This window comes from Campylobacter showae (assembly GCF_900573985.1).
Lineage (GTDB): Bacteria > Campylobacterota > Campylobacteria > Campylobacterales > Campylobacteraceae > Campylobacter_A > Campylobacter_A showae_E.
In genome coordinates this window covers 1,431,806-1,489,476 of sequence record NZ_UWOK01000001.1, presented here as the reverse complement: position 1 = coordinate 1,489,476, position 57,671 = coordinate 1,431,806, and the positions used below count along the sequence as shown (strand labels likewise).

General features: G+C 43.9%; 53 protein-coding genes, 3 tRNA genes and 2 pseudogenes (1 of these 58 cut by a window edge). 27 read left to right on the top strand and 31 right to left on the bottom strand.

All coding sequences use genetic code 11. The annotated features are described in order from the left end of the window. Positions 1–54: 54 nt before the first annotated feature. A tRNA-Arg gene (locus tag EE116_RS07555) sits at positions 55–131 on the bottom strand. A 396-nt stretch (positions 132–527) separates the two neighbouring features. Here EE116_RS07555 and EE116_RS07550 point away from each other — a divergent pair. From EE116_RS07550 to EE116_RS07535, 4 genes are read left to right on the top strand one after another with little or no spacing between them, the layout of a single operon-like run. Continuing rightward, positions 528–1,994: an acetyl-CoA carboxylase subunit A gene (locus tag EE116_RS07550; protein ID WP_122867933.1), complete on the top strand. Its 1,467-nt coding sequence runs from the start codon at positions 528–530 to the stop codon at positions 1,992–1,994. Then, entirely contained in the window at positions 1,987–2,208 is a 222-nt protein-coding gene (locus tag EE116_RS07545; RefSeq protein WP_122873882.1) for a hypothetical protein, read from the top strand. Before EE116_RS07550 ends, EE116_RS07545 begins: the two co-directional genes overlap by 8 nt. Continuing rightward, a complete protein-coding gene (locus tag EE116_RS07540; protein WP_241091660.1) occupies positions 2,202–2,924 on the top strand; it encodes an arginyltransferase in 723 nt (240 codons plus the stop codon). Before EE116_RS07545 ends, EE116_RS07540 begins: the two co-directional genes overlap by 7 nt. A gap of 35 nt (positions 2,925–2,959) precedes the next feature. Further along, positions 2,960–3,778, top strand: coding sequence for an adenylosuccinate lyase (locus tag EE116_RS07535; RefSeq protein ID WP_122873881.1), 819 nt, complete (start codon positions 2,960–2,962; stop codon positions 3,776–3,778). 524 nt (positions 3,779–4,302) lie between these two features. On the opposite strand, the gene EE116_RS07525 is transcribed toward EE116_RS07535, so the two are convergent. Genes EE116_RS07525 through EE116_RS07510 form a run of 4 tightly spaced genes read right to left on the bottom strand, consistent with a single transcriptional unit; the run spans position 4,303 to position 6,929 of the window. Then, a complete protein-coding gene (locus EE116_RS07525) occupies positions 4,303–5,565 on the bottom strand; it encodes an RNA polymerase factor sigma-54 (protein ID WP_122873880.1) in 1,263 nt (420 codons plus the stop codon). Further along, positions 5,565–6,293, bottom strand: coding sequence for an LPS export ABC transporter ATP-binding protein (gene lptB, locus EE116_RS07520; RefSeq protein WP_122873879.1), 729 nt, complete (start codon positions 6,291–6,293; stop codon positions 5,565–5,567). The genes EE116_RS07525 and lptB overlap by 1 nt, the downstream gene beginning before the upstream one ends. Beyond that, complete coding sequence (tsaE, locus tag EE116_RS07515) at positions 6,286–6,687, bottom strand: tRNA (adenosine(37)-N6)-threonylcarbamoyltransferase complex ATPase subunit type 1 TsaE (protein ID WP_122873878.1); 402 nt, start codon at positions 6,685–6,687, stop codon at positions 6,286–6,288. Before tsaE ends, lptB begins: the two co-directional genes overlap by 8 nt. After that, positions 6,684–6,929: a S4 domain-containing protein gene (locus EE116_RS07510; protein ID WP_122868880.1), complete on the bottom strand. Its 246-nt coding sequence runs from the start codon at positions 6,927–6,929 to the stop codon at positions 6,684–6,686. The genes tsaE and EE116_RS07510 overlap by 4 nt, the downstream gene beginning before the upstream one ends. Before the next feature lie 166 nt (positions 6,930–7,095). On the opposite strand from EE116_RS07510, the gene EE116_RS07505 reads away from it, so the two are divergent. The 15 genes from EE116_RS07505 to EE116_RS13120 all read left to right on the top strand — a co-directional run bounded on the left by EE116_RS07505 (position 7,096) and on the right by EE116_RS13120 (position 22,310). Beyond that, positions 7,096–8,319 (top strand): argininosuccinate synthase, encoded by a 1,224-nt coding sequence (locus EE116_RS07505; protein ID WP_122873877.1) that lies wholly within the window; start codon positions 7,096–7,098, stop codon positions 8,317–8,319. Between the two features lie 13 nt (positions 8,320–8,332). Next, on the top strand, positions 8,333–8,779 hold the full coding sequence (gene rplI / locus EE116_RS07500; RefSeq protein ID WP_002945216.1) for a 50S ribosomal protein L9: 447 nt from the start codon (positions 8,333–8,335) through the stop codon (positions 8,777–8,779). Then, positions 8,780–9,313, top strand: a complete 534-nt coding sequence (gene hslV, locus EE116_RS07495; RefSeq protein ID WP_002945207.1) for an ATP-dependent protease subunit HslV — start codon at positions 8,780–8,782, stop codon at positions 9,311–9,313. Positions 9,314–9,320: 7 nt separating this feature from the next. After that, positions 9,321–10,643 carry an HslU--HslV peptidase ATPase subunit gene (gene hslU, locus EE116_RS07490; protein WP_122873876.1) on the top strand — a complete coding sequence of 441 codons (1,323 nt, stop codon included), beginning with the start codon at positions 9,321–9,323 and terminating at the stop codon, positions 10,641–10,643. Further along, positions 10,640–11,509 carry a GTPase Era gene (era, locus tag EE116_RS07485; protein WP_122873875.1) on the top strand — a complete coding sequence of 290 codons (870 nt, stop codon included), beginning with the start codon at positions 10,640–10,642 and terminating at the stop codon, positions 11,507–11,509. Before hslU ends, era begins: the two co-directional genes overlap by 4 nt. Positions 11,510–11,616: 107 nt before the next feature. After that, entirely contained in the window at positions 11,617–13,128 is a 1,512-nt protein-coding gene (locus EE116_RS07480; protein WP_122873874.1) for a hypothetical protein, read from the top strand. Beyond that, entirely contained in the window at positions 13,128–13,778 is a 651-nt protein-coding gene (gene pilO, locus EE116_RS07475) for a type 4a pilus biogenesis protein PilO (RefSeq protein ID WP_122873873.1), read from the top strand. The genes EE116_RS07480 and pilO overlap by 1 nt, the downstream gene beginning before the upstream one ends. Further along, positions 13,757–14,185, top strand: a complete 429-nt coding sequence (locus EE116_RS07470; RefSeq protein WP_163028044.1) for a hypothetical protein — start codon at positions 13,757–13,759, stop codon at positions 14,183–14,185. Before pilO ends, EE116_RS07470 begins: the two co-directional genes overlap by 22 nt. Then, positions 14,163–15,764, top strand: a complete 1,602-nt coding sequence (gene mshL, locus EE116_RS07465; RefSeq protein ID WP_122873872.1) for a pilus (MSHA type) biogenesis protein MshL — start codon at positions 14,163–14,165, stop codon at positions 15,762–15,764. Before EE116_RS07470 ends, mshL begins: the two co-directional genes overlap by 23 nt. Next, a complete protein-coding gene (locus EE116_RS07460; protein ID WP_122873871.1) occupies positions 15,754–16,575 on the top strand; it encodes an ATP-binding protein in 822 nt (273 codons plus the stop codon). The genes mshL and EE116_RS07460 overlap by 11 nt, the downstream gene beginning before the upstream one ends. Next, positions 16,568–17,467 (top strand): transformation system protein, encoded by a 900-nt coding sequence (locus EE116_RS07455; protein ID WP_122873870.1) that lies wholly within the window; start codon positions 16,568–16,570, stop codon positions 17,465–17,467. Before EE116_RS07460 ends, EE116_RS07455 begins: the two co-directional genes overlap by 8 nt. Positions 17,468–17,507: 40 nt before the next feature. Beyond that, positions 17,508–19,265: a GspE/PulE family protein gene (locus EE116_RS07450; RefSeq protein WP_122873869.1), complete on the top strand. Its 1,758-nt coding sequence runs from the start codon at positions 17,508–17,510 to the stop codon at positions 19,263–19,265. Beyond that, complete coding sequence (locus EE116_RS07445) at positions 19,262–20,509, top strand: type II secretion system F family protein (protein ID WP_122873868.1); 1,248 nt, start codon at positions 19,262–19,264, stop codon at positions 20,507–20,509. Before EE116_RS07450 ends, EE116_RS07445 begins: the two co-directional genes overlap by 4 nt. Positions 20,510–20,533: 24 nt before the next feature. Further along, complete coding sequence (locus EE116_RS07440) at positions 20,534–21,037, top strand: PAS domain-containing protein (protein WP_002947680.1); 504 nt, start codon at positions 20,534–20,536, stop codon at positions 21,035–21,037. A 10-nt stretch (positions 21,038–21,047) separates the two neighbouring features. Beyond that, entirely contained in the window at positions 21,048–22,310 is a 1,263-nt protein-coding gene (locus EE116_RS13120) for a methyl-accepting chemotaxis protein (protein ID WP_122873867.1), read from the top strand. Between the two features lie 391 nt (positions 22,311–22,701). Here the strand turns inward: EE116_RS13120 and EE116_RS07425 are convergent, their stop codons facing one another. Continuing rightward, on the bottom strand, positions 22,702–23,139 hold the full coding sequence (locus tag EE116_RS07425; protein ID WP_122873865.1) for a GatB/YqeY domain-containing protein: 438 nt from the start codon (positions 23,137–23,139) through the stop codon (positions 22,702–22,704). Positions 23,140–23,269: 130 nt separating this feature from the next. Between EE116_RS07425 and EE116_RS07420 the strand changes: the two genes are divergently transcribed. Beyond that, positions 23,270–24,814 carry an inorganic phosphate transporter gene (locus tag EE116_RS07420; RefSeq protein WP_122873864.1) on the top strand — a complete coding sequence of 515 codons (1,545 nt, stop codon included), beginning with the start codon at positions 23,270–23,272 and terminating at the stop codon, positions 24,812–24,814. A 1,205-nt stretch (positions 24,815–26,019) separates the two neighbouring features. Here the strand turns inward: EE116_RS07420 and brnQ are convergent. Further along, a complete protein-coding gene (gene brnQ, locus EE116_RS07415; protein ID WP_122873863.1) occupies positions 26,020–27,351 on the bottom strand; it encodes a branched-chain amino acid transport system II carrier protein in 1,332 nt (443 codons plus the stop codon). A gap of 174 nt (positions 27,352–27,525) precedes the next feature. Here brnQ and radA point away from each other — a divergent pair, with 174 nt between their 5' ends. The 3 genes from radA to EE116_RS07400 all read left to right on the top strand — a co-directional run bounded on the left by radA (position 27,526) and on the right by EE116_RS07400 (position 30,461). Beyond that, positions 27,526–28,866 (top strand): DNA repair protein RadA, encoded by a 1,341-nt coding sequence (radA, locus tag EE116_RS07410; RefSeq protein ID WP_122873862.1) that lies wholly within the window; start codon positions 27,526–27,528, stop codon positions 28,864–28,866. Positions 28,867–28,912: 46 nt separating this feature from the next. Continuing rightward, complete coding sequence (locus EE116_RS07405) at positions 28,913–29,167, top strand: hypothetical protein (RefSeq protein ID WP_122873861.1); 255 nt, start codon at positions 28,913–28,915, stop codon at positions 29,165–29,167. 346 nt (positions 29,168–29,513) lie between these two features. Then, a complete protein-coding gene (locus EE116_RS07400) occupies positions 29,514–30,461 on the top strand; it encodes an acyltransferase family protein (protein ID WP_122873860.1) in 948 nt (315 codons plus the stop codon). Between the two features lie 50 nt (positions 30,462–30,511). Here EE116_RS07400 and EE116_RS07395 read toward each other — a convergent pair whose 3' ends face one another. From EE116_RS07395 to ybaK, 5 genes are all read right to left on the bottom strand, one after another. Next, positions 30,512–31,123: a sugar transferase gene (locus EE116_RS07395; RefSeq protein ID WP_122873859.1), complete on the bottom strand. Its 612-nt coding sequence runs from the start codon at positions 31,121–31,123 to the stop codon at positions 30,512–30,514. Continuing rightward, positions 31,120–32,241 carry a glycosyltransferase family 4 protein gene (locus EE116_RS07390; RefSeq protein WP_122873858.1) on the bottom strand — a complete coding sequence of 374 codons (1,122 nt, stop codon included), beginning with the start codon at positions 32,239–32,241 and terminating at the stop codon, positions 31,120–31,122. The genes EE116_RS07395 and EE116_RS07390 overlap by 4 nt, the downstream gene beginning before the upstream one ends. 11 nt (positions 32,242–32,252) lie before the next feature. Beyond that, the gene (locus EE116_RS07385; RefSeq protein WP_122873857.1) at positions 32,253–33,596 is read right to left on the bottom strand and encodes a mannose-1-phosphate guanylyltransferase/mannose-6-phosphate isomerase; all 1,344 of its coding nucleotides are present in this window, start codon (positions 33,594–33,596) and stop codon (positions 32,253–32,255) included. A 3-nt stretch (positions 33,597–33,599) separates the two neighbouring features. After that, the gene (locus tag EE116_RS07380; protein ID WP_122873856.1) at positions 33,600–35,000 is read right to left on the bottom strand and encodes a phosphomannomutase/phosphoglucomutase; all 1,401 of its coding nucleotides are present in this window, start codon (positions 34,998–35,000) and stop codon (positions 33,600–33,602) included. 68 nt (positions 35,001–35,068) lie between these two features. Next, the gene (gene ybaK / locus EE116_RS07375) at positions 35,069–35,542 is read right to left on the bottom strand and encodes a Cys-tRNA(Pro) deacylase (protein WP_122873855.1); all 474 of its coding nucleotides are present in this window, start codon (positions 35,540–35,542) and stop codon (positions 35,069–35,071) included. Positions 35,543–35,602: 60 nt separating this feature from the next. Here ybaK and fliL point away from each other — a divergent pair, with 60 nt between their 5' ends. Then, positions 35,603–36,136: a flagellar basal body-associated protein FliL gene (fliL, locus tag EE116_RS07370; protein ID WP_122873854.1), complete on the top strand. Its 534-nt coding sequence runs from the start codon at positions 35,603–35,605 to the stop codon at positions 36,134–36,136. Next, positions 36,133–36,486, top strand: coding sequence for a holo-ACP synthase (gene acpS / locus EE116_RS07365; RefSeq protein ID WP_122873853.1), 354 nt, complete (start codon positions 36,133–36,135; stop codon positions 36,484–36,486). The genes fliL and acpS overlap by 4 nt, the downstream gene beginning before the upstream one ends. Positions 36,487–36,626: 140 nt before the next feature. Here acpS and EE116_RS12785 read toward each other — a convergent pair. The 3 genes and pseudogenes from EE116_RS12785 to EE116_RS07345 form a co-directional block, all read right to left on the bottom strand. Continuing rightward, positions 36,627–37,478: pseudogene (locus EE116_RS12785) on the bottom strand (YwqG family protein). Positions 37,479–37,546: 68 nt separating this feature from the next. Then, the gene (locus tag EE116_RS07350) at positions 37,547–38,158 is read right to left on the bottom strand and encodes a trimeric intracellular cation channel family protein (protein ID WP_122873850.1); all 612 of its coding nucleotides are present in this window, start codon (positions 38,156–38,158) and stop codon (positions 37,547–37,549) included. Between the two features lie 462 nt (positions 38,159–38,620). After that, positions 38,621–41,374, bottom strand: coding sequence for a bifunctional aconitate hydratase 2/2-methylisocitrate dehydratase (locus EE116_RS07345; RefSeq protein ID WP_122873849.1), 2,754 nt, complete (start codon positions 41,372–41,374; stop codon positions 38,621–38,623). Between the two features lie 109 nt (positions 41,375–41,483). On the opposite strand from EE116_RS07345, the gene EE116_RS07340 reads away from it, so the two are divergent. Next, positions 41,484–41,951, top strand: coding sequence for a methylated-DNA--[protein]-cysteine S-methyltransferase (locus EE116_RS07340; protein ID WP_122873848.1), 468 nt, complete (start codon positions 41,484–41,486; stop codon positions 41,949–41,951). A gap of 234 nt (positions 41,952–42,185) precedes the next feature. Beyond that, positions 42,186–42,950, top strand: coding sequence for an ankyrin repeat domain-containing protein (locus tag EE116_RS07335; RefSeq protein WP_122873847.1), 765 nt, complete (start codon positions 42,186–42,188; stop codon positions 42,948–42,950). Positions 42,951–43,248: 298 nt separating this feature from the next. Here EE116_RS07335 and EE116_RS07330 read toward each other — a convergent pair whose 3' ends face one another. From EE116_RS07330 to ilvA, 16 genes and pseudogenes are all read right to left on the bottom strand, one after another. Next, positions 43,249–43,677 carry an EamA family transporter gene (locus tag EE116_RS07330; RefSeq protein ID WP_122873846.1) on the bottom strand — a complete coding sequence of 143 codons (429 nt, stop codon included), beginning with the start codon at positions 43,675–43,677 and terminating at the stop codon, positions 43,249–43,251. 188 nt (positions 43,678–43,865) lie between these two features. After that, on the bottom strand, positions 43,866–44,306 hold the full coding sequence (locus tag EE116_RS13235; protein WP_415874026.1) for a methyl-accepting chemotaxis protein: 441 nt from the start codon (positions 44,304–44,306) through the stop codon (positions 43,866–43,868). A 747-nt stretch (positions 44,307–45,053) separates the two neighbouring features. Then, positions 45,054–45,797 (bottom strand): annotated as a pseudogene (locus EE116_RS13230) (cache domain-containing protein); the annotation flags it as partial. Positions 45,798–46,134: 337 nt separating this feature from the next. Next, complete coding sequence (locus EE116_RS07320) at positions 46,135–48,693, bottom strand: molybdopterin-dependent oxidoreductase (RefSeq protein WP_122873844.1); 2,559 nt, start codon at positions 48,691–48,693, stop codon at positions 46,135–46,137. A gap of 421 nt (positions 48,694–49,114) precedes the next feature. After that, on the bottom strand, positions 49,115–49,693 hold the full coding sequence (locus EE116_RS07315; RefSeq protein WP_122862872.1) for a cytochrome C: 579 nt from the start codon (positions 49,691–49,693) through the stop codon (positions 49,115–49,117). 268 nt (positions 49,694–49,961) lie between these two features. Continuing rightward, the gene (locus EE116_RS07310) at positions 49,962–50,888 is read right to left on the bottom strand and encodes a Dyp-type peroxidase (RefSeq protein WP_122862871.1); all 927 of its coding nucleotides are present in this window, start codon (positions 50,886–50,888) and stop codon (positions 49,962–49,964) included. A 219-nt stretch (positions 50,889–51,107) separates the two neighbouring features. Further along, positions 51,108–51,545, bottom strand: a complete 438-nt coding sequence (locus EE116_RS12780; protein WP_241091659.1) for a winged helix-turn-helix domain-containing protein — start codon at positions 51,543–51,545, stop codon at positions 51,108–51,110. Next, positions 51,530–51,835: a response regulator transcription factor gene (locus EE116_RS12775; RefSeq protein ID WP_241091658.1), complete on the bottom strand. Its 306-nt coding sequence runs from the start codon at positions 51,833–51,835 to the stop codon at positions 51,530–51,532. Before EE116_RS12775 ends, EE116_RS12780 begins: the two co-directional genes overlap by 16 nt. A 65-nt stretch (positions 51,836–51,900) precedes the next feature. Beyond that, positions 51,901–52,995: a PAS domain-containing sensor histidine kinase gene (locus EE116_RS07300; protein WP_122873843.1), complete on the bottom strand. Its 1,095-nt coding sequence runs from the start codon at positions 52,993–52,995 to the stop codon at positions 51,901–51,903. After that, a complete protein-coding gene (locus tag EE116_RS07295) occupies positions 52,970–53,980 on the bottom strand; it encodes a bifunctional 3,4-dihydroxy-2-butanone 4-phosphate synthase/GTP cyclohydrolase II (protein WP_122873842.1) in 1,011 nt (336 codons plus the stop codon). Before EE116_RS07295 ends, EE116_RS07300 begins: the two co-directional genes overlap by 26 nt. Before the next feature lie 680 nt (positions 53,981–54,660). Further along, positions 54,661–55,104 (bottom strand): helicase IV, encoded by a 444-nt coding sequence (locus EE116_RS07285; RefSeq protein ID WP_122873840.1) that lies wholly within the window; start codon positions 55,102–55,104, stop codon positions 54,661–54,663. A 64-nt stretch (positions 55,105–55,168) separates the two neighbouring features. Further along, positions 55,169–55,243, bottom strand: a tRNA-Met gene (locus EE116_RS07280). A gap of 12 nt (positions 55,244–55,255) precedes the next feature. Next, positions 55,256–55,330, bottom strand: a tRNA-Gln gene (locus EE116_RS07275). Positions 55,331–55,405: 75 nt separating this feature from the next. Beyond that, on the bottom strand, positions 55,406–56,095 hold the full coding sequence (locus EE116_RS07270; protein ID WP_122873839.1) for an MOSC domain-containing protein: 690 nt from the start codon (positions 56,093–56,095) through the stop codon (positions 55,406–55,408). Between the two features lie 7 nt (positions 56,096–56,102). Then, on the bottom strand, positions 56,103–56,789 hold the full coding sequence (locus tag EE116_RS07265) for a DUF4230 domain-containing protein (protein ID WP_122873838.1): 687 nt from the start codon (positions 56,787–56,789) through the stop codon (positions 56,103–56,105). Positions 56,790–57,034: 245 nt separating this feature from the next. Then, positions 57,035–57,671: the 3' portion of a threonine ammonia-lyase gene (gene ilvA / locus EE116_RS07260; protein WP_002951266.1), read on the bottom strand. Its footprint extends 575 nt past the window's final position; 637 of the gene's 1,212 nt are visible here — the last part of the coding sequence; the start codon falls outside the window, past its right edge — the gene reads right to left on this strand; it ends in the stop codon at positions 57,035–57,037.

Sequence of the window (57,671 nt, the reverse complement as noted above, 5' to 3'; positions counted from 1 at the left end):
ATCTATAAAACGTGATTTATAAAAAGAAAATGAGGGCTGAAAGAAATGAATAAATGGTGCGCTCGAAGGAATTCGAATCCCTGACCTTTTGAACCGCAATCAAATGCTCTATCCAGCTGAGCTACGAGCGCACTTTAAAAGAAATGTGAAGTATAGCCAAAGGTTTCTTAAATCTTTCATAAATTTTGACATTGTTGCAAAAATTTTACATTTTTGCATCCCCCGCTGCATCAAATTTTGCCATAAGGCCATAAAATTTCAAATTTCTGCACCAAATTTGCCACATTTAACCATCTATAAAAAATCTTTATGTTATCTTATGTAACAAGTTTAATTAAAAATAAGCGTGCCTGACTACCGAGCACTAAAATATATTAAATAAGGTAGAGCAAGCTAAAAATTTAATAGCAAAAAGGGCAAATTTAAAGACGGTACGCAAAGAAAGATAGTACCCTAAAAAAACAAATTTCAAGCATCAGCAAGCAAAAAAGAGTAAAATTCAAAAAACGACAAGAAAGGAAAGCCAAGTGATACATAAAATTTTGATCGCAAACCGCGGAGAGATCGCCGTTCGCGTGATCCGCGCCTGCAAAGACCTACACATCAAAAACGTCGCCATTTACACCAAGCCAGACCAAGACTGCCTGCACGTCAAAATAGCCGACGAGGCCTACCAGATCGGCATCGACCCGATCAAGGGCTACCTAGACGCCAAGCGCATAGTCGAGGTTGCAAAAGCATGCGGCGCAGACGCGATACACCCAGGATATGGATTTTTGAGCGAAAACTACGAATTTGCCAAAGAGGTCGAGGACGCGGGGTTGGTTTTCATCGGGCCTACCGCCGACGTCATCAGAAAAATGGGCAATAAAAATATCGCTCGCTATCTGATGAATAAAAACGGCATCCCTATCGTGCCCGGCACCGAAAAGCTAAACAACGAAACGATAGAAAACATCAAACTATACGCCGAGCGCATCGGCTATCCGGTCATCCTAAAAGCTAGCGGCGGCGGCGGCGGACGCGGCATACGCGTCGTGTGGAAGGAGGAGGAGCTAGAATCTAGCTTTGAAAGCTGCACGCGCGAGGCCAAGGCGTTTTTTAACAACGACGAAGTTTTTATGGAAAAATACGTCGTAAATCCGCGCCACATCGAGTTTCAAATTTTAGGCGACAAATACGGCAATATCATCCACCTAGCCGAACGCGACTGCTCGATCCAGCGCCGCCACCAAAAGATCCTCGAGATCGCGCCTAGTCCGACGATGAGCGAAAGCCTGCGAAAGAGCATGGGCGTGACCGCAGTCGCCGCGGCAAAGGCCGTAAACTACACCAACGCCGGCACGATCGAGTTTTTGCTCGACGACTATAACAACTTTTACTTTATGGAGATGAACACCCGCATCCAGGTCGAGCACGGCGTGACCGAAGAGATCACGGGCGTGGATCTCATCGTACGTCAAATTCGCATCGCAGCTGGCGAAATCCTAGACATGGAGCAAAGCGACGTCATCACGCAAGGCTTTGCGATCGAGGCTCGTATCACCGCTGAGGACGCATGGCAAAATTTTATCCCGAGCCCAGGCGAGATCAGCGGCTACTACCCTGCTCTAGGCCCTTCCGTTCGCGTGGATAGCCACCTATATAAAGACTATCAGATACCGCCGTTTTACGATAGCTTGCTAGCTAAGCTAATCGTGCGCGCCCCTAGCTACGATCTAGCCGTAAATAAACTAAAACGCGCGCTAGATGAGTTTACGATCGAAGGTAGCGTCAAAACCACGATACCGTTTTTGCTCAGCATCAGCAAGGAGCGCGACTTTAGGCGAGGATTTTTCGATACGTCATACGTCGAAAACAAGATGCCTACGTTGCTAGAAAAAATGAAAACCAAAGACAACGAAGACAACGAAGAGGTTATCGCCGCCATCGCCGCCGCGATACAAAGAGTAAAAGACGCTAGAAAATTTAAAGAGGAGCACGCGGATGAATGATTTTTTCGATAGCTTAAAGGATATAAAAAAAGAGCTACAAAAGGAGCAAAATGCAAATTTGAGCTCAAATTCAGCCGCCAAAAATGCCGCAAAGCAAAATTTAAAGCCTGAGCCAAAAACTTTTAGCAAAGAAGAAGCCATCGCGCACAAAGAGCAAAATTTGCGCGACGAGTTTTTAGCCTACGTCAAGGACGCGGATATCAAAAAGTGCTAGTCGTGCCGTTTTCCACCCTACCCAGCCCCTGCCCCTACCTCAAGGACAGGGACTCGCGCATGGAGTATCGCTACGTAGACGGCTGCGACTTTGCCGTAAACGACGCTCTTGCCAGGCGAGGCTTTAGGCGCTTTGGCAAATATTTCTCCAAGCCAAACTGCGCAGGGTGCCGCGAGTGCGTAAATATCAGGGTCGATGCGCTAAATTTTAAATTTAGCAAATCCGCCCGCCGCACGATGCGTAAAAACGAAAACACCAAAATCATCCTAACAAAGCCGCTCCTAGACGACGCACACGTGGCGCTATATAAAAAATACCATAAATTTATGCAAGAAAAGCGCGAGTGGAAGTACTATGAGCTGGACTTTCGCCGCTACTACGAGCTCTACGTCGCGGGGCACGCGGAGTTTGGCAAGGAGATTGCGTATTTTGCAGACGGCCGTCTCATCGGCGTCGATCTAGTCGATATCCTTAGCGACGGCATCTCGGCGGTTTATTGCTATTACGATCCTGATTTTGCGGACCTTAGCATCGGCAGATATTCGCTCTATCAGCAAATTTTACTGGCCAGGCAGCTAAATTTGCGCTGGATATACCTGGGCTACTACGTCAAAGACTGCCCTAGCCTAGCCTACAAAGCAGACTACAAACCCTACGAGCGCTTGTGCGAATATGTCCCGCTAGACGAAACGCCCGTGTGGGAAAAAGCGGAATAAAAAATGCTTTCAAATGCGTTTTATAAAGGCAAAATTTGATAAAAGTAAGTCAAAATCTAGAATCTCTAAGCATAGAAACATCAGACGCCGATCTGTTTTTCGAGCTGCAAGCGCTCATAAAGCGAAACTTCGCCAAGACGCTGGGGCAAAAAGGCAAAGTGATGTCGTTTTACGACGAAAACGAGAAGGTTCAGCGCAAATATTTCGTCAAATTTCTAAAAAAACTCTGCCAGAGATACGAACTAAAAAACGTAAATTTAAACTTCGCCGAGTATAAAACCATCAAACTGCACTACATCCAACCAAACTCGCTCAAAGCCATGGTTTTCGTCGACGTCGCCTTCGTGCGGGGCGGCGCGATATTTAGCTTTGATCGCTCAAACGAAGCCTTCATCTCGCACATCATCAGGGGCTTTGAGTCAAAGCAAATTTTATCCGCCGAGGGTCAAATCGCCCTAAATATCGCAAATTTGGGCGAATGCGCGCGCCTAGAGGAGCTATTTAACAAAAGCGAATATATGAAATTTTCAATCATCTTTAACTATAATGAAGAGGAATTTGAAAAATTTAAAAAACAGATCAAAATCTGCGCCAAGAAAAACGAAGCCAAATTTGCCGCGCTTGCTAGCCTTTTCGAGGATCATTTTACCGTGCTTGGGTGCGATAAAAACGATAGCTTTGAGGAGGTGCGAAACCGATATCTGGAGCTCGTCAAGGCCTATCACCCAGACTTTCACGCCGCGCTTAGCCCGGAGCTTTTGGACGAGTGCAAAACGCAGTTTCAGCGTATCCAAAACGCCTATGAGAGTTTGAAGCCATATTTTAAGGAACTTGAATCTGGAGCGGTGGAATAAGATTTAAATTTTAGACTTTAGCATAAAAAATGTAATTTAGTAACCGTTTAATTGTACCCTGAAAAATCACGCAAACTATAGCCATAATTAATGCATAGGGGCCTATAAATAACATCAAAATCAAAGAAATAATAAGATTAAAAACGTAAAAGTAACTATCGCAGTTGCTATCGTCGAAAAATAGATCTATAGGCGTTAGTTCAATATTTTGATCGCAAGGAATAAGCCCCAAACAGCGAAATAACCAAAAAATTGGTATAGCCAAAATCAAACCGAAAAATAAACCGCCCATAATGTTGTCTATGCTAGGAGCGATACCCTCAATCAAATAAGTACTCGCAATGCCTAAAAATAGGACAAAAAGAATAAAAAATATGCGCTTCATATGGATATTTTAAATTTTCGAGACTTAAAAATCAAGAGAAATGCGATACGAGCCTCGCCAAAACTCTGCTTAAATTTAAAATTTACGCTTAAATTTGCGGCATGCTCGGCAAATTTGCCCCCGCTCCAAGCGTCAAATTTTACTTACCGGATTGCAGCAGATAGGTCTTTTTACGCTCGCTGGAGCTACCGATATTTAGCGCCAGGCGGTATTTGGTTATCGTGCGGCGGACGACCTCGACGTTAAATTCCTTCTTTATAAACTCCAAAATTTTTAGATCGCTAAGCGGTTTGGCGGGATTTTCATTTCGGACGAGATTTGCTACGAAGTCCTTGATGGCCTTGTTTGAAACGTCCTCGTCGATCGCGGCGGAGAAAAAGCTCTTTATAGGTACGAGCCCGCGCGAGCACTCGAGGTATTTGTTTGAGATGCCGCGCGAGATGGTCGAAGGGTTTCGCCCCAGATCCTCGGCGATATCTTTTAGGCGCATAGGCTTGATGTCGCCGCCGAAAAAGTAATCATACTGATACTCCACTAGCATTAGGGCGATCTTGCGCAGCGTGGCTTTTCGCATATTAAGCGCATCTATGAGGTCTTTTGCCTCTTTTACGCGGGAGGTGACGAAGCTCTCTTTTTCGTCAAGCCCCTCTACGTCGATGACGATCTCAGGGTAAAAGTCGTCGTTGATGCGCACTTCGATACCGCCCGAACTCGTGTCTATGACTATGTCGGGGATGATCGCCGCAGCCTCGCTCATATACTCGATCGCGGGCGGGTTTTTTAGCCTCTTGATGACGGCGAGCGCTTCGTTGTAGAGCGGGATTTTGCGCATTTGGGAGAGATTTTCGAAATTTAACGCAAGCTTTTTAGCGCTTTCAAAGAGCTTCTCGTCCAAATTTAGCTCCTCAAGCTGAAATAAAAAGCTCTCCTTATAGTCTTTTGCGCCGATGCCTGCGGGCTCTAAGTACGCAAAGCGCTTGCGCACCGACTCGATCTCCGCCTCGCTAAATTCGTCAAAAACTTCAGGCTCGTAGTAGCCCTCCTCATTTATGCACTCGATTATTTTCATCGCGATTTTTTGGGATTTTTCGGTCGGAAACAGCGGCTTATCTATCTGCTCGATTAGCTTGTCGTAAAGCCCCGTTTTAGCCACACTAAAGCTTTCGATATTGTCGGTTACGCTATTTTTTGATATTTCTTTGAAGAAATTTTTATCTTTTTTGGATGGCGCGGCACTTGGTAGCTCGCTTAAATTTCGCTGCTGCACGCTTGCAAACGGATTATCTGCCAAAAACGGCTCAAGCGTCTCCTTTAGCTCCTCGACGCTGCTACTTAGTATCGGCAGCCACGAGCGCAACGTGTGCGAGAGCTTATTTTTGGGAGCTTGAGTTTGCTTTAGCATTATTCTACAAATTTAAACTCTTCGCCCAGATAGTGGGTGCGCACGAGTTTGTTGTTCGCGACTTCGTTCGCGCTGCCGCTAGCTAGCAGGCTACCGTCCTTGATCACGTAGGCACGGTCACAGATGGCTAGCGTCTCGCGGACGTTGTGGTCGGTGATGAGCACGCCGATGCCGAGTTTTTTTAGGTCGCGAACGATGCTTTGTATGTCGCTAACGGCGATCGGATCGACGCCGGCAAAGGGCTCATCCAGAAGCAAAAATTTAGGCGTGATGATGAGGCTTCTAGCGATCTCGCAGCGTCTACGCTCGCCGCCGCTTAGGCTCACGCCCTTTCGCAGGCGTATGGGCTCGATATTTAGCAAATTTAGCATCTCGTTTACTTTTTTCTCGCGGATGGCTTCGTCTTTATATAGGATCTCGGCGCCGAGCAGTAAATTTTCCTCGACGGAGAGGTCTTTAAATATACTTGATTCTTGCGGCAGATAGCCGATCCCCATATGCGCACGCTTGTGTAGCGGCACCTTCGTCACGTCCGCGCCGTCTAAAAACACGCTGCCGCTAGATGGCGAGATGAGTCCGCAGATCATATAAAACGTAGTCGTTTTGCCCGCGCCGTTTGGACCCAGCAGCCCTACTACCTCGCCGCTTTTGACCTCTAGCGAGATACCTTTTATGATGTTTGTTTTTTTGATCGTTTTTTGTAAATCTTTTACTTCTAATTTATGCACCGTAAACCTCGTATTTTCGCCCTTTTTGACTAGGCGAGATGACTACCTTGACGCATTTTTCGCCCAAATTTGCCAGCGCCTTTTCCAGTTGCTCGTCGCCCCACTCCACTAGGTGAAGCCCCTCCTCTAGCAAATTTTCAAAAAGCCCGTTTTGCAAAATCGCATCAAGTCCGTTTTGATAGATATCGTAGTGATAAATTTTATCTCCGTAGCTTTGCATGACCGAAAACGTGGGCGAAGTAACCTCCGCATCGATGCCGCGAGCTTTTACGATGGCTTTAACTAGCGTCGTTTTACCGCTGGCTAAATTTCCCTGCAATATAACGACGCCGCTTTGGGGTAAAATTTTTACCACCTCGCCAAGCTCGCCAAGCCCCAAATTTAGCTCTATCATAGCTCTTTTACGTATAGCGCTTGGGCTGATTTTGGGATACTTTTGGTCTCTGGGATCGCTAGCACTTCGTAGCGCGCCTCTTTGACTAGAAATTTGATCGTTATCACGTCGCCGATTTTGACCTCTTTAGCCGGTTTAGCAACGACGCCATTTACGCTCACGACGCCGCTTTTGCACATGTCTTCGCTAACCGCGCGCCTTTTTGTTATATTTACGGTATTTAAAAACTTATCTACTCTCATGGCGGCGATTTTAGCCAAATTTGGCTTAAATTTTTAATTCCTCGTCATCGCATATTAAATTTAATGTAAATTTGACGTTTAGCGCACGCGATTTTAGCGGAAATATTTATAACAAATTAATCAAATTTGGCTAAAATACGCGTCATCTCAATATAAAGGATAGAGAATGAAAAAAGATGTGAAAAAAGTCGTTCTCGCCTATTCGGGCGGACTTGATACGAGCATTATTTTAAAATGGCTACAAGACGAGTATAAATGCGAAGTGGTAACCTTTACCGCCGATATCGGCCAGGGCGAGGAGCTAGAACCCGCACGCCAAAAAGCGCTAGAGCTTGGCATAAAACCCGAAAATATATTTATAGAGGATTTAAAAGAGGAATTTGCGCGAGATTTCGTATTTCCGATGTTTAGAGCAAACGCCGTCTATGAGGGCGAATACCTACTAGGCACCTCGATAGCTCGCCCACTAATAGCTAAAAAACAAGCCCAAATCGCCGCCAAAGTAGGCGCCGACGGCGTGAGCCACGGAGCAACCGGCAAGGGTAACGACCAAGTGCGCTTTGAGCTAGGCTACTACGCGCTGGGAGATAACCTAACCATCATCGCCCCTTGGCGCGAGTGGGATCTAAACAGCCGTGAAAAGCTACTAAAATACGCCGAAAAAAACGGTATCAAAATAGAAAAGAAACCGGGCAAAAGCCCCTACTCTATGGACGCAAATTTGCTCCACATCAGCTACGAAGGCTTAGTGCTTGAAAACCCTGCTCACGCTCCGGAGGCCGATATGTGGCGCTGGACGGTAAGCCCGAAAGACGCGCCAAATGAAAGCGAGATAATAGAAATCGGCTACGAAAAAGGCGATCCCGTTAGCATAAACGGTAAAAAAATGAGTCCGGCGGCGCTGCTAGCCGAGCTAAACCGCCTAGGCGCAAAACACGGTATCGGCAGACTAGACCTCGTAGAAAACCGCTCGGTTGGCATGAAAAGCCGCGGCTGCTACGAAACTCCTGGCGGCACGATAATGCTAAAAGCTCACCGCGCGATCGAGAGCATCACGCTAGACCGCGGCGCGGCGCACCTAAAAGACGAGCTGATGCCTCGCTACGCAGAGCTCATCTATAACGGCTACTGGTGGTCGCCTGAGCGTATCATGCTGCAAGCGCTCATCGACAAGAGCCAAGAAAACGTAAACGGCACGGTCAAAGTCGAGCTCTACAAAGGCAACGTAATCGTGCTAGGACGCGACAGTAAGACGGATAATCTCTTTAGCGAAGCGTTTTGTACGTTTGAAGAGGATAGCGTGTTTGATCAAAAAGATGCAAACGGATTTATCAAGCTAAATGCGCTAAGATTTATCATCGGGCGCAAAAATGGGCGCAAATTTAACTAAATAAAGGATAAAAATGAAAGTACTACTAATAAAAGACGTAAAATCGCTCGGAAAAGCCGGCGAAATCAAAGAGGTAAAAGAAGGTTACGGAAATAACTTCCTAATCGGTAAAGGCTTTGCTAAAGCTGCGACTCCAGATGTCTTGCGCCAGTACGAAGCCGAACAAAAACGCAAGGCCGAGGAGCTAAAATACGAGATCGCAAATATAGAAAAGCTAAAATCCGAGATCGAAAAAATCACGCTCAAGGTTAAAAAGCCGCTCGGAGCAAACGGAGCGCTATTTGGTGCGGTAACGAAGGATGAAATTTCAGAAGCTTTAGAAAAAAATCATCATCTAGTCGTAGATAAAAAGGCGTTTGACTTCGCGCATACGATAAAAGCGACAGGCATCTACGAAGTGGACGTCAAACTCGGCCATGCCGTGCGCGCCACGCTAAAACTAGACGTCGAGGGTGAATAAGTGTTTCACGCGACTACCATTTTAGCCTACAAAGGCAAGAACAAATCGGTCATCGGCGGCGACGGACAGGTGAGCTTTGGCAACACGGTGCTAAAAGGCAATGCGGTAAAAATCCGCAAGATCCACGGCGGCAAGGTCCTGGCGGGCTTTGCCGGCAGCACCGCGGACGCGTTTAATCTCTTTGATATGTTTGAAAACAACCTAGATCACGCCAAAGGCGATCTGCTAAAAGCAGTGATCGAATTTAGCAAAGAGTGGCGCAAGGATAAATATCTGCGCAAGCTAGAAGCTATGATGCTGGTGCTTGATAGAGAGAAAATTTTCCTTTTAAGCGGGACGGGCGACGTCGTAGAGCCTGAAGACGGCAAGATAGCCGCCATCGGAAGCGGCGGCAACTACGCCCTATCCGCAGCTCGCGCGCTGGATAAATTTGCCCGGATCGACGAAGAGGAGCTCGTAAAAGAGAGTCTAAAGATCGCGGGCGAAATTTGCATTTACACGAACACGAACATAAAAACCTACGTTTTAGAATAGAGAAAAGATGAATTTAACCCCAAAAGAGATAGTGAAATTTTTAGACGATTACGTCATCGGGCAAAAGGACGCCAAAAAGATCATCGCCATCGCGCTACGAAACCGCTACCGCAGAATGAAGCTAGATAAAACGATGCAAGACGATATCATGCCAAAAAATATCCTGATGATAGGCTCGACGGGCGTGGGTAAAACCGAGATCGCAAGGCGTCTGTCAAAGATGATGGGTTTGCCGTTTATCAAAGTAGAAGCTAGCAAATACACCGAAGTTGGCTTCGTCGGACGCGACGTGGAGAGTATGGTGCGCGATCTGGCGGCTGCGTCGGTAAATTTGGTCAAAGCCGAACAGCGCGAGAAAAACCGTGAGAAAATCGACGAATACGTAAAAGATAAGATAATAAAAAAACTCCTGCCGCCTCTACCGACGGGTGCGAGCGAAGATAAAAAAGTCGACTATGAAAAAAGCTACGAAAAGATGATGAGTAGGCTAGAAAACGGCGATCTAGATGATCTAAGTATTGAGATAGAAGTCGTACAAAATAGCTTTGACACGGGAGCAAACGTGCCGCCCGATATGGCGCAAATGCAAGAGAGCTTCGTCAAAATCATCGGCCTAAGCAACAAAACCGTCAAAAAAGAGATGAAAGTAAAAGACGCTAAAGAGGCGCTCAAAAACGAAGCTAGCGATAAAATTTTAGATATGGAGAGCATCAAAACCGAGGCCGTGCGAAGAGCCGAAAACGAGGGCATAATCTTTATCGACGAGATCGATAAAGTCGCGGTGAGCTCCGGAAACTCGGGCAGACAAGATCCGAGCAAAGAAGGCGTACAGCGCGACTTGCTACCTATCGTGGAGGGCTCGACCGTGACGACCAAATTTGGCGCCATAAAGACCGATCACATCCTTTTTATCGCCGCCGGCGCCTTTCACATCAGCAAGCCAAGCGATCTAATCCCGGAGCTTCAGGGGCGTTTCCCGCTGAGAGTTGAGCTTGATAGCCTAGATGAAAATGCGCTGTATCAAATTTTAACTCAGCCTAAAAATTCGTTACTTAAGCAGTACGAAGCGCTTTTAAAAACCGAAAACGTGGAGCTTAAATTTACGGATGACGCTATAAAAGCTATCGCAAAAATCGCTCAAAACGCCAACGAAAAAATGGAAGATATCGGCGCTAGACGCCTACACACCGTGATCGAGCGCGTGATAGAGGATATCAGCTTTGAGGCCAACGAGCACGGCGGCGAAACGGTAGAAGTAGACAAAGCTCTCGTAGAAAAGCGTCTCTCAGACGTCGTCGAGGATCAGGATCTAGCGAGATATATCTTATGAAATCAGGCTTTGTTAGCATCATCGGTCGCACGAATGCAGGCAAAAGCTCCCTTTTAAATTTTTTGCTTGATGCGAAAATCACCATCGTCTCGCACAAACAAAACGCCACGAGGCGCAAGATCAGCGGTATCGTGATGAACGGCGGGGATCAGATCGTTTTTACCGATACGCCGGGACTTCACGAGAGCAACAAGACGCTAAATAAACTCATGATAAACGAAGCGATAAAATCGATGGGCGACTGCGATGCTATTGTCTTTTTGGCACCCATTCACGACAGCATAGACGACTACGTTAAATTTCTAAATTTAAATCCGCAAAAACCACACATCTTGGTGCTCACCAAGGTTGACGAAGTCTCAAACGCTAAAGTGCTTGAAAAAATCGCACAATATCAAAAATTTCAAGATAAATTTACAGCGCTTTTACCTTTTAGCGTCAAAAAGCAAACCTACAAAAAGCCGCTTTTGGATGAAATTTGCAAGCTTTTGCCAGAACACGAGTATTTTTATGATCCAGAATTCTTAACGCCGACAAATGAAAAGGAAATTTTTCGTGAATTTATCCTAGAGGCGCTCTATGATAATCTAAGCGACGAGATCCCCTACTCTACCGACGTGCTCATAGACAAAGTCAAAGAAAAACCTGAAATAACTGAAATTTATGCCACCATAATTACCGAACGCGAGATACATAAATCTATGATTATCGGAAAAAATGGTCAAACCATCAAAAGAATCGGGATAAATTCAAGAAAGTTAATATCAAATTTTACCAGTCAAAAAATCCTCGTGAAGCTCGTTGTAGTCGTTAAAAAAGACTGGCGCAAAGACGAAAAAACTATAAAAAGCTTGAATATTTTATAAATAATTATTAAGTCATATATTTTTATGGTATAATAAATGCGGCAAGTTGCCTAGTATAGGGCAAAACTAACTTAGAATTTGAAGTTTATATTGAAGGATGCTTAAAAATGGCAAAAAATAAAAATGAAGTAGCAAACATAGTAACGCATGATCCGTATTTGCAAACTTCATATGCCTTTTCAGGTAATAAAGTTTCCCAAATAGACCTAAGCAAAGCAAATAAAAATAGCTTTTTTACGTCATACATCAAATATAAAGACATGATGACAGGTAGTGTAGAAATACCGCTATCAACAGACGAGGATGATATATCAAATTTAATAACAATCAAGGTTTATGAGCAGTTTGGTCTAGATCCGTCTTCTGAGTATAAAATTGTGTATAACGAAACTTTAGGCATATCGTCTGAAACTAAAATTTTTAACGTATTTATATCTGACATTTTATCAACCGATCAATTATTCTCTTTGGCTCTTAAAAAAATTCCATATATAGACTATGTGGTGGCTGCCCCGCTAATGTTTCATGCGCTTTATAAAAAAAATATGCTTTCAGCCCAAAATACCGATGCCTTCGTGGTGTTGCAGGATGATGATGCTTTTATAGCTATTTATCAAAACGGAGAGTATGTTCAATCAAGACCACTTAGGTATTCAATAAAAAATATTAGCGAGAAATTTGCTACTTTAAGTGGCGATAAGCTAAATGATAATGTTTTTTTAAATATCATAAAAAATGGAACAAATACTCAAGATGATAGAAGTAGGGATTTTATAGTTGAAATATTTGATGAGATTTCCTATTACATAGGAGATTTAATAAATAGTTTAAGTCGCTTTCTAGGATCAAATGTTTCAAATATAAATTTAGTAACTGATGTAAAAATGGGTAATTTTGCAGAATTTATACAAGAGAAAGTAAGTATACCCACTAATTACCTTGATCTAAATATTGCCATAAATTCAAAAGAAGTTGAAGTTGATAATATTCACAATATTATGGCAATCAATTCACAATATTACAAAGAAACGCAAGAAAATGATTTTAACTTTTCCAATTTTCTGCGACCACTACCACTATTTCAACGCAATAGCGGTAAATTAATACTATATACACTACTTGGACTACTAATTGGATTACTATATCCATTGTATCTTTATGTGTCAGGAATTATTACCGACGTAGACACTGCTGATAAAAAAAGCGAATATGAAATCAATAATGCTGATAAAATAAGGATAGAAGGGGCAATAGCAGCCCTTGAACAACAAATTTCAGGTGTATCAAAATCTATCGAGGAAGAGCAAGTTGTAATTGATTTTAGAAAAAACACTATTAAAGAAATTTATGATAAAAAAGTTAGTTATCCGATGAAGGGCGTTGTGTTATTTGAGCTCAGCAATCTAATAAACAACAAAGATATACAAACCGCAAGAATAAATAACTCAAATAGAGACATGAAAGTTACGTTAGTAAGCAAAGATGAAAAAAAGTTAACGGAATTGATGCAAAATGTAAATACTTCAGAGAAATACTCTATATTAACAAAGGAAATTTTATTAGATAAAAAATATGGAGTACCTTCATATGAAACAAATGTTACTATAAAGATTAAATGATGAAAAAAGATAATACACTTACAAAAATAGATAATTACTTTGACGAAAAAAAACCTAGCGAAGTAACAATGATGTTAATTGTTGCTTTTTTCTTATCTGCTGCAATAGCATACTATGCGGTAATACCATATGCGCAAAATTACTATGATGAATCCATAAGAGAAAATGATCGAATAACCCAGGATCTAAACAAGGTAAACTCTTATTTGAGTACCGTTAGCCAAGGTGACGATAGAAATTTTATGATAAATAAAAAACAAAATGAGTTATTACAACAGCAAAATAAGCTTGCCGATGTCCAAAACATGAATCAATATTTTGATAATAAGTTAAAAGAGCTATCATATCTAATTTTTAACGAACAGAGTTGGGCTGATTTTTTAGACAATTTAGCATTTTTAGCAAATAAGAATAATGTAAAAATAACAAAAATAATAAATACATTTAAAGAACCTAATGCTCAGAAAATAGAGCAAGTACTTGATATAAACATATCTGTTGACGGTGATTATAGAGATATCATAAGTTACATAAATGCCATTGAAGAATCTAAATTGGTAGTAGATGTGAATAATATAGATATAAATTCTACAAATGGCAAACTAAGAGGAAATATGGGAATTTATATATGGGGGATGAAATATCAATGAAAACTTGTGCTTTGTTTTTTTTAGCGATATTTTGCTCTATATCCATGGCGGATAATTCTCAAGAAGAGATAGAGCATTATAATCAGTTATTCGGCGCGATAAATGAGCAACGTAAAGGCTTAAATGAATCCGAACTAAAAACCATATCTGATCCTTTTTTAAAAACAAAAGCTGTTAGCATTGAAAATAACAATAATGTTTCGGATAATCAAACTTTTGATTTACAAGCAATATTTAGCAACAAAGCTAAAATTAGCGGACATTGGTATCGGGTAAAAGATAAAATAGGTGAATATGAACTGGTAAAAATTGGATCCAAAAGTATTACTTTAGCAAATAAAGATGAAAAAATTGACTTAAATTTAACAAAAGGGGCAAATAAAAATGTCATTATTAAAATTAAATAATTTTTTTAAAATATCTATCATAGCTGCAATATCGTTAACATCAGCATATGGCAATGGTTGCGAAAAAAGGGTTTTTAATCTTAAAATTAATGAACAAGTTTCAGTTCAAGAGGTGTTGACGCAACTATCCGATATGTGTCATTTTAGTGTTGTTACAAAAGATCAATTTGCTAAAGACGCCATAAGCGAACCTCTTTTTGGAATCAATATAAAAGATAAAACATTGAATGAAATTTTTAGCCTTTTGCTATCTGAAAAAGATATGAGCTATACTTTTTCTCAAGATATATTAAAAATTTCATCCCTTCAGACAAAAACTTTTAAAATTGATTATATAACATCTATAAGAGAAGGAACCGCTATAACGAAAGCCTCTGTTGATTCTGCCCCAATAGAAGTAGGAGAGAGAGAAGAAGATAGTGGATCTACAGATATTACTAAGGGTGGTGGCAAGCTTGATAATATTATAAGGACAGTTGAAAAGTTTGATTTTTGGGAAAAATTAGATACTGAGATTAAAGCAATACTAAACAATACGACAGAAAGTATCGTTGCACCAGATCCTATCATCAATGCCAATGCAGGATTAGTCACTGTAACCGGCACAGCAGCACAGCTTAGAAGGGTTTCTGAATACATTAAAGATATTCAAGAAAGACTTAAAAAACAAGTAGTCATAGACGTATCCATAATATCTGTAGAGCTTGCCAATAGCTACACAAAAGGTGTTGACTGGAGTAAATTTAATATAGGTTTTAAAACCGGATTATACAATCGTACGGTTGTAACTGGCGTAACTGAAACAGTGGGACAAGACGCCGCTGGTAATCCTACGACCACTTTAAGTAGAACATATGGAATGATTCCGGCAAATGACCTATTTTGGTCAAATAGAGGAAACGGTCTTGGCGGTGGTTTTTCTCAAAGCATGAATTTGATTGCAGGTTTTAATTTTAATTTAGACGGCGTTTTAAATTTTCTAGAAACAAATGGGAGAACAAAAGTTGTTTCAAGCCCAAAAATTACAACTTTAAATAATCAACAGGCCCTAATTTCCGTGGGAGATAATGTAAACTATAGAGTTCAGGAAGAAAGCCAAAACAATAACGCCTTAAATGGTAAAACCACTATAACCTATAAGCAATATTCTGTTTTTATAGGAATTTTGCTTAACATTTTACCGGAGGTTTCAGACGATAATAAGATTATGCTCCGTATTAATCCATCTCTTAGCAGCTTCAAATACAATGAAGATGATGTTAGACAAAGCACAACCATAAGAGAAATCGCACCAGATACTATACAAAAAAAGCTTTCTACTGTTGTGCAGGTAAATAGCGGTGATACAATCGTTTTAGGTGGGCTTATAGCTCAGTCTAAAGGCAAGGAAAATACAAAGGTACCATTCTTGGGAGACATCCCTGTGCTTGGACATGCATTTAAAAGCACAAAAGACAATCTTAGGACAACAGAACTTGTATTTATTATAACCCCAAGAATAGTTGACACATCAAACGCTACACCAATCAATCAGTCTCTTAAAGATTTAGGTTTTTCGAGGTCAACGTATGAGCAATAAATATACTACTCTAAAAAATATATTTATTGATGTAGCACAAGAAAATAACTACATAAATTTAGATAAGTCTATTATTGCATATAAAAAAATTTTAGATTTGTTACAAAAGCCTGCCAAGTTAATTTTATTTTACGGCAAGCCTGGGTGCGGAAAAACATTTTTGCTAAAAAAAATCGTAAGCGATCTTAAAGATCGTAGTGACATTATTTTTTTTCCATATCCCTTTTTTAATGAATCAGAATTTGTAAAATCACTATATGAGGGAATTTTTAAAAAAGAGTCTCAGGAAAAAATTGAAAGCTATGAGCAGTTTATTAAAATATACGAAGCTAAAATCGAAGATAGTCAAGATAAAAAACCAGTAATAGTTATTCTTGATGAATCACAGCTTTATCCTGAGATTTTACTAGAAAAAATTCGTATAATGTCAGATAGCGGTCTATTTAAATTTGTTTTTGCCACGCACGAAACGATTGATAAAGATGTACTATCGAGAGATTATTTTAAGTCAAGAGTTTGGGAAAGTATAGAGATGGGCTCTATCGATACAGAGGAGATGAAAGTTTATTTGGAAAATAAGTTACAAAATAGTCAGTTTTTTTATATTTTTTTAAAATTTACCGAAGAACAATTTCGTCTTCTAAATGAATTAAGCCAGGGAAATTTAAGAATGCTAAATAAATTAATGTTTAATATTTTTGAACTTTACGAATATTTTGATGCAAATCAACCAACTATAATAGGCGGTGACAAAATGGTAACAAAAATTTTAGAGATGGCAGCCATCAAATCGGAGCTTATAGATGCTTGAAACATATGAGATATTGGAGCTAGAAAGGCGATGGAGAGCCTACGACAAAAAGAGAAAAGAGTTTAAGTTTTCGGATAAAAAAAACTATATATATGCTATTTCAGCTGTTTTAGCCATATCTGTTTCTGTGTCATCGCTTACTTTTTATTTATTAAAAGATTCACTAATAAGTAATAACAACAGTACTACAATTAGTAACGATGCTAGAAAAAGCAATAAAGACACCATAAAGCATTCTGAAAATGTTGAGCCTGAGCAGAAAATCGATCCAAGTAATAATACATTGCTAAATTCTGATAATTTTGGCGGAACCGAAAGCGCGCCAAACACGCAAAATAGTAGCATTGCAAACGAAGATATCTCAGATAATATAAATACAGAAATTCAGCAACACGGCTGGGTAAATGCAAGCGATATACAACAAGATACACAGAGAGTTAGCAATACTCAAAAAAATATTGGCGGAAAACAAGTGGCAGTAGCCACTCCAACAGAAGAAAAACTAAATTTTGATTCTGAAAAATATATACCCGCAAAGAGTATTAGCGGCTTGCAAAATATAAACAAATTCCAAATACAATCTTCTGGTTCTGAAGTTTCGGTAGATGAATTAACAGCAAAATTTGAAAAATCAAATAGCTCTGACATTGCACTGCTTATTGCAAGAAGATACTATGATGTTAAAGACTATAAAAATAGTGAAAAATGGGCATTGATAGCAAATGAACTTGATAGCAATAACGAAGAGAGCTGGATAATATTTGCAAAGTCGAAATATAACCTAAAGCAAAAAGACGATGCTATAAGCGTCCTTAAGATATATAACGACAAGGCCAATTCTGCAAATATTGAGGATTTAATGAGACAAATAGAAGACGATACGGCATTATAGTGTAAAAGTATTATTGTTTTATAAATTGTAAAGGTATATAATGAATAAATTTTATGAACTTTTTTTGACAACTATCTTAAAAAATAATTTAATAACCGATATCCAATATCAAAATATATTATCTCTATTAAAGGAAAATGTAGATTTTGAGCATGCCATACAACAGCAAGCGCCAAATTTATCAACGGAAAATATATATGATATTATAGGTGAATTATATAAAAAACAACGCATTACAATCAATGAAATAACTGAAAATTTCATAATAAATTTAAAAAAATTTTTAGAGTATATTGCAGCCAAATTTAAACTTGAGTATGTTGATTTGGATGATATCGATATAGACTATAAACTTTGTGAAAAAGCTCCTTTAAATCATTTAAAAACCTATAGCGCTCTACCTATCAAGGAAGATGAAATTGCTGTTTATGTTGCTTTTAAAAACCCATTTGACATGTCTGCGCAAGATAGACTGCAATCTATTTTTAATAGAAAGCTCTTAAAAATAGTTATAACCGATCCATCCAAAATAGATAAATATTTAAGTAAAATAGAGCTAAATGATAGCGTAAAAGGCATAGTTACCGAGATCAGAAAGGAGCTATCTTCCTCTGCGGTAGTAGGTGGAAATACAAATGAAAATAGCTCCGGCATATTAAAATTGATCGAAGTTATTTTACGAACCTCGATAGTAAGTCGTGCAAGCGATATACATATCGAAGCTACTACTACAAACTGTGTCGTGCGAGGCAGGATCGACGGTATGTTGGCTGAGCTTTTTATTTTTGACAAAGACCTTTTTCCACCCCTGGTATCGCGCATGAAGCTACTGTCGAATATGGATATAGCAGAGCGAAGAAAGCCGCAGGACGGTCGTTTTTCGGCTCAAGTAGCAGGCAAAGAGTATGATTTTCGTATTTCAACATTGCCGATACTACACGGTGAAAGCATAGTTTTGCGTATTTTGGATAAATCAAAAGTTCTAATTAGTCTTGAAAATTTAGGTATGCATCCAAGTACTTTTGATAAATTTAACAAAGCAATGAAAGCACCTTACGGCATTATATTAGTGACGGGGCCAACTGGGTCCGGTAAAACAACAACTCTTTATGCTGCATTAAATGATATAAAAAGTGTAGAGACAAAAATAATAACCGTCGAAGATCCAGTAGAGTATCAGCTAAATATGATCCAGCAAGTCCATGTAAATGAAAAAGTCGGACTTACCTTTGCTTCAGCTCTTCGATCCATTTTAAGGCAAGACCCAGACATCATAATGATAGGCGAGATCAGAGATCAAGAGACTCTTCGTATAGCTATCCAAGCTGCACTTACCGGCCACTTGGTATTTTCAACGCTTCACACAAATGATGCGATAAGCGCCGTAACGAGAATCGCTGACATGGGAATAGAACCGTATCTAATTAGCGGCGCATTGGTGGCGATAGAGGCCCAAAGGCTTGTTAGAAAACTATGTCCAAACTGCAAACAAAAAACCGTTTTACCGCCAAATTTACATGAACAATTTCAAGACTTCTTGCCACAAGATTATCAGTTTTATAAACATGTCGGTTGCGATCAATGTTCTCAAACTGGCTATGTAGGGCGAGAGATGATAAGCGAAGTTTTACCGATAAGCGATAGAATTTCAGCGATGATAGCAAACGGCACTACAAAAGAGGAAATAAAAAAAGTAGCATACGAAGAGCATTTTATAGATATGTTTAAAGATGGTATTATTAGAGCCGCAAGGGGCGTAACAACGATAGATGAAGTATTTAGGGTAGCTAAGGTATGAAATTTTTTGAAGTTGAGTATATGGCCAACGGTCGTCGCCAGAAGATGACCTTAAAAGCAAACAACAGAAGCGAGGCGCAGGCCTTAGCAAAAACAAAAAAAGCTGGCGTAATAGTAAAGGTAGGAGAAACAAAAAGCATCCCGCTAGAAGAACAATTCGCTGACATGATAAGCAAGGCATCAGTCCTTTTAGGCGGTTCAAAAATAAAAATAAATAATTTAATAGCTGCCTTTAGGCAATTAAGCGTTATGACAAATGCAGGAATTTCAATCCACGACAGCATCAAGGAAGTATCTAAATCAACAGAAGACAAAAGGCTTAAGGCCATATTTGCAACCCTAAACGATGATCTCAACCAAGGTCAAAGTCTAACCGATGCCATAACCAAATTTAAAGGTGAACTTGGTGACGTAGTTATTGCTATGGTAAAGCTTGGCGAAAGCACAGGTAATATGTCAGAGTCGCTCCATAAACTATCAGATATTCTACAGGAAGTTTGGGAAAATCAGAGAAAATTTAAAAAAGCTCTCAGATATCCGATTATAGTAATGTCTGCTATGGCGATAGCTTTTATTATACTGATGATATTTGTGGTTCCTCAGTTTAGGGAGATATTTGAACAACTCGGAGCTAAACTACCTCTTCCTACAATTATTCTTCTTTCTATCGAGAGTGCATTAAGTAATTACGGTTTATATATATTAGTCGGTTTTATAACCATAATATATGCTATCAGATATTTATACAAAAGCAATGATGATTTTAAGTATAAATTTGACAAATTTATGCTAAAAGTTTATCTAATCAATAAAATTATATTCTACTCAACAATGAACAGATTTAATCTTATTTTTACCGAGCTTGTAAGAGCAGGTATTCCAATTGCTGATGCACTTGAGACGGCAACTTTAACGGTAGAAAACCAAGACATACACGATAAGCTTGCCACAATCAAGATTGCTGTTCAAAGAGGCGTATCCTTGACAGAAGCTTTTCGGGATACTCAACTTTACGAGAGTATGCTTATTCAGATGCTAAGCGCAGGCGAAAAAGGCGGTGCAATAGATGCGATGCTTGAAAAAGTAACCGATTATTACAAAGCTAAATTTAGCGACCTGGTTGATAATATTTCAAGCTATGTGGAACCAATTATGCTTTTATTTATGGCGGGCATGGTTATACTTTTGGCGCTTGGTATTTTTATGCCTATGTGGGATCTTGGAAATGCAGTTCAAGGACGATAATTAAAACAACAATTAAGGAAAGAAATGCAAAATAATTTACATGAACGTCAAGTTAGTGCAGATGCGTTTTTGGTTTCAAAAACCGATACGAAGGGAAAAATAACTTATTGCAATATCCCTTTTGCTCAAATAGTCGGCGCAAAAGGTAATGAGTTGATCGGGAAACCGCATAATATCGTGAGGCATCCAGATATGCCGCGCGTTGTTTTTAAAATTTTATGGGAGTACGTAAAAAATAAAAAAGAGGTTTTTGCCTATGTTAAAAACAAGAGCTTTGACGGTTCATTTTACTGGGTATTTGCAAACGTTACCGCTTCTCTTGATCAAAACGGCAACATTATCGGTTATTATTCGGTTAGACGAAAACCAAATCCAAAAGCCTTAGAAATCATTATCCCGCTTTACAGGCAGCTCTTGGAAGCTGAAAAGAGCGGCGGCATGGAAGCCTCATCTAAGCTTCTTGATAATATTTTAAAAGAAAAAAACAAGAGCTATGACGAGCTAATGAACGACTTACAAAGATTATAAAAGGAAAATCATGTTTTTTAAAAAAGAAAAAGTAAATTACGATGAAATTTTAAATGTGGTCGAACAGGCTAGAAACGGCTTTTTGGAACCTAGAATTTTACAAATAGATCCAAACTCTCAAATCGGCAAAATAGCACTTGGTATAAACGATTTGCTCGATCAAATCGAAGCTTTGCAAAGAGAAATGGGCACTTGCGTAAAATCGGCCGAAAGCGGGATAACTTATAGAAATATTTTTGCAGAGGGATTTCGAGGTCTTTTTAGAACCAATGCTATTTCCATGAGCGAAGGCGTCGAGGGTATAAAAGCCGGCCAGAAAGGTAAAACTAGAGGTATACTATCTGAAAAATTTAGCGAGCTCGGTAATGGAAACGACGGTATTTTAGAAGTACAAAACGACCTCAATCAAAGCATTAAAAATTTAACCCAAATTTCAACTATGGCGCAAGATACTTCGGTAAAGGCCAACGAAAGCATGTCGGCCGTAAGCGAACTTAGCCAAAATATGGGCAACCTAGAGCACCTTATCACAGAGTCTACCGAAGCTATTAAAAATTTAACCCACAGAACCGAGGAAATCTCATCGGTCGTAAATTTGATCAAAGATATCGCCGAGCAAACAAACCTACTCGCTCTTAACGCTGCTATCGAAGCGGCGCGTGCCGGCGAGCATGGGCGAGGCTTTGCCGTGGTCGCGGACGAAGTGCGAAAGCTTGCCGAAAATACGCAAAAAGCTACAAGCGAAATCGGCATAAATATCCAAACTCTGCAACAACAAACAAACGACCTAAACGACAATTCCAACAAAATCACTCAAATAGCGCAAGTAGCAAACGTAAGCGTGTCTAAATTTAGAGATGCCGTGAATGTATTTAGCCAAGGCGCGACGCAAAGTGCAAAAATCTCAAAATACGTCGAAAACAAAACCATCGGCATCATCGGTAAGATCAACCGAGTGACATATCTACAGACCGCATACGGAAACGTTATTAACGAAAGAGGCGATGACGAAAATATGCAAAAACAAACGAAAAATTTAAACGCATGGTACGAGAGCGCGGCGGCATATTTTGCAAATTCAAAAAGCTTTGAGAAGGCAAGCGTCCCGGCAAAACAAATAAGCGATCTGGTAAAAGCTAACCTAGACGACTCAAAAAATGGTTACAATATGAACGATATCCAAAAATTCGTCGATAGATTTGCTAAAGTCAAACAAGCAAGCGGTGAGATATTTAAGATAATAGACGCGACGATAGAAGAAAGCGTAAAGTAAGATTATGCGAAATTTGAGCCGAATCTAAAAAAATATTTGGTTCAAATTTTGCTCTTTTGCATCACTTTAAACCAAAAATTCATTCTATAAAATTTTACCAAAACCCATTTTTGAAAGCTTTGCATCGTCAAAAACTCTAGAGCAAATTTGCATCCTCTATAAATACAATTGGCTTCGGCAAAATTTATACTAGGTGTTGCAAACTTAGCAAATTTACTTCGCGCCAATCACAAGCCGCACGCTATAAACTCTCCAAATATGACCAAAACGCAACAATCATTTGCCATGTCGCGTCAAATTTCATAAAGGCAAACCAACTTAAGGCCAGCCTGCCCTCACCTCAAATTTGACCAAATCCCAAAGCAAATTCGGTCAAATTTAGATGCCAAATTTAGCCCAGCAGCCTTTTTGCGCACTCGCTTATGCTCTTGCCGTCGCTTCTAGCGCCGATTTTTTCTTTGGCTGCTTTCATTACTGTGCCGATATTTGCGCCATCGCCTAGTCCTGCGATGATCTCTTTTATCTGGGCTTCTAGCTCGTCTGCATTTAGTTGCTTCGGTAGATAGCCGTTTATGATGTCGATCTCTTTTTGCTCGTTTTGCGCCAGATCGTCCCTGCCGCCGTTTTTATACTGCTCGATAGAGTCCATGCGGCGTTTGATCTGGGTTTGTAGGATCGGTAGCACCTTTTCGTCGGTCATTTCGGCGCGTTCATCGACTTCGACTTGTTTGATGACCGAGTTTATGAGTCTTAGCGTATCGCGGCGAAAGTTGTCTTTTTCTTTCATCGCAGTCTTGATGTCCTCTAAAATTTGCTCTCTAATCGTCATTTTTTCTCCTTTAAATTTAAGTAGGCAAATTATAACGAAGCTAAAATTTAAAGCTAATAAAACCGCCTAAATTTGGCTTGCTTAAGAAAAATATAGTTATAATTAGCCATTCATTTTTAAAAGGACTTGCTTGAGAAGCGACAATCTCTTTGCATTTGCGATCTTTATAATTACCGCGTTTGGATTTTTCGTTTGGGGCTATCAGTACATCCCGACTCATCACTTTTTACTTTTTAGTATCGCTAGTATTTTCGGTATCTTTATGGCGTTTAACATCGGCGGCAACGACGTCGCAAACTCCTTTGGCACGAGCGTAGGCGCCAAGACCGTCACGATAAAGCAAGCCCTAGTTATAGCCGCTATTTTCGAGCTTAGCGGCGCAATATTTGCCGGCGGCGAGGTAACGAAAACCATCCGCGAGGGCATCGTGAGCTTCCCGCAGGAGGGCACGGAGCCTATGCTTTTCGTGCTGATTATGATGTCGGCACTTTTAAGCTCGGGCATTTGGCTTTTTATCGCGTCTAAAAAGGGCCTACCCATCTCCACGACGCACTCGATCGTAGGCGGCATCGTTGGCGCCGGACTTACGATGGGCTTTACGACGATGGGCGGAGATAAAGCTCTAGCCATGGTTTCCTGGGGCGAGATAGGCAGGATCGCCGTTAGCTGGGTGATCTCGCCGCTACTAGGAGGCATCCTTTCTTACTTCATTTACGGCTACATAAAATCTAAAATTTTGATTCCTACTCGCAAATTTACCCTTGAGCTAAAGGTACTAAAACGCGAGCGTAAAGCCTACAAAGAGCGCTATCTACAAGAGCTAAAAACAAAACCCGAAAGCGAGCAGATAAGGATACTAAGCAAGATCGCGGTCCTTGACGAGGACGACGTCGAAAGCGGCGAACGCAGCGAATACAAGCTCGCTATAAAAGCCATGAAAGAGCGCGAAAAAGAGATCGACACGTCAAAAGCCATGCGCAAACACATCCCAATGGTAGCAGGCATCGGCGCGATCATCATCTCCTCGATGATGCTATTTAAGGGCCTAGCACACCTAAATCTCGACATCGGATTCATCGGCACGATCTGGATCATCTGCGTCATAGGTATCGTCACATATCTCGCAACGCTTGCGATGATAAACGTGATGAAAAAAGATAACGCAGAAAAGAGCACGAACCGCATTTTCTCATGGTTTCAGATATTTACGGCCTCCTCGTTTGCATTTTCTCACGGCGCCAACGACATAGCAAACGCCGTGGGTCCATTTGCCGCGATCCTAGACGTACTAAAAACAGGCTCCATAAACGCCACCGCACCCGTACCTGGTATCGCGATGGTGACGTTTGGCATCTCGCTTGTGGTGGGGCTTTGGTTTCTAGGCAAAGAGGTTATAACCACGATCGGCAGCAAACTAGCCGAGATCCTACCGACGACCGGATTTAGCGCCGAGCTAGCCGCTAGTACCGTTATCCTGCTAGCTACTAAGCTAGGCATCCCCGTTTCCTCGACGCACATCCTCATTGGTGCGGTGCTTGGTATCGGTATATTAAACCGCGACGCCAACTGGAAAATGGTCAAACCTATCGTGCTCGCATGGGTCATCACGTTACCTATCGCAGGCTGCTCGGCAGCACTTATTTACATGCTTCTAAAGACTATGTTAGGCTTGTAAATTCGACTATTTGCGAGCCGTAACTGGCCGATTTGTTTTGCCAAAACTTATAAAGTTGGTCTTGATTTTACCATAAAGTCACAGCAGTACTCGGTAAATTTAAGCTAGTTTCGTTCAGGTATTATTTAAACTATGGTTTTATATAATTCTAAGCCTTTGGGCTGACTGCTTAAATTTGATGTCTATAACGATAATGTCTGCCTTGCCAACAAAACGACAAATGATTTTTTACAACAAACTCAAACAATCAAATAAAGGCTCTTGCAACTAAAATTTATAAAATTTAGCAAGCTATTTTTTATTTATGTATTCGCAAATTAAATTCAGTAAACATAATAAATTTGACGGCTGGGTAAATTTAGACGCACGGGGAATTTGACGGCTGGGTAAATTTAGACGCACGGGGAATTTGACGGCTGGGTAAATTTAGACGCACGGGGAATTTGACGGCTGGGTAAATTTAGACGCACGGGGAATTTGACGGCTGGGTAAATTTAGACGCACGGGGAATTTGACGGCTGGGTAAATTTAGACGCACGGGGAATTTGACGGCTGGGTAAATTTAGACGCACGGGGAATTTGACGGCTGGGTAAATTTAGACGCACGGGGAATTTGACGGCTGGGTAAATTTAGACGCACGGGGAATTTGACGGCTGGGTAAATTTAGACGCACGGGGAATTTGACGGCTGGGTAAATTTAGACGCACGGGGAATTTGACGGCTGGGTAAATTTAGACGCACGGGGAATTTGACGGCTGGGTAAATTTAGACGCACGGGGAATTTGACGGCTGGGTAAATTTAGACGCACGGGGAATTTGACGGCTGGGTAAATTTAGACGCACGGGGAATTTGACGGCTGGGTAAATTTAGACGCACGGGGAATTTGACGGCTGGGTAAATTTAGACGCACGGGGAATTTGACGGCTGGGTAAATTTAGACGCACGGGGAATTTGACGGCTGGGTAAATTTAGACGCACGGGGAATTTGACGGCTGGGTAAATTTAGACGCACGGGGAATTTGACGGCTGGGTAAATTTAGACGCACGGGGAATTTGACGGCTGGGTAAATTTAGACGCACGGGGAATTTGACGGCTGGGTAAATTTAGACGCACGGGGAATTTGACGGCTGGGTAAATTTAGACGCACGGGGAATTTGACGGCGCGCCGAACTCTTACGAGCTCGGCGCTTTGCCGCTAGCGGTTAAAAAGTATTTTCTCTTTTTTCTAGCACAAGGTGCAGTATGTAAGTAACCGCAAACGCAACTGCGCTAGGCACGATCCAGCCCAGCATCGAATCGTAAAACGGCATTTCCTTGACGAGATCCGTCACTAGCGGCACGGAGACGCCCGCAATATCAAGTCCGTTTATCGTGCCGACGACCACGCAGACGTAGACGCAGGTGCGGTAGATAAGCTTGCTCGAGTCGATCAGCGGGTTGATGAGCGAAAGGATGATGAGCATAATGGCGATCGGATAGATGGCGATGAGCACCGGGATCGAGCCCTTGATGATGGTCGTGAGGCCGAAATTCGCCACGCCAAAGCCGATCAAGCACCACGCCGCAACCCAAATTTTATATTTGACGCGTCCGCCCGTTAGCTCCTCGAAGTACTCGCTAGCAGAGCTTATGAGCCCCAGCGTCGTCGTGATACAAGCTAGGAAAAATGCAGAACCTAGCACCAAAACGCCTGCTTTACCGAAGTAATGACCGCTAATGCGAGATAGCAGCTCGGCTCCATTTATCTCCGGCGCATCTTTAAAAAGCTCCGCCGACGTCGCGCCCAAGTAGCCCAGCATCAGGTAAATCGCCATCAAAATCACGCCCGCCGTCATGCCGGCTTTTATAGTCGATGAAACCAAGTGGCGCTCGTCTTTTACGCCCACGGTTCTGATAGCGTTTATCACAATGATACCAAACGCCAGCGACGCCAGCGCGTCCATCGTCTGATAACCCTCTACAAAGCCCTTAGCTGCGGCGCGCTGCGCATAGTCTCCGCTAGGAGCGACGAACTCGCCGATCGGGAACAAAAATCCCGCTCCAAAAAGCAGCAAAATAAGCGCCAAAAGTAGCGGAGTTAGATATTTGCCGAGTAGATCGACTAGTTTTGACGGATTCATACAGACGTAATAATTTAACGCAAAATACGCCGCCGAGTAGAAAAATAGCCAAATTTGCAAATTTTCAGCCGCAATAAACGGCTTAACAGCGATATCAAAAGGCATATTCGCCGCGCGAGGTATCGCAAAAAGCGGTCCGATCGTAAGGTATAAAAGCGCCGTAAAAAGCACCGCAAATACCGGATCTATGCGGCGAACTAGGCTTTGAAGCCCTTTTGCTCTAGCGATCGCTGCGACGCCAAGCACCGGCAAAAGCACTGCCGTAGCGCAGAAAAACATAATCGCGACGTAAAAATTCTGCCCAGCCTCTCGCCCTAAATTTGGCGGAAAGATGAAGTTCCCCGCACCAAAAAACATGGCAAAAAGCGTGAGCGAGATGACTAAAAACTGATTCTTGCTAAGCTTTTGTTTCATTTTCGCTCCATTTTAGTTTTAAATTTGACAAATTGTATTTAGATAAAGTTGAATTTCCGTTGATTTGAGTTAAATTTGCTCATTTTTCGCGTGCGCGTGTTTCGATTTGAAATTTAGTCGCGCAGCCGGAGTAAAATTTAAACATTTTAAAGTATAATCGCGCAAAGGAAAAAAATGGCAAAAACTAAAACCATATTTGAGTGTCAAGCCTGCGGCAATCAGCAGAGCAAATGGGTCGGCAAATGCCCTCAGTGCGGAGCTTGGGATAGCTTTTTAGAACTAAACGCGCAGCAAATCGAAACGCTAAAAGAGATCTCAAAAAGCACCGCAAAACCAAGTCTCGCAAAGCAAATCAGCGAGGTTGAAATAGAAAAAATCACGCGCATCAGCACGCAAAATAGCGAACTAGACCTAGTCCTTGGCGGCGGCGTCGTGGAAGGCTCGCTGGTGCTAATCGGCGGAAGCCCAGGCATCGGTAAAAGCACCTTGCTGCTAAAAATCGCATCAAATTTCGCCGCTCAAGGCAAAAAGACGCTGTACGTGAGCGGCGAAGAGAGCGCGAGCCAGATCAAAATGCGAGCCCAGCGCCTAGACGCGGTCAAAGAAGGACTCTTTTTGCTCACGGAAATTTTACTCGAAAATATCCTCGCCGAAGTGCGTAAAAACGAGTATAAAATCCTCGTCATCGACTCTATACAGACCCTTTACAGCGAAAAAATCGCCTCTGCGCCGGGCTCCGTGTCGCAGGTGCGCGAGATCACCTTCGAGCTAATGCGCCTAGCCAAAAACGAAAATATCTGCGTCTTTATCATCGGCCATATCACAAAAGACGGCTCGATCGCAGGACCGCGCATCCTGGAGCATATGGTGGACGTGGTGCTTTATTTCGAAGGCGACTCCAGCCGCGAGCTGCGTATGCTACGGGGTTTTAAAAACCGATTCGGCTCGACTAGCGAAGTGGGAATTTTCGAGATGAGCCAAAACGGGCTAATCAGCGCCAACGACGTCGCGGGCAAATTTTTCACGCGAGGCAAGGCCACTAGCGGCTCGGCTATCACTATCACGATGGAGGGCTCGCGCGCGCTTAGCGTCGAAATACAAGCACTCGTGTGCGAGAGCGCGTATCCTAAGCGCAGCTCCACGGGCTTTGACAAAAACCGCCTAGATATGCTACTAGCGCTGCTTGAGCGCAAGTTAGAGATCCCGCTAGGACACTACGATGTTTTCATCAACGTGAGCGGCGGAGTCAAGATCGGCGAAACGGCAGCCGATCTAGCCGTAGTCGCGGCGATCATTTCCAGCTTTAAAAATCGTCCGATCAGCAAAGAGAGCGTATTTATGGGCGAGCTTAGCCTAAACGGCGAGATTCGCGAGATATTTAACCTCGATCAGCGCCTAAAAGAGGCCAAAACTCAGAAATTTAAAAACGCGATCGTGCCCTCTAAGCCGCTTGACGCGCAGGGGCTAAAATGCTTCGTTGCCGGCGACATCACGCAGGTTTTGGAGTGGATGTAAAATTTAGCCGCAAAGACCCGCGCCGCAAAAACGCAAAAGGAAAAATATGGAAAATCTAAAATGGAAGCTCTCAAAAACGCTAAAAACGGCTATGAGACAAAAAGATATAGATACTTTTGCGCTAGCTAAAATCGCTAGCGCAACATACGCAAAAACTCACGCAGATAGCTGCTTAGACGTGAGGCAAGAAGTTTTTAAGATTATCGACGAATACGCGAGCGAGGTAAATTTAGAAATCTTAGACTTGGTTTGCAAAATTTTAGGTTCTAGCGTTAAATTTGGCGAAAGCGGAGATTTTTAATAAACTACCCCAAAATTTAAAGTCGATACAAAAACCTAAAACGCTTAAATTTACGGTAAAATCAAAACCAAAGTAAACGCAAAAACGGCAAAACTTGAGATGTTTAAATTTTATGCATACTTGGGCAAAATATAAATACGGGCGGCAAATTTTACATAGCTATCCGGCTAAAAAAGGCAACAATCGCCTTTGCGTAGAAAACTCGACAAAAAGGCGTCATTTTTGGTAGGTTACGACGGTCACGGCCCAAAAGAGCAAAGCGGCGAAATTTGCGAAAAAATCGCGCCGAAAAATCCAGCTAGGCATAGCCGCAAAATGCCGTAAAAAAGCAAAAATTAGGAACAAAATGTTTGGTTATATTAGGTTTATCTTAGCGTATTTCGTGCTACTATCGCACGTCGGTATAGGACTGGCGGGCAAAAACATCGGCGTCTTTGCAGTCGTGATTTTTTATATCCTAGCAGGACTCGTCACATCAAAGGTCTTTATCAAAATCGCACCGAAAAACGCACAAATAAGCTACTTCATAAAAGATAGATTTTTACGCATTTATCCCGCGTTTTTCTTTGCGTTTGCGCTGACGGTGCTATTTTTTTGCGCGACGTCGTATCTGCGGCCGCATTTTAATGCAAAAAACTTGCTCCTGAATGCGCTTATCGCGCCTCTAAACTACTTTTTTTGGCTTGATGTTTCCGTCATAGACGCGCCCGTGGGGCTAAATTTCATCATACCTCCCGCATGGTCGCTAGGAGCCGAGCTTCAGGCCTATGCCCTGCTCGTGCTAGCGATCAAATTTAGACGGCTAGGCTACGCGCTAGCTACCGGCTCGCTAGGCGTTTATGCAGCGGCGAATTTGGGCTTTATAAATGCCGATATCTACGGATATAGGCTTGTTTGCGGCGTATTTTTTATGTTTTACACGGGATTTTTGATCTATCAAAAAGAGTTTGGCAAGCTCGCCGTTTTTTACGTGGCGGTAGCGGCGCTGGCAGGCTATCTTTTTTACTCGCGCGAATTTAGCGCCTTTGGCGTAGAGACGGTGACCGGCTATCTAGTCGGAGCTGCGGTCGTACTAGCGCATGAGAGGTTTAAATTTAAGCTTAAATTTAACGATATCGCAGGCTCGCTTTCATACGCGATTTTTATCAGTCATTTTCTTTTTATTTGGCTTAGTGAATTTTGGCTAGGAGGCATAAATTTAGCCTTCGTGACGGCTGGTTCGGTCGTGTTTGGATTCGTAAATTTTTATTTTATCGAGAGAAAAATAAATAAAATAAGATTTAAAAAGCAATAAAATTTGTATCGAAATTTTTAAGAAAAGTACGAAAATATCGCGAATTAAATTTATTTTAAAACCACGAAAATCGTACGAACAAGTATCAAAAAATCCCTAAAAATCGAAAGATTATCGACATATGCGCACTCCATTTTTACTCGCTCGTCAAATGAAATTTCATTCCTGCCGCTCACCTGCCAAAGTCCGGTAAGCCCCGGCCTGACCCTCGTTATCTTGCCTAAGCTTTTGCCGATTTGTCTTTTTTCGTAAAACATATACGGACGCGGTCCGACCAGGCTCATTTCAAGTCTAAGAACGTTAAAAAGCTGCGGTAGCTCATCAAGCGAAGTACGCCTGATAAATCCGCCGACTTTTGTTATGCGCGGATCAAATTCGTATTTGTGAAATTTGGCAAAATGCTCGGCCTCTGCGGGATTTTGCGCAAGATACTCGTCCAAAATTTTACGCCAATTTTTATGCATCGATCTAAATTTATAGCAGCTAAACGGCTTGCCGAAGCGCCCTATTCGCTTTTGTTTGAAAAAGATGCTCTCGCCGGGCTCGTTTATCTTTATGACTGCGGCTATGACGGTGACGACCGCAAGCCAAATCGGCGCAGTAGCGACAACGACGACGTAATCGATCACGGCTTTTAGCAAAATTTTAGAGCGCAGACTCATAGCACGCCCTCTAAAAATCTCTCGTAACTACTCTCCACGAGCCCCTTTATCTCTCGCTCAAAGCGCTCTTTTGAAAATTTTAGCGCATTTTGCCTGATCGCTTGCGGATCAAATTTGTCTCTTATTTTTTCAAATTTTACAACCGCTTCGTTTAGGCTATCTTCGCTTTGCTCGCTAAAATAAACGCCCGTGACGCCGTCTATCACGCTCTCTTTCGCACCGCCTTTACCTAGGCAGATGACGGGCGTACCGCAGGCCTGAGCTTCCACGGGCGCTATACCAAAATCCTCTACGGCAGCAAATACGAAGGCTTTTGCCTTACCCATCAGCTCCGCAGTCTCGCGCGCACCCCTGAAGCCTAAAATTTCAATATTACTTTTGGCGATATTTCTGATTTCATTCATCTGCTCGCCGTCACCCACGACGACTAGCTTTTTGCCGCTTTCGTTAAAGGCGCGTACGATTAAATCGATCTTTTTATAAGGCACCATCCTTGAAACCGTGACGTAAAAGTCCTCTTTATTTTCGTTTAATTTAAAATTTGCGGTATCTACGGGCGGGTAGATCACGGCGGCATCTTTGCCGTAAATTTTACGTATGCGACGCGCAATAAAATTTGAATTTGCGACGTAAACGTCAGCTCTGTTTGCCGCGGCGATATCCCACAGGCGAATTTTATGTAAAATATACCTAGCCAGCACCGCTTTTAGTCCGCGTTCTAGTCCATTTTGACGCAAATAGTCAAAATACATATCCCAAGCATATCGCATCGGAGTGTGTATATAGCTTATATGAAGCTGGTTTGAATGCGTCAGAGCGCCCTTTGCTACGGCGTGCGAACTAGACAGCACGACGTCAAATTCGCTCAGATCAAACTGCTCTATCGCTAGCGGAAAAAGCGGCAGATAGCTCCTAAATTTGCTCTTTGCAAACGGTAAATTTTGAATAAAACTAGTTCGAGCGAATTTGCCATTTAAAATCTTTTGCCTATCGTCAAATTTAAGGTAATCAACAAGGCTAAAAATCTCAAAATCGTCCCAAATATCCGTAAAACTCTGCACGCAACGCTCGGCTCCGGCATAGGTTTCTAGCCAGTCGCAAACCAGAGCTTTTTTCATCCGCTCCGCCGCTACTTTCTATCGTAGTCGTCGCTGATACGAACTATATCGTCCTCGCCCAGATACTCGCCCGTTTGTACTTCTATGACGATGAGATCGGAGTTTGCCGTATTTTCCAGTCGGTGAATCTGCCCGCTTTTTATATATATCGACTCGTTTTGTTTTAGTGGTGCTTCGTTACCGTCTATCGTTACTAGCGCCTCGCCCTCGACGACGACCCAGTGTTCGTTTCTTTTAAAATGCTTTTGCAAGCTCAGTCTTTTGCCGGGCTTAACCACGATCTTTTTCATCTTGTAGCCGCTGCCCTCGCCTAGCACCTCATAGCTACCCCACGGACGGTACACGCTTGTGTGCGTTTCGCAAATTTCAGGCAATGAATTTGAAAAGTGCTTATAAACCTCTTTTACCTTTTGCGAACTGCCTTTTTTAGCGATCAAAAGCGCGTCTTTAGTGTCTACTACGAGCAAATTTTGCACATCTACTAGTGCGGTCGGTTTTTTAGTTAGGATGAAATTTTCGCTCGCACCAATTTGCAGCGACTCGCCCTCGTTTTTTATCTTTTTACTCAGCTCATCAAAGCTGCCCATATCGCTCCAGCCCGCATCCAGCGGCACCATTTTGATATTTAAGCTTTTTTGCATTAGCGCATAGTCGATGCTGATATCTTCGATCTTATCCATAAAATTCGGACTTATTTTTAGCAAATTCGGTTCGTTCGCCGAGCCCTCTATCGCCGCCGTCACGTCTTTTACGATACTTGGCGCGTATTTTTTCATCTCGCTTAAAAATACGCCAGCCTTAAAGCAAAACATACCGCTGTTAAAATAATACCCGCCCTCTTTTATAAATTTCGCCGCGGTTTCAAGGTTGGGCTTTTCGATAAATCGCTCTACGTCGCCATTTTTATCGGCCTTGATGTAGCCGTAGCCCGTGTTTGGTTCGTTAGGTTTTATGCCAAACGTCACCAAAAAACCCTGATTTGCATAGCTTTGCGCGATCAAAAGTGCCTTTTTGTATTCAGTCTCATCCTCGATTAAATGATCGCTCGGTGTAACGAGTAAAATTTCATCCTCATCGCAGCAAAGCGCAGCAAAGGTGATCGCCGCGGCAGTGTTTTTACCAAATGGCTCAAGGATAAATTTGTCTATTTTTTTATTTCCGCACTCGTCAAGCGCTAAAAAGTAGTGCGCCTCGTTGCAAACGATGATCGTTTTTTGCGCGTACACGTTGCGTCTAAGCGTAAGGTCAAAGAGCGATTTTTCGTTAAAAAGCCTAATGAATTGCTTTGGCATCAGTGTTCGCGATAACGGCCAAAGCCTCGTGCCCGAACCTCCGCAAAGTATAACGTTTGTCATTTTTTACGCCTTTTGCTTTAAATTTTCGACCAAATTTAAAAATGTTTCTTGAAGCCGCGTCAGTAAATTTTGATCCTTGGTCTCAAATCTCGTAACGATAACAGGCGTAGTATTCGAGGCTCGTACTAGCGCCCAGCTACCATCCTCGAACCTCACTCTAACACCGTCTATGTCGATGATTTCGGCTATTTTACCTAGGCCTGCTAGCAATTTTTGCGCGTCGCCATTTTCGTAAATTTCAACCAAAACCTCTTTTAGCTTTGCCACAAGCTTAAATTTCTGTGCGTCGGTCGTCTTTACCTTGATCTCGTCGGTGCTAAAGACCTTTGGCAGTTTATCAAGCTCGCCGTCTAGGTTAAAGCCCTTAGCCACAAGCTCTAGCGCACGAAACATCGCATACGTCGCATCGTCAAAGCCAAAATACCGCTCCTTAAAGAAAATATGCCCGCTCACCTCGGCCGCCATATCGATATTTAGCTCCTTCATCGCCTTTTTGATATTACTGTGTCCGGTTTTGCCCATGAAGCTTTTGCCGCCGTGCGCGTCGATCTCGTCGTACATATTTTGCGAGCATTTGACCTCGCCCAGCACCCTGGGGTTTTTCATCGCGAGGCTATATAGATAGGCCAGCTCGTCGCCTTTTATGTTGCGTTTTTTGGTTAGAACCGCGATGCGGTCGCCGTCGCCGTCAAAACCGAATCCTATGTCAAATTCGCCCTTTAGCGCGGCCTTTAGATCGCTTAAATTTTTCTCCTCGCTAGGATCTGGGTGATGGTTCGGAAAGTTTCCGTCGGGCTGGGGGTATAAAATTTGAGCGTTCAAATTTAACGCCTCACAAATTTCGGGCAAAACCGCTCCGACCGCGCCGTTTGCGCAGTCGATGACGATTTTTAGCGGTAGATTTTTTAGATGTCCAAACTGCTCTATGAGAAAATTTTTATAAGGCGTCGCGATATCGAATTTCTCAGCCCTCAGATCATTCGGGATTTGCGTTTTTGCCGTGATGTCCGCTAGTACGGCGGTTTTTAGCTTTTGCAAATCCTCACCGAAATAGCTATCCTTAAAAATCGTGATTTTAAAGCCGTTGTATTCTTTTGGATTATGAGAACCGGTTATCATTATATTTGCGTCAAATTTGTCCGAAAACACGCTAAAATACCCGACCGGCGTCGGTAGCAAGCCGATATCATAGACCTTGATCCCAGTCAAATTTAGCCCGCTAACTAGCCAGCCGAAAACCTCACCCGCGCTTAGCCTAGCGTCAAATCCTACGCTAACGTTTTTTGCACCTCGGCGTAGCATCTCTCGACCCAAATTTAACCCGATCGCTTTGACGCTCGTTTCGTTTAGATCGCGCTCGTAAATGCCTCGTATATCGTATTCTCTAAAAATTTCGTCTATCAAAATTTTACCTTATTTAAATTTATTTTATTTTAAGACGGCGTATTTTAGCATTTTTGGGTTAAATTTTACTAAACGGCGACGTCTCCAATCTTTGCGTTGATGGCTTCCATCAAGCTTTGCGGTGCGATTTTGATCTGTTTTCCACGCACCCCGGCACTTACATAGACGTAATCTTGCTTTAAAATCCTCTCATCAAAAAACGTCTCGAACGCCTTTTTCATCGCTATCGGCGAGCAGCCGCCCCTGATATAGCCCGTCACTTTTTCAAGTTCTCTTAAGTTTAAAAGCTCGCATTTTTTATGCCCGCTAAGTCTAGCCAGAGCCTTTAAATTTAAGCTCAAATCACCTTGTATGCACGCCACAACGTAGCCTTTTGGCTCGCATTCGCAGACGATGGTTTTGTAGATTTTTTCTATTTGCTCGCCGCAAACGGCAGCTACGTGAATGGCGCTCAGATCGCTCTCATCCGCTTCGTATTCAACTAGCTCATAGGGGATATGTTTACCGTCTAAAAACCTCGCGGCATTTGTTTTATGTACCATTGCCTTCTCATTTTTCAAAAATTTAAGATATAATTATAGCTAAAAAATTAAGGAGAATATATGGCTGAAGAAATTTCAGAAAATCAAGGCAAAAAGGGAAACGGGCTGGTTATCATCATCATCATTGTTATTTTACTGCTTCTTTTGGTAGTCGGCGGACTTTTGGCGTTCCTACTAATGGGCGGCAATGAAGAGAATGCGCAAGCGCAAACGGCACAGGTTCAAACCGAGCAAGTCCAAGCCGCAGCACCTAAAAATACGGCAGGCAAGCGATCAAACGACTATGTAAATATGGGCCCGGTTTATCCGCTCGATCAGTTTATTGTAAATTTGCTTAGCGAAAGCGGCTCGAGATACCTAAAAACGAAAGTTGATCTAGAGCTTAGCGCCGATACGTTAACGCCGGAAATCGACAAGAAAAAACCGCTAATAAGGGATATCGTCGTTTCTACACTATCATCTAAAACGTATGAAGAGGTAAGCACCCAAAAAGGTAAAAACCGCCTAAAAGACGAGATAGTCGACCGCCTAAACGAGGTTTTGGCCGACGGGCATATAAAAAATATCTACTTTACCGACTTTGTGGTGCAATGATCGGCATAGATATCGTAGCGATCTCGCGAATCTCAAGGCTTAAAGAGCGGCGAGGCGAGGATTTTTTGAGATATTTTTTAAGTGACGACGAGATAAATATCGCAAAAACGGACGCTACGATAGCTGGATTTTTCGCAGCTAAAGAGGCTATCAGCAAGGCTCTTGGTTGCGGGATCTCGGCTGAGTTTTCGTTCTTTGACGCTCAAATTTATAAAGACGAGAAAAACGCCCCCAAAGTAAAGCTCTCAGAAAAAATCATCAAAAACTTTAACCTAAAAGACGCGCAAATCACCATAAGTCACGACGGCGGCTTTGCGATAGCCGCGGCGATACTGCAAAAAGCGGATTAGGTTTTTAAATTTGACTCTGATTTACTAAATTTCGTCGACTCTGTCTTTTTATCCAGCAAACGAAAGCCAAATTTGAGTGTTTTTAGTTCGTGCCGATTTAGCACAGCAATCCTCAAATTTGATCCTATAAGGCCGCAAATTTAATCGCACTGCAGCACTAGCCAGCTTTTATCAAACTTCTTCTCGCGTAGATCGTTTTTTCTGATCCACAGATAAATTTTACCGCAATCGCACCACATCATCTCGTTTTCGTCGTTACTTCCGATTTGCAGTAGTAGCGTCCACTCGCCGATATTTTGCCGCAATTTTTCAAACTCCGGCCCGCTATAATCCTCATCGCCGCCACAATAAAAGCCGTCTGTCACAAGCTCGCACTCTAGCTCCATACCGCCTTGGATATTGTCCGAATGTCCTAAAATTTTATTTTCGCTGCGCTGCTCGCAAAAATCATCCGCCATCTGCCGATACGCGTCGATTTCGTCATCGCTCATCTAGGTGTCGCCGACCAAATCGCTCTCCAAATCCGGCAACTCGGTCGCATTTGCAAATTTTAAAGAAGTCGCCGCAAACGCTTCGTTGTTTTCAAACGGCGCTACCTTACGCTCTAGCTCGCTCGTATCCTCCGCATAAATCACCTTTTTAAAAGCGCCGTCTTTTGGATCATATCCCCACGGCATCTGAGCGCAATCGTAAAAGAGATAAAGCATACCGCGACTCGGCAACTCGCTCTGGGTATCAAACTCCGAAACTTCGCTAAAATTTATCTGCGCTATAAAATGAAGCGGCTCGCCGGTTTGCTCATTTACGGGCCACGGCTCGTTTCGCGGTAGATCGGGCGATCCGCCGAATTTCGACGCCCCTATCGGTATTTGCCGATCGGCGTTTTCTTTTAGCGAAATTTCCACCGCATTTTTAGCATAGTTTTTTATCTCTTCAAATATACATCCGAGTCCGTATTCTTCATATCTTGAGCGCAAATTTTGCAAATTCATATTTTCTCCTTTAAGACTACCCGCAAATTCTAAAATTTAACCCGTCGCAGCAAAAAGTTAGTCAAATTTTACTTCTGCAATGTCGGCAGATGCCAGCCCAGATAATACGCCGCAAGCCTAAACACGACGCCAAACGCAAAAAGCCCCATCACCCAAAACACGCTCGTAAATCCCGCATAATCCATCGCAAAATAAATCAGCCCCACGACAATGCTAACCGTCGCGTAAAGCCCGGTTTTAAGACACCAAGGGATCTCGTTAAAAAGCACGTCGCGTATCATGCCTCCGCCCACGCCGTTGCAAAGTGCGAGTAGCACTACGCCAAAGACATTGTAGCCAAACTGTAGCGCCACGATCGCTCCGACGATAGAAAAGCTCACCAGATCCACGGCGTCGGTGGTGACGAAAAGGAATTTTTTCTCGATGTCGCTTCGCTTGTGCAGGCGTAAAAAAGCCGAGAGAAAGAGCATCGCCATCACGATGATGCACGGAGCGTAGTGCGTGAACGAATACGGCGGGCGCGAGACGATAGCGTCGCGCATAAATCCGCCTCCAAGCGCGGTCAGAAGCGCGGCTATAAAGATACCCAGCCAGTCGCAGTCGCGCTTAACCGCAAAGATAAATCCGCTCGTGGCTGCCGAGGCGATGCCGATGTATTCGGCGACGAGGAGCGCAGTCATTTTCAGCCTTAAGTTTTTAAACGAGATTTTACATTTTTAAAATAAAAAAGCAGTTAAATTTAAATAATATTTAATTCGCAAGTAGCGTATGGCTTGTTTAAAGTAGGCGCCGAAAGAAGAAGCAAAAATTTACGCAAAAAAAGAGCAAAATTTAAACGCATTTTATGTGGCATATAGAATACGACTTTAACCTACTAGCTACACGAATTTACCGCTTAACGTCTCGCACACTTATTCAGACCCCATTGGACTAAATTTAGGCTATACCGATAAATCGGCGCAGCCTGCTTGCCGCAAAATTTGTCTAGCCTAAAAGCTAGTCGATCAGCGCAGTCGCCGTCCGTAAGATTATCGCTGCAAAGACGTTTAGACGCGCAAGCGTGAAAATGCGACACGCCAGCCGTCCAAACTATCTAAAGTAGCATGTACGCCGGTGCAAAATACGCTAATGCACCGAAAATACTAAATTTTAAAATTTTCTATCTCGTTAAAATTTAGGTATCGGTAGATTTGCGCCTCTTTGCCTGCAAGTTTTTCTGGCACGATATTCATGTATTCGCTCACGCTAGGTAGCCTGCCTAGCACGGCGCAAACGGCGGCCAGCTCGGCGCTACCAAGATATACGCGCGCGCCCATACCCATACGATTATCAAAGTTTCGCGTCGAGGTCGAAAACACGGTCGCTCCGTCGTTTACGCGGGCTTGGTTGCCCATGCAAAGCGAGCAGCCAGGCACCTCCGTGCGAGCACCCACTGCACGAAAGATATCATAGTAGCCCTCTGCCTCCAGCAGCCGCTGATCCATCTTTGTTGGCGGCGCGATCCAAAGGCGAGTGGGCAGCATCCCAAGCCCACGCAGAGCTTCGCCGAGCGCTCGGTAGTGGCCGATATTCGTCATGCAGCTACCCACAAACACCTCGTCTATCTTATGCGGACGCGAGCTATCGGCTAAAATTTCGCTCAGAGTCGCGACGTCGTCGGGATCGTTCGGGCAGGCTAGGATGGGTTCTTGTATCTCGTCCAAATTTATCTCGATCACCTCGGCGTAGCGCGCGTTTTTGTCGGCTCGCAGCAGCTCGGGCGTCGCCAGCCACTCGCGCATTTTCGCCGCGCGGCGCTCCAGGCTAGCCCTGCTCTCATACCCAGCCTCTATCATCGCCTCGATGAGAGCGACGTTTGAGCGGACGTATTCGCAGGCGCTCTCGATGCTCAAATTTACCGCGCAGGCCGCCGCAGAGCGCTCGGCCGAGGCGTCGCTTAGTTCAAAGGCCTGCTCGACTTTTAGATTTTCCAGCCCCTCGATTTCTAAAATTTTACCCGCAAATACGTTTTTCTTGCCTTTCTTTTCGACCGTGAGCAACCCGCGCTTGATCGCGTAGTACGGGATCGCATTTACCAGATCGCGCAGCGTCACGCCTTTTTGCAGTCGCCCGTTAAATCGCACGAGCACGGAGCCTGGCATATTTAGCGGCATAGCCCCAGATACCGCCGCAAACGCCACCAGCCCGCTACCCGCAGGAAAGCTCACGCCGATAGGAAACCGCGTATGGCTGTCGCCGCCAGTGCCCACGCTATCGGGAAGCACCATGCGGTTTAGCCACGAGTGTATGACGCCGTCGCCAGGCCTTAGGCTGACTCCGCCGCGCGAGCTCATAAATTTAGGCAGCGTCCTTTGCGTCTCGAGGTCGCTAGGTTTTGGATAGGCCGCCGTGTGACAAAAGCTCTGCAACACGAAATCAGCTGAAAACCCAAGACTAGCAAGCTCTTTGATCTCGTCGCGCGTCATCGGTCCGGTGGTATCCTGCGAGCCTACGGTGAGAGTCGCCGGTTCGCAGTATTGCCCGGCTCTGATACCCTGCACGCCGCAAGCTCTACCCACGATCTTTTGAGCTAGCGTGTAGCCCTCACTCTCGTCCGTTTGCGGCTGCGCGGGCCTAGCAAATATATCCTCCGCGCCCAAATTTAGCGCCGCCCTAGCCTTGCCGCAAAGCGAACGGCCTATAATGAGCGGTATGCGCCCGCCTGCTCTGATCTCGTCAAATATCGTGTTTGGCGCAAGCGTAAAACGAGCGACCGGCTCGCCTTTGGGTTTTTCGTTTTCATTTAAATTTCCAAATTTAGCTTCGCCGTAAATTTGAATCGCGTCAAATTTGCCCTCGGCGCTCAAATTTACCCGCCCGACGCGAAAAATCTCGCCCGCGTACGGGTAGATATCGATGACGTCGCCCATTTCTAGCGCGCTCACATCGGCTACTATAGGTAGCGCGCCGCTATCCTCGGCGGTATTGAAAAATATCGGCGCGATCGCCGTTCCTATCACGATGCCGCCCGTTTTTTTGTTCGGTACGCCCTCTATCTCGCGCCCGAGGTGCCACTGGATGGAGTTTATGCCGCTCTTTCGGCTACTGCCCGTGCCCACGACGTCGCCCGCGTAGACCACCTCGAGCCCGCTTTTTTTAAGCTCATTGATCATTTCTAGGCTGCCCGGCTGACGCTTAACTAGCATCGCGTTTGCGTGCAGCGGGATATCGGAACGCGTGTAGGCCTCGCTAGCCGGGCTTAGATCGTCGGTGTTGGTTTCACCTGCAACCTTAAAGATCACCGCTCTAATACGCCTAGGCAGGTTCTCTCGCGCCTTAAACCACTCCGCTTCCGCCCACGAGCGCAGCACTTCTAGCGCAAATTTATTGCTTTTTGCAAGCTCTGCTACGTCGTTAAAATAATCATGCACGAAAATCGTCTCTTTTAGCGCGTTACAGGCGGCTTGCGCTAAGGCCTCGTCGGCGTTTTTTAGGCTTTCAAGCAGCACTATAACGCTGTATCCGCCAAGCATCGGTCGCAGCAAATTTACGGCGGCGATTTTGTCAAGGCCGCTTATCTCAAGCCCGCGATTTATAATCTCGTTTAAAAACTCCGCCTTTACCTTCGCCGCGTCGTCTACGCCAGGATTTACGCGATTTGCGAGTAAATTTACAAGCCGCTTTACCCTCTTTTGATTTTCATCTAGCTTTGCGGCGATAATCGCTTCGCCTTCACCGCCCAGCTCCATCGGTGGCACGCGTCCCGAAAGTAAGCCTAGATACTCCCTCTCGTTCGCACTTTCGAGCTTTAAAAGCTCGCAGACTTTTCTGATCTGCTCCTCGTTTAGCGGTAGCGGCGGCACGCCTAGGGCCTCGCGCTCTTTTACGTGTTTTTCGTATTCGGTAAAAAAGTCCATCGTTTTTCCTTAATCCATTTTTTAAACGATACGATTTTAGCGAAAAACAGATAATAATATAAACTAAATTTCGCTAAATTTGCGTTACTTGATACCGAAGGAGTAAATTTTGCAAAAAGCATATTTTGACTCGCCTATCGGCGTTTTGGAGATTTGCGGTGACGAAAGCGGCGTTTGCGAGATAAATTTCGTGCGAAATTTTGTCCGCACGGACGTAACAGACGCAAATTTAAAGCTCTGCTTAAGCGAGCTTGAGAGTTATTTTAAAGGCGAGCTTAAAACCTTTAAAACGCGGTTAAATATCGGCGGCACGGCGTTTCAAAGGTGCGTTTACGAAAATCTGCAAAAGATCGCTTACGGGCAGCGCGTCACGTACGCCCAGCTAGCAGCGATGACGGGGCGACCGAAGGCGTTTCGCGCGGCAGGCTCGGCAAACGCAAAAAACAAAATCCCGATCATCGTACCCTGCCACAGAGTCGTCGCCTCAAACAGCCTTGGTGGATACAGCGGCGGCGAGGGGTTAGCGACTAAAATTTGGCTTTTGGAGCATGAAACGAAATTTAAAGACAAAATTTAACGCCTTTAAATTTTGATAGTGCAAAATTTCATCCAAACAGGCACAAATTTGATACGAAATGACAAATTTGATCGCCTGATTTTAGTCGTGTTTAAGCACATACTCGCGAAACGCGTGCTGTTTTCATAAGTAAAACGAGAAGCAAATTTATATTTTTAACCATACCGTTTTGATAAAATTTATGATAATTTAGCCTGCTCGGCAAAAATTGCGGTGAAATTTAAAAGGAAAAAAATGGATCTAAAAATATACTACGACGACTGGCAGATGGAATGCTGCGGCGACGCGTTTAAGCTCAGCGACGAGATTAGTTGGTACGTGGCAAAATTTAAGACAGACACGGATTTTATCTTCAGGGACGCCGACTACTCATATGAGGCGCACGGCGGAGAGGAGTACAATATAACAGGCGTCGTGACGGAAATTTGGGCGATATATTTTCGCTACGAATCATGCGACGAACTGCACGGACGCGTACTGCGACCGGTCAAATACAAAACCAAAGAGATCTCGTGTAGTCACGGTTTCGAGCCGGAATTTGAAGGTTTTACGTTCGGCGCATATCTGGTGCGGCTAAGCGACGCGATAGTTTGCGACTTGGCGGACGAGATTTACGATAAATTCGCGCGCAAGAGTAAATTTGAGAGTAAAATCGTATCGCCGAATCAAAAAGACGCAAGCGGTGAAACGATTTTAAACCTAGCGGTTGCGGACGCAGACAAATACGCCGTAGAAATGCTGTTAAACAAAGGAGCCGACGTAAATATAGCTGGCTATGAGGGCTTCACGCCGATACAGCGCGCATGCTTTTGTGATAGCGAGACGATTTTTGAGCTATTACTCTCGGAGGGCGCCGACTTGGACGCGCTAAACGACGCCGAGCTAAGCGCGCGGCAATACTGCGATGGTAATTTTGAGGGCGTAAAAAACGCAGCCAGACTAAGAAAAATAATCGCAAAATTCAAGTGGTATGCGACTTTGCAAAAAAAAATGAACTGATTTTGCTTTTTTTACGGCGCGAAATTTAAAGCCAAACTATGTAAATTTTCAACCAACGCCATTAGTAGATACATAAAAACTTGATGCAAATTTGCCGTATAGGCCTAGTAAATTTATCAAAAAGCAAACCTTGCAAGTAAAAAATAAGCTCATTTATGCACCAAAATTTACATGCCGAATATACTTTTGGCTTTTTGCGCCGTTTCGTCTAATAGTAAATTTCAAATACCGTCAAAAAAGCATAAATCAGACGAATAGGCTACCCTAAATTTTAAACCAGCGGATTAATTACGTGCGGTTATTTATTTGCAAAAACCAGCGTAAACACGCCGCTAGCGATCAGCGCGATGCCGATCCACTCTCTGACGCTCGGACGCTCACCCAAAAACACAACCGCAAAAACAACAACCAAAACGACGCTAAGTTTATCCACGGGTGCTACCTGCGACGCGGAGCCTATCTGAAGCGCCTTAAAATACGCCAGCCACGACGCGCCAGTTGCAAGTCCACTAAGCGTCAAAAATAGCCAGTTTCGCGCGCTTAGCTCGCCAAGGGGCTGCCACTTTTTAGCATACGTGAGAAACAAAATCAGCGCCGCAGCGATAACGAGCGTCCTGATAAAGGTCGCGTAATCCGAGTCTATACCCTCAAGACCGACCTTGGAGAAAATCGCCGTAAGCGCGGCAAAAACCGCCGAAGCTAGTGCCCATAAAGCCCACTCTCGCATGATTTATCCTTTGCAAAATTATAGTCAAATTTTACGGCAAATTTAGCTCAAAAGGGTGCAAATTTAAAATAAAAAATAAGAGAAAGCTGCAAAGCGATTAAATTTGGCAGCGTCGTAAATGGATTAAGTAGCGTTTAAATTTAAAAAAGCGAATGCCTGATTTTTGACATTCGCCTTTAAAGTTTGATTTAAAATTTATTTTTTCTAACATCCGCGACGATATTTTTAGCCATATCGTCTATCTCGGCCGTAACCTCGTTTGTGGTATTTACGATCGAGATATTTTGGTGAGTGATGGAGTCGATTTGCGTGACCGACTGATTTATCATATTTATGCCGTCGCTTTGCTCCTTGATGCTTTCACTCATCTCATTGATACTTTGAGCTAGCACGTTTGCGTTAGCTTCGATTTCGCTTAGGGATTTTTGCGTTCGCTCGGCTAGTTTTCTTACCTCATCGGCCACGACGGCAAAACCACGCCCGTGTTCGCCTGCTCGTGCTGCTTCGATGGCAGCGTTAAGCGCTAGCAAGTTTGTCTGATCGGCGATGTCGCGGATGATCACGATGATGTTTTTGATCTCCTCGCTTTGTCGAGTTACATCCTGCGCCTTTTGGCTGATGGCGTTCATCGAGCTACTCATCTGCTCGATTGCAGCAGCGCTTTCTTGGATGGAGTCGGCTTGTCTATGAGCGCCGTCGGTCAGATTTTTCATAGATTCGGCTAGGATTTTAGCTTTTGCTTCTAGGCTTTCGGCCTCGTTTAGATTTTCTTTTAGCATATTGCTAACAGCTACACCGGCGCTCTCTATGCCCATGATCATATCTTTTAGATCGCTTTCTAGCTCATCTTTGAGCTCGATTTTAGCGGTATAATCGTTTTTGTTATATGAGTTTAGCACTCGCGCGATATCTTTTAAATTTGAAGATATTGAGCTAAAGAATTTATTTAGCAAATCTTTTAGTTGCACGAGAGCCGGATTGTTCGGATCCGCCTTTATAGTCGCGCCCATATGGCCTTTTATCATGAGATTTGCGATGCCGTTCATCTCCTCGATCAGAGCGCTATCTTTTTTGATGCCGTAGACTACTTTATCTATATTTTCGTTGATAGCCCTACTCATAACGCCGAATTCATCCTGCGTATTTACGGCTAACTTTTCAGGAGCCTTGGATACCTCATGTGTGACGAATTTAAATGTATCCTCAAGCTTTTCTTGGATAGTTTTTATCGGACTGAGAGATTTTTTAAGTAGTACGTAGACAAAAATCGAAAGAGCAACTATAAATAACGCCGCTAGCGCAAGCTGAGCCTTAAGTAGAGGAAGGGTATTGCTAGAAAAAGTATCCGCTCCGATAGCTGCAACAGCTAGCCAGCCTTTATCGTTGATAGGCAAAAGTTTAGCCGTTACGTTCTCGCCCTTATAGTTAGTATAAGGAATAAGTCCGTTTTTATCAAATTTCTTTTCTGCATATTGCTTGGAGAGATATGTAGTAGAGTCGACTGATTTACCAACATTCTCAGGATTTGAGTGCATTAGCATGACGCCGTCTTGATTCATTAGATAAACGTAGCCGTATTCGGTCTTGCCCATATCGAGGATTTTTTTGCTTAGAGTTTTTATATCGATATCTATACCTACTATACCGACAAATTTACCGTTTTTTACTGCAGGCGCCACGAAAGTTACGACCAAATCGTTAGTCGAAGTTAAACGCGGCTGCATATAAATAGCTTTATTTTCATTTTTTGCCGCCCCGTACCAACCCCTAGTTCGCGGATCATAGTTATCGGCCAAAGTTGTTCTTTTACCGTCCGATTGGAAAAAATAGCCATCATCGCGTCCATAGTAAACATAAGTAACCAACGAATTTGCAAGCTCTTTTTCTAGCACCAAGTGACGCATTATATCATCGCCGTCGTCTGAAATTTTCTCGATGTTTGCAGCTATTTTTTTGACCATAGCCAAATAATCCTCAAAAAACGAATTAGCAACAGTATCAACGTCTTTTAAAATTTGAGCCTGATTTTGGCTGACGAGCTGAACGACCTTATTCTCGGCCGTATAATAACTAACCGCCGAAATAGCGGCAAACGAAACGATCAGCGCGACGATGAGCATTAGCGCGATCTTGTTCGTGATAGAACGCATTTTCTCTCCTTAGATTTTGATTAAAATTTCTATTTTACTACTTTAAAAATTAAAACTTTACATTAACTGTGTTTTAAAAGCAAAATCCAGTCCAAATTTATTAAAAATAAGAAGTAATTTTTATGAGAATAAAATATAAAGCGGTATGAAAGCAAAATCAGCGTAGCAAAAACGATAAATTTAATCCAAATTTATACCGCTCCGAGTTGAATTTAACGGTTAAATTTTAAACGCCTCGCCGAGTCAAATTTAACCCGGCGAGGTTTTATCAAATTTAAGACGCAGATTTTATCTTGCAGCCTCAAATTTAAGCGAATTTCGGATCGCTAAACGCCGTTAGCTCAGGCGCCTTACCCGTAAATTTCTCGATATTTACAAGCGCGGTGTGGCTGATGTTGCCGTTAGCTAGCTTGCTAGTCGGGATATCAATAGTTAGCACATTTGGCGAGCCGTTTTTGCAAAGACCCGCGTCAAATCCGTCGTACCATACGCCCTCAGCGAGCTTAACGACGCCCTCTTTGATATCTTGCGTCACCAAGGCACCCGCTAGCACTTCGCCGCGCGCGTTAAATACCCTAACCAAATCGCCCGTTTTGATACCTTTTTTCGCGGCGTCTTTAGGGTGTATCCAGATCGGCTCGCGGTTTGCGATCGCGTAGTTTTCGCGCAGAGAGGTTTGGTTTAGCTGCGAGTGGAGGCGATCGGTCGGATGCGGGCTTAGCATGTGTAGCTCGGCAGGTTTATCTTTCATACCTAGCCACTCGATCGGCTCAAACCACATCGGATGCGCGCCGCAGTCGTCATAGCCCATTTTCTCGATGGTTTCGGAGTAAATTTCGATTAGGCCGCTTGGCGTTCCTAGCGGATTTAGCACCGGATCCTCTCTAAACTCGCCAAATCTCACCCACGTATCGCTCTCAGGCGTCGAGGCAAAAGTTACCGGCTTATTTTCATTCCAAAACTCCTCAAACGGCTTCATATCGGTTTCAAAATCAGGTATAGCCTTGACCTGCTCGTACGCCGCGCCGTAGTACTCTTTTATCCAGTCAAATTCATCCTTGCCGTTGTCAGTGTAGGCTACGACTAAATTTTTAGCGTACGCCTTGCAAAGATCGGTAAAAATTTGATAATCATCGCGCGCTTCGGCGTATTTTTCCACAACTTGCTTCATCGGCACGATGTTCATATTTGAGTAGTCGCCCGTCATCGTGACGTCGTTGCGCTCGTATGCGGTTGTGGTTGGAAATACGATATCGGCCATCTTAGCAGTCGGCGTCCAGTATGCCTCGTTTACGACTACCGTGCGAGGTTTGCGCCACGCTTCTAGCAGGCGGTTCGTCTCTTGATGATGAGCCAAAGGATTGCCGCCGACCCAGTAGATAAAGTCGATATCAGGATACGTGATTTTCTTGCCGTTGTGATCGATCACTTTGCCAGGATTTAGCAGAGCGTCTGCTATACGAGCGACCGGGAATGCATAATGAGTCGCCTTTTGCAGCCAGCTTTGACCCGTACCCGCAACCGCTGCAGCCTTAGCAACGAAGCGGCCGTTTGCGTCAAATTCTCCGCTATCGGTACCGATAAACTCGCCCTCGTCGTTAAATTTACCCACGCTTGCGCTATTTACGCCGCCGATGACTGCGCCTTTGCAAGTCGGAGCGCCGCCGTTTGAGTAGTGGTAGCTAAGGCCAAAACCTCCGCCCGGAAGCCCGATCTGTCCTAGCATAGCCGCCAAAGTTACCATCGCCCAGTGCGGCTGCTCGCCGTGATGCGCGCGCTGCATACCCCAACCGCTCATTATCATCGTGCGGTTAGCGCAGAAAGTGTCCGCAAGCTCTTTTATGAGGCTTGCTTTTAGGCCGCAAATTTTGCTTGCCCACTCCAAATTTTTAGGCGTGCCGTCGGTTTTACCGAGCAGATACGGCAGGAATTTATCAAAGCCACTCGTATAGGTTTCGATGAAGTTTTTATCGTATTTGCCGCTCTCGTATAGGTAGTGCATCATGCCTAGCATCATCGCAGTGTCGGTGTTTGGCACCGGAGCGATCCACTCGGCCTTATCAAAGTACTGCGCCGTTTCGCTTCTTATAGGGTCGATTATTATGACTTTTATGTCGCTGCGTTTTTTTAGCTCTTCAAAGTACTTAAAGCCCTGCTCGTCGGTGCTTGTCCACGCTATGCGAAGGGTTGCCACCGGGTTTGCACCCCAAATGACGACTACTTTTGAGTTTTCTAGTACCACAGGCCAGCTGGTCTGCTGCTCATATACCTCGATGCTGCCCACGACGTGAGGCATGATGACCTGGCTAGCTCCCGTAGAATAATCGCCCAGAGACCCCACGAATCCGCCGCTAAGGTTCATAAATCTATGAAGTAAAATTCTCGAGTTATGCACGTTACCGCTTGATTTCCAGCCGTAGCTACCCGCAAACACGCCCTCTAGCCCCTTTTGCTTTCTAGTCTTTTTTAGCTCTCTAGCTACTAGTTTTATCGCGTCTTCGTAGCGTACGCGTACCCAGCCGTCCTTACCTCTTAGCTCAGGCTTTGGCGAATCCGGATTTTCTAGGTAGCTTTTGCGTACCATTGGGTATTTTATACGTGATTTATAGACCATATCGGCGGTGTAGTGCTGCAGCGGATTATACACTTCGCTCGTTTTTTGAAACGGCTCTGATTTTACGATCTTGCCGTCTTTGACGCTAACTTTTAGCATGCCCCAGTGAGCAGCTGTTAGCACCTCGCCGTTACGTACGTTTGCCGTATTTAGCTCGGCGCCGAGTAAATTTGACGCCGTTACGCTAGAAAACAAAGGAGCTGCCGCAAGAGCCGCTCCGCCTTTTAATACATTTCGTCTTTGTAGGTTCATTTTTCTCTCCTATTTTTATTTCTCGGTCGAATAAAATCCGACCTCCGAGCGGAAGCGCAAGCGCTCCCTGCACCCACCTAAAGTCCCTACTGCGTAGGGTACCCTGTTAAAATTTACTTCACAAACTGGCAAAGCCGGTCTTTTGCACGGACTCAAATTTAAGCTTTTACGCTCAAATTTGACCGCTTTCTAGTCCAGCGAGTCAAATTTGACGGCTAAAAGCCTCGTTCGCGCAACCTAGCCCGCAAAGCTGCCGCTCAAATTTAGCGCGCATCTCGTCTTACGCGCTAAATTTACCATCCGCCGAACCTTCAAATTCGGCGTTTAAAAAAACGGCTTTTATAAAAATCTAGCTCCCGCAAATCTCGTCCGTTTGGGAGCGCACCAGGCGTAAATCCTCGTCAAATTTACGCACCGCTTTTTACTTTTTCGCCACGTTCACGTCGGCAGAGTGCTTTTGCAAGTACTGTATTACCAGCCACTCGTCGTCTTTGTCGATTGCCGTTCGCGCGATCATCGATTTTAGCAGGTTAGGCCACTGATTTGCCTTGTAGTGCGTGGTTTGATGTAGCGAATGACACACTCCGCAGCTCTCTTTGTAAATCTCGCCGCCCTTAGCAAAAAGCCCGCCTAGATCGCTCGTAAAGCCGTCTTTTTGCGCATAGACCACAGTCTCGACCTCGTCCCATTTGCCGTTAGCGCCCTTTTTTACAACCTTGATCTCAGGCGTCGCGGTTTTGGCAAACGCCACGGCGATGACGCGCTCGGAGTCGCTAAAGTAAACGACGTTGCTAACGGCGGGATTTTGGTAGCCTTTAACGGAGATTTTCACGCGGTCGCCCTCGTTCGCTAGTATTTTTACGGCATTAGTCGGCAAGAGCCTACCTATGCTTTTTTGCGACGTCGCATCGGCGTAAACGTCTTTTACCGACGGGCTATACACCTCGCCCGCCGCAAATAGCGAACAGGCTAGCAAGCTTGATAGTAGGATTTTTTTCATTTTGCTCCCTTAAATTTAAGATGTAAAAGGATTATATAAGAAAAGTATGATGAAAGTATGATTTTATGAAAATATAATTTTATATTTGCGCGGTTCATGCCGTAAATTTGCAAGCAAAATTTGCAAATTTAGCGGTAAAAACTTACGAAAAAATACTAATCTCGGTTTTAAATTTTAAAAGCGAATTAGGCAAGGTTGTTAAAAGTAAAATTTAAAGCAGTAGCCCGCAAAACGCCCGAAATTTAGGAGGGTTCGCGGGCCAAAAATCCTACTCCGCGCTATAGCTTGAGAGCATATCAAAAGTAGGCGCGAAAAAGAGCGCTCCGGTCATCGCCGTACTAAAATCAAGCAATCTATCATAGTTGCCGCGCGGCTCGCCGATAAACATCTTATTTAGCATCGCTTCAACCGTCGAAAACGTGCTAGCATACGCGATAAAGTACGTCCCCGTCACGCTCCCCTCGACAAAAGGCATATTTCCGCGAACGACTTTTTTATCATCTCCTACGTTTGCCGCGGCGGAGTGCGAGTTGCTAGGCTTTTCATCCTCGCTCATCTCGATATCGTCTGCCTTAGTGCGGCCGATAACCTTTTCTTGCTCGCTCACGCTAGCTGCATTCCACTCTCTCATTTTGTGTTTATATTTTTGTACAAACACATAGCTTCCGCCCTTAAATTTCGCATCCTCGTCACCGACTTTGGCAAAATAATCTCTATCCTCGCCGTTTGGATTTTCCGTACCGTCTACAAAGCCGATGATCGCCCTGCCGTCGTGGTATTTAAAACCCTGAGTTTCGTCTGCGAGCTTGGCAAATTTAAAAAGCTCGGCCTTTATATTTTGCGCCATATCAAAGCAATCCGCCGCATCAAGCGCCCTAATATGCACATGGATATCGCCCGCGGTGCTTACGGCTTCGTGCTTGTCGCCTTTTATCGCTTTAAAATTTACAAGCTCTTTTGGTAGCGGTTGCGGGAGTCCTAGTTTTAGCCACGCGTCGCGCCCGATGCCGATTACGCAGTTTACGTTCGCCTCCGCGCCAAACCTTACTTTAGCCGTTTTGTTTAAATTTACAACCAAAGCGCAAAGCCTCTCAAAGCCCTTTTTACAGGCGTTTTCGTCGCCGCTTAGCAACCAAGTTTGAAAGACGGTGTTATTGCCCGGCGCCTGCGTGACTTCTTGCGAATTTATTTGCATATTTTCTCCTTAAAGTTGATTTTAAAATTAGCAATTCGCATTTTACGACTTAAATTTTAATTTATGCTGAATTTACGCTTTTAATAAAACGTAAATTTTAAACGGATTATAATCGCCGAGTTTTGTATTAAATTTATCATTGCGGTCTTTGCAGACGCCAAATTTAAAAGCGCCGCATTTTGTATTTAAACTATGAATTTTTGATTAAGCCGTCTTGCCTCAGATATAGCTCGTTTGACTCACGGTTCGTTGATTTTGCTCGGCTAGGACAAGCGCATATCCGCTGCCCTGCGCGTTTTGGATGAGTTCTGGGTAGAGTTTTTTGCGTAGTTTATAGACAAAGCTTCGTATCGCGTCGGTCGTGCAGCTGCCATCCTGCCAGACGCACGCCTCGATCATCTCAAAGCTCACGACGCGTCCCTGATTTTTTAGAAAAAGATGGAGTAAATTTTGCTCTTTTTTAGTTAGCGCCACGGGCCGGCCGTCCTTTGTTAGCTGCCTGCTAAAGGCGTTAAATTTAAAGCCGTTTTTTAGATCGACCTGGGCAAAATCATTTTTAAATTTATTCGCCGCAAAGCTCATTTGCATGATTAGATCGCGCTTTTCAAACGGCTTTTTTAGCACGCCAAAGCTTCCTAGCTCTATCGCGCTAAGCATGTTCTCGTCGTTACCGTATGCAGTAAGAAATATAATAGGCACGTCTTTATCCAGCCCCTTATACGAGCCGCCATCTCAAGACCGTTCATGTGCGGCATATTGATATCAGAAAGCACCAAATTTACGTCCTTTGCTTCAAAAACTTCCAGCGCCTCTTTTGCGTTTGCGCAGGCGTAAACCTCGCTTACATAGTTTTCGACCGATATTTTGATACTCTCGCGCAGGCTCTCGTCATCCTCGACGATGAGCAAATTTATGCCGTTTAAGATATTTTTTATTTTGCTATACACGCTGGCCTCGTTTCTTACTTGTGGTTCTTAATTCCTAAAACTAATTTTCAAATTTATCGCCTCGCCTAAATTTCGCCTAAAAATAGCGTAAATTTAGTCGGATTTACGGCACTTTCAAGCTCCAGCGCGCCGCCTAGCTTTTTTACGGCGAGCTCCCTAGCTACGTTTAGCCCCGTGCCCGTGCCCATATTTTTCGTCGTAAAAAACGGCTCGAAAATCTCATCGCTATCCGCTTTCACTCCGGCGCCGTTATCGCTCACGCTCACGCAAAATAGCCCGCCCGCTCTCTTTAGCTCGATCAAAATTTGCGGCGTTTCGCATCCGCTTTCAACTAGCGCGTCCTTGGCGTTTGAGAGCAAAGAGAGCAAGATCTGCCTCACGTAGCTAGCGATGCTTTTTAGCTCGCATTTGCCGCCACCGTGAGCAAAATTTAGCTCGATGCCGTGAGAGTTTAGCTCGGGTCTTACTATCAAAATAAGCTCGTTTATGATATTCACGAGATCAAATTTTGCCGCCACCTCACCGCTGGCGTAAAAATTTCTAAACGCCTTTATCGTTTCGTCCATTAGCCTTAAGCTCTTTTTGCAGGCTGCGATTTGAGCCGGTATGCGCTCAAATTCGCCCTCGTGCGCGCATTCCTCGATATTATCCAGATACAGCCCCATCGCGCTTAGAGGTTGACGTTGCTGATGCGAGATGGAGTTTATCATCTCGCCTACCAGCGCGGTTTTGGCGTGAACTAGCACCGAGCGCCTATGCTCAAGCTCTTTTTTTTCTAGCTCCTTTTCGTGCGTGACGTCGGTGACCGCGAGGATAAATCCGTCAAATTTCACCCCGCCCTCAAGCACGTTTGAAACGTTTAGCCTGTAGCTTTTTTGGTTCTTTTTTACTATAAAATCGCTCGAGTTTAGCGGGCTATTTTTGAGATTTTTAAAGCTTTTTAGCTCGCCCAGCCCCTGCGCCGCAGCGATCATCTCGTCAAATTTCGCTCCGTAAAAAACCTTGGGCGCCAGAGCGAAAATCCGCTCGAATTTTTTATTTATAAATTTTATGACGCCATTTTTGTCCGCGTACAAAAGCCCCAAATTTAGCGTCTTAGCAAAGGCTCGCGCGACCTCGCTAGGCCCGTTTGCGTTACTCTTTATAGCCCGCGATGTCAAGCCCAAAGCCCTTTAATGCGACGAAATCTTTGTTTTTATTCGCGCTTAAAAGCTCGATCCGGCTGACGCCTAGCTTGTGTAAAATTTGCGCGCCGATGCCGTAATCCTTGACCTGTCCGCCGCACTTCTCCTCGCCTTGTAAAAACACCGCGACGCCGCCGTTTTTGGATAGATATTCAAGCGAGTCTCGCAAGTCGTCAAATTTATCCGAGCATAGCAGCTCGACGTCGCTTGAAATTTGATGAAATTTGACCGCGGTTTTATCCTTTATCTCGCCAAAAACAAAGGCATAGTGGCGCTCGCCTTTGTGATCTAGTATCTCGCATTTTAGGGCGTCAAAGCCAGCTATCTTAGCCGCGCTTTTTTCTTTTATCTCGATTAGGCTTTCGTGTTTTAGGCGGTACTGCACGAGCTCGGAGACCGAGACCATATTTAGCCCAAATTTCTCGCAAAATGCCTCTAGATCGGGTCTGCGAGCCATATTTCCGTCCTCTTTTACGATCTCGCAGATGACGGCTGCTTGCGTTAGACCGGCAAGCTTGCATAGATCGACCGAGCCTTCGGTGTGTCCGGTGCGGCTTAGCACGCCGCCTTTTTTAGCGATGAGCGGGAAAATATGCCCAGGTCGCACGAAATCCTCCGGCTTTGACATCGGATCGGCTGCCAGGCGGATCGTGACGTCGCGCTCGTATGCGCTCACGCCCGTCGTCGTGTTTTTGGCGTCGATCGTGACTGTAAACGCCGTCTCGTGGCAGGATGTGTTTTTATCCACCATCAAATTTAGATCAAGACGACGCGCGATCTCCTCGTTTAGCGCGAGGCACAGCACGCCTTTTGCGTGAGTGATGGCGAAATTTACCTTTTGCGTGTCGCTAAACGTCGCCGCAAATACCAGATCGCCCTCGTTTTCGCGATCCTCATCGTCAACCATTACGACCATTTTGCCGTTTTTGATGTCGTTTATGGCCTGCTCTACTCTATCCATTGTTATTCCTTGTTTAAAAATTTGGGATAATTATACATTTTTAGCTTTGAATTTAGGCTTTTGCGCGGGCCTTGCTTGATGCTTTGCGAACTTTTTGGGCTATCAAAGCGCAGCACAAACGGACTTTAGTTAAAATTAAACGAAGCAACCAGGCTTGTAAGTTTTTGTTTAATTTTTACGGATTTATCAATTTTGACCGATTTTGGGCATAACCCGCACTTTAAAAATGCTAAAAGTTAATTTTTGCGATACTGCAATATGAGCGAGGCAAATTTACGAGAATCGTTATTTTGGTTAAATTTGTTAAGCCTTAAAATGGTGCACGATACGATTTGGGCTGTTTTTCGTCGCGGCGACTAAATTTGATCAAACTTGCCGCCGACCGCGTACTATTTTGGAGCAAATTTGCCGACATCAAAAACACAGATGCCTGCCTGACGCTATGCGAGCAGCAGATTATTTTGACGCCATACCTCGCGCCTTGCCCGCAGGTTTTATCACCAGCACTCAGACCAGTAACTACGGTCACGATGCCGGCAACCTATTTTTTCAAACAACCGCAAACGTTTTTAAATAGCCGGTTTTCTAATTTGGTAAATTTTGTATCCGCCGAATTTAACGGTCGTTTTTTTGCATTTTGTATTTGTGACAAAGACGGAAGCATTTAAATTTGATAAATTTTACTGCTTTGGCATGATTTGATATTTTGCGCCGAGTTTTGCAAATTCTTTGGCGAAAAACGCGTTTAGATCGCGCAAGCTGTCGTCGTTCATTTGGATAAGTTTTAGACGGTTTTTCTTGTAAATTTTGATTTTTTTACTTTTTCTTTTTAGATATTGCGGCGTCTCAAGTCCCCAAAATTCGATATAAATCTCGCTTTGCGTCAGGTAAAAATCACTAATAACGCGCTCTTTGGTCGGCACCTTTTTCTCGTAGATAAACTCTATACCGCGGTAAAATAGCCAATTTGCCACGATGAGTTCGGCACGGCTTTTTACCGTATCGCCGCTATCGCTTTTGTATCTAGTTTGCTTGATTTTTTGCTTTTTAAATAGCTTTAAAGCCAGCAAAACGATTACGATCAGCAACAAAATGATTAAAATTTTAGATACGTCAAAGCTCATAAATAATTTTCTTTAATTCAAAATTTTTGATTTTTTGGAGTAAGTGAAGGATAAATTTTAGATTTGGTTGCGGAGGACGGACTTGAACCGCCGACCTTCGGGTTATGAGCCCGACGAGCTACCACTGCTCTACTCCGCGATGAAATTTGAGTGGATGGGGTAAGAGGATTCGAACCTCTGGATGATTGGACCAAAACCAATTGCCTTACCGCTTGGCGATACCCCAGCCTGTAAAAAGAAAGCTGATTATATATATTTTTACCTTATTTGTCAAGCTTTTTGGCAAATTTTCGCCATTTTTTCAAAGTTTTTCCATAAAAGCTATGCTGTATGAGCCGTTTAAGCGCTTATTTATATCATCCTGCCAGCTAGCAGGCAGCGCCTTAAGAGCCCTAAATTTGGGCAACAAATCCAAATTTTCGCTCGGATTAAAAAACAGTTTATTTATTTGCATCACGCTTAGAGCATTTTCGTTTTTTTGCAGGATTTCCACCTCGCAGCCAGCCCTACATGAGCCGCTTTCAAGCACTTTGTAGTACCAGCCGGTTAGCCCCGTGGCAAAAATTTCTTTAGCCAAATTTGCATTTCCCCACCGCTTTGCGAGCTTAAAACACGGTTTTCGCGGCTGGGTTACTTGAAGCACCAATGAGCCGATTTTATGTATGTCACCCACGTTTACGCTAGTTTCATCTAGTCCGCTAATGGTCAAATTTTCACCCATCGCGCCCAGCGGCAAATTTTTAAGCCCCAGATAAGCTTCCCACGCGGGATAGTTTTCGAGCGAATTTGCAAACACGGCTTTGTTTACGCCGCCGTGATGCTTCGTGTCGGCCACCTCGTCACCCTTAAATCCAAGCTCGCCCGCGTAAATTTCGCCCGTCTGCGCATTTTTAAATATCGCCGAGCGCCACGCCTTGCCTAGCTCGTCCGTAGCCGCCGCATTGCCGTACTGCCTGGTTTTACCTATCAAAAGCGCTTTTAGAAATGCCATCTTGCTCTCACGCCACGTTTTGCAGATTTAACTGAACTTGCTCGCCCTCGTCGTTAAACTCAAACCTCACCGCCCTAGCCCCAAAACTCTTTGCGATCGCCTCCAGCGTGTCGCGCGCGGACTTGTGGATCTTGGACTGGAGCTGATTTATCAGGCGTACAGACATCTTTTCGACCTCGGCGCGAGCCTCCTCGATGAGCCTGTTTTTATCCTCCTCGCTAAAGCTGCTACCGAAAAATCCGTTTAGCGAATCGGGCAGCAAAAACGGAATAAATTTACCGTTTTTCTCGTCGTAAAATTTCATATTCGCGATCGAAAATTTGTATTTGCAAGGCGGCATCTTGATGAGATACTCCTCGCTCGCGACGTTTACGATCTCTAGGCGCGGGCTCGTTAGGTCGTAGATAAAATTTATCTCAAACTCAAATATCATCGAGAGCTTTTTCTCGCTCACCAGCCAGCGCAGATACTCCTTGCCAAAGCTGCCGAATGCGTGGTCGGTTTTGGTCACGATCTCTTTGCTATAGACCTGAAAAACGGATAGCTCGCCGATGGATTTTAGCTGCGATATCTCGGTGCTGATCTGCGTCGTCGCAGGCTTTTGCGCGGTTTTTAAGGCTTTATTAAATCTAAAAATCGTAAATACGCAAACCGCCAGCAAAATCGCTAAAATAAGGCTTGTAACATCTATCATCTTTGCTCCTTTAAAAGGCGATTTTAGCGAAATTCGTTAAAATAATCGTTAAATTTGAGCTTTTGGTTGTTTTATATCGGTATAAATTTGGATCGTAAATTTAAATTTAGCGAGCTTTTAGATTCGGTGCGGTTTGGCAGAACCCGCACCTTTAAGATACGGTTTTTAAATTTGACGCAAATTTGAGGCAAATTTAACGCCAAGCCCAAATTTAGCTAGCAAATTTGGGCTTAAATTTAAACAGCTTAAAACACCTGAATAAATTTAAAATCATGCTCCCTGAGCACTTTTTTGATAAGCTCTTGGTGGTCTTCGCCCTTGGTTTCGAGCGTGATCGTGATATTTGCGTCGCCGTACTCCAGACTCGTGGAGAAGCGGTCGTAGTCGATCTTTACTATGTTGGCATTAGCGATCTTTAAACTATCGGTTAGGCTCATGAGCGCGCCCGGTTTATCTATCAGCGTGATTTGCAGTGCCATCTTGCGGTGAGACTTGATGAGGCCCTTTTCGATGATGACGTTTAGCATTTGCACGTCGATATTTCCGCCGCTTAGCACGATGCCGATGCGCTCGCCGGCTTTAAATTTGACTTTGTTGTGCAGGATACTGGCGACGCCGACCGCGCCCGCGCCCTCGACCACGATCTTTTGCGTCTCGAGCAAAAACAAAATGGCATTTGCGATCTCCTCGTCGTCGACCTGCACGAACTCGTCTACGCACTCTAGGATATTTGCCAGAGTCGTCTCGCTCGCGTCGCGAACAGCGATGCCGTCGGCGATAGTGCGCACGGTTTTTGAGTTTATGCTTTTTTTAGCACTAAAGCTGTTAAACATCGCAGGTGCGCCCTTTGCGCTCACGGCGACTACGCGGATGTCTGGATTT

Excerpts from the sequence above, each read along its gene's own strand:
- EE116_RS07545 (WP_122873882.1), top strand. The coding sequence starts at position 1,987 with ATGAATGATTTTTTCGATAGCTTAAAGGATATAAAAAAAGAGCTACAA.
- EE116_RS07525 (WP_122873880.1), bottom strand. The coding sequence starts at position 5,565 with ATGCTAAAGCAAACTCAAGCTCCCAAAAATAAGCTCTCGCACACGTTG.
- tsaE (WP_122873878.1), bottom strand. The coding sequence starts at position 6,687 with ATGATAGAGCTAAATTTGGGGCTTGGCGAGCTTGGCGAGGTGGTAAAA.
- EE116_RS07510 (WP_122868880.1), bottom strand. The coding sequence starts at position 6,929 with ATGAGAGTAGATAAGTTTTTAAATACCGTAAATATAACAAAAAGGCGC.
- EE116_RS07505 (WP_122873877.1), top strand. The coding sequence starts at position 7,096 with ATGAAAAAAGATGTGAAAAAAGTCGTTCTCGCCTATTCGGGCGGACTT.
- rplI (WP_002945216.1), top strand. The coding sequence starts at position 8,333 with ATGAAAGTACTACTAATAAAAGACGTAAAATCGCTCGGAAAAGCCGGC.
- hslU (WP_122873876.1), top strand. The coding sequence starts at position 9,321 with ATGAATTTAACCCCAAAAGAGATAGTGAAATTTTTAGACGATTACGTC.
- era (WP_122873875.1), top strand. The coding sequence starts at position 10,640 with ATGAAATCAGGCTTTGTTAGCATCATCGGTCGCACGAATGCAGGCAAA.
- EE116_RS07480 (WP_122873874.1), top strand. The coding sequence starts at position 11,617 with ATGGCAAAAAATAAAAATGAAGTAGCAAACATAGTAACGCATGATCCG.
- pilO (WP_122873873.1), top strand. The coding sequence starts at position 13,128 with ATGAAAAAAGATAATACACTTACAAAAATAGATAATTACTTTGACGAA.
- EE116_RS07470 (WP_163028044.1), top strand. The coding sequence starts at position 13,757 with ATGGGGGATGAAATATCAATGAAAACTTGTGCTTTGTTTTTTTTAGCG.
- mshL (WP_122873872.1), top strand. The coding sequence starts at position 14,163 with ATGTCATTATTAAAATTAAATAATTTTTTTAAAATATCTATCATAGCT.
- EE116_RS07460 (WP_122873871.1), top strand. The coding sequence starts at position 15,754 with ATGAGCAATAAATATACTACTCTAAAAAATATATTTATTGATGTAGCA.
- EE116_RS07455 (WP_122873870.1), top strand. The coding sequence starts at position 16,568 with ATGCTTGAAACATATGAGATATTGGAGCTAGAAAGGCGATGGAGAGCC.
- EE116_RS07450 (WP_122873869.1), top strand. The coding sequence starts at position 17,508 with ATGAATAAATTTTATGAACTTTTTTTGACAACTATCTTAAAAAATAAT.
- EE116_RS07445 (WP_122873868.1), top strand. The coding sequence starts at position 19,262 with ATGAAATTTTTTGAAGTTGAGTATATGGCCAACGGTCGTCGCCAGAAG.
- EE116_RS07440 (WP_002947680.1), top strand. The coding sequence starts at position 20,534 with ATGCAAAATAATTTACATGAACGTCAAGTTAGTGCAGATGCGTTTTTG.
- EE116_RS13120 (WP_122873867.1), top strand. The coding sequence starts at position 21,048 with ATGTTTTTTAAAAAAGAAAAAGTAAATTACGATGAAATTTTAAATGTG.
- EE116_RS07425 (WP_122873865.1), bottom strand. The coding sequence starts at position 23,139 with ATGACGATTAGAGAGCAAATTTTAGAGGACATCAAGACTGCGATGAAA.
- brnQ (WP_122873863.1), bottom strand. The coding sequence starts at position 27,351 with ATGAAACAAAAGCTTAGCAAGAATCAGTTTTTAGTCATCTCGCTCACG.
- radA (WP_122873862.1), top strand. The coding sequence starts at position 27,526 with ATGGCAAAAACTAAAACCATATTTGAGTGTCAAGCCTGCGGCAATCAG.
- EE116_RS07405 (WP_122873861.1), top strand. The coding sequence starts at position 28,913 with ATGGAAAATCTAAAATGGAAGCTCTCAAAAACGCTAAAAACGGCTATG.
- EE116_RS07400 (WP_122873860.1), top strand. The coding sequence starts at position 29,514 with ATGTTTGGTTATATTAGGTTTATCTTAGCGTATTTCGTGCTACTATCG.
- EE116_RS07395 (WP_122873859.1), bottom strand. The coding sequence starts at position 31,123 with ATGAGTCTGCGCTCTAAAATTTTGCTAAAAGCCGTGATCGATTACGTC.
- EE116_RS07390 (WP_122873858.1), bottom strand. The coding sequence starts at position 32,241 with ATGAAAAAAGCTCTGGTTTGCGACTGGCTAGAAACCTATGCCGGAGCC.
- EE116_RS07385 (WP_122873857.1), bottom strand. The coding sequence starts at position 33,596 with ATGACAAACGTTATACTTTGCGGAGGTTCGGGCACGAGGCTTTGGCCG.
- ybaK (WP_122873855.1), bottom strand. The coding sequence starts at position 35,542 with ATGGTACATAAAACAAATGCCGCGAGGTTTTTAGACGGTAAACATATC.
- fliL (WP_122873854.1), top strand. The coding sequence starts at position 35,603 with ATGGCTGAAGAAATTTCAGAAAATCAAGGCAAAAAGGGAAACGGGCTG.
- acpS (WP_122873853.1), top strand. The coding sequence starts at position 36,133 with ATGATCGGCATAGATATCGTAGCGATCTCGCGAATCTCAAGGCTTAAA.
- EE116_RS07350 (WP_122873850.1), bottom strand. The coding sequence starts at position 38,158 with ATGACTGCGCTCCTCGTCGCCGAATACATCGGCATCGCCTCGGCAGCC.
- EE116_RS07345 (WP_122873849.1), bottom strand. The coding sequence starts at position 41,374 with ATGGACTTTTTTACCGAATACGAAAAACACGTAAAAGAGCGCGAGGCC.
- EE116_RS07335 (WP_122873847.1), top strand. The coding sequence starts at position 42,186 with ATGGATCTAAAAATATACTACGACGACTGGCAGATGGAATGCTGCGGC.
- EE116_RS07330 (WP_122873846.1), bottom strand. The coding sequence starts at position 43,677 with ATGCGAGAGTGGGCTTTATGGGCACTAGCTTCGGCGGTTTTTGCCGCG.
- EE116_RS13235 (WP_415874026.1), bottom strand. The coding sequence starts at position 44,306 with ATGAACGCCATCAGCCAAAAGGCGCAGGATGTAACTCGACAAAGCGAG.
- EE116_RS07320 (WP_122873844.1), bottom strand. The coding sequence starts at position 48,693 with ATGAACCTACAAAGACGAAATGTATTAAAAGGCGGAGCGGCTCTTGCG.
- EE116_RS07315 (WP_122862872.1), bottom strand. The coding sequence starts at position 49,693 with ATGAAAAAAATCCTACTATCAAGCTTGCTAGCCTGTTCGCTATTTGCG.
- EE116_RS07310 (WP_122862871.1), bottom strand. The coding sequence starts at position 50,888 with ATGCAAATAAATTCGCAAGAAGTCACGCAGGCGCCGGGCAATAACACC.
- EE116_RS12780 (WP_241091659.1), bottom strand. The coding sequence starts at position 51,545 with ATGCTTAGCGCGATAGAGCTAGGAAGCTTTGGCGTGCTAAAAAAGCCG.
- EE116_RS07295 (WP_122873842.1), bottom strand. The coding sequence starts at position 53,980 with ATGGATAGAGTAGAGCAGGCCATAAACGACATCAAAAACGGCAAAATG.
- EE116_RS07285 (WP_122873840.1), bottom strand. The coding sequence starts at position 55,104 with ATGAGCTTTGACGTATCTAAAATTTTAATCATTTTGTTGCTGATCGTA.
- EE116_RS07270 (WP_122873839.1), bottom strand. The coding sequence starts at position 56,095 with ATGGCATTTCTAAAAGCGCTTTTGATAGGTAAAACCAGGCAGTACGGC.
- EE116_RS07265 (WP_122873838.1), bottom strand. The coding sequence starts at position 56,789 with ATGATAGATGTTACAAGCCTTATTTTAGCGATTTTGCTGGCGGTTTGC.